This window comes from Microbacterium sp. ABR10, assembly GCF_057812175.1.
Map to the genome: position 1 here is coordinate 55,951 of NZ_CM173821.1, position 57,671 is coordinate 113,621.

Here is a 57,671-nt window from a genome sequence, read left to right on the forward strand (position 1 = left end):
CGCTGTCGCGACGCCCGACGCCCCGCCCCACAGCAGCGCCTCCGGGGAGAGGCGTCCGCCGACGAACGGTGCGGCCGCAGCGATGAGGAAGGTCGAGACGGGATAGGTGAGGAGGATGACGCGCAGGGCATTGATGCGTCGCGAGGCGATGGCGCCGAAGAAGTCGCTCGTGCCGTAGGCGACCGCGGAGACGAGCGCCAGGGCGATCGAGATCATCCGCGTTCGTGAACGACCGGCGGCGTCGCGGGTCGTCGCCGGGTGGCGAGGAGGCCGGCGAGACAGAGCGCCGCGATGACGACGAAGACGAGCATCGCCCCGATCATGTAGACGTCGACGTCGTGTCCCCACAGGTCGTGGCCGACCAGGATCAGGTCATCCCAGAAGGCGTACGCGAAGGCGGCGACCGCGAGCAGTTTGCCGAGGTGGTCCACCCAGGTGATCTCGTCGCGATTGTGTGCGACGGCGCGCAGCACGCACCCGAATCCGGCGATCCCCAGCACGATGACCGCGAGAATGCCGACGGTCGTGTTGCGGTCCTCGTGCGCGTTCTCGTAGATCCAGGTGACCGTGGGGATGGCGACGGCGCCGGCGACGACGACCGCCAGCACGGGAAACAGCGGATGCCCGCGGCGGAAGCGATTCGTCGCCGGTCGATCGATGGATGCCGTGCGGACGGCGGGCTCTGAACTCATGCGGGACTTTCCGGTCGGGTCGTATGAAGTGCATACCGTGAATGCCCCGCCCCACAAGAGCCGCTAGCGGTCATGGCCGGAAGAGGACATCTCGGCGTCCGCGCGCCGGTGGGGAGGGGGTCAGCCCAGCACGAAAGACAGCACCAGCGTCATCCCGAGCGCGATGACCGACGCGAGCGAGACGCCCACCGTCACCGTCTTCAATGCGCCCCGCACCGTCTGACCGAGGAACGACTGCAGCAGCCAGAACGTGTTCGACGTCACGTGCACGCAGAAGAGCGCTCCCGCACCGGCGGCCAGCGCGACCAGCAGGGGGTTGAGTCCCATGGTGGAGGCGATGGGCGCGATGATGCCGGCCGCGGTGATCGCCGACAGGGTGACCGAGCCGACCGCGACGTGCAGGACGGCGGCCATGGCCCACACGACCAGGAGCGGTGCGAAGGGGGTGGCCTGGAGGGAGCCCTGGAGTATCTCGCCGAGGTCGCCCTGCGCGATCACCGCGGCGAGCGAGCCACCGACGCCGGTGAGCACGAAGATCTGCCCGCCGTCGTGGAAACCCTTGACCACGGCCTTCTCGACGCGCTCCCGCCCGACGGCCGCACGGGCGACCGCCCCGGTCAGGATCACGGCGAGGAGCAGCGCGATGACGGGGCTGCCGAGGAACTGCAGCGGAGCGATCTCGATCTCGAGTACCGCGAGCACTGCCTGCGCGGCGATGAGTAGCAGCGCCACCAGCATCGGCGCGAACAGCAGCAGCAGGGGCCGCTCCCGGGTGGTAGAGGGGGCGAGGGCGGTGGATGCCGTCGGCGCGAGCGTGACGAGGGGCGCGGGCGCGGGGGCATCGGTGTCGCCGGGCAGACCGCCCACGCCGGTGAGGACGGCCCCGCCTTCGCGCACGTCTTCGGTGGTCGCCGTCTGTTGATCGCGCTCGGGGTTCCAGAAGCCGAGGCGGAAGAACATGCTCATCAGCAGGATCGACAGCGCTACCGTCGGCACGACGACCGAGAACCCGCCGAGTAGCATCTCGCCCAGCGGAACACCGACGACGCCCGCGAGGGCCACCGCGGCGAAGCCGGGCACCATCATCACGATCCCCACCTCGAGCGACACCGCGAAGGTCACGCCGATGATCCCCGTCCCGGCAGGTCCGAGGCGGGCGGCGATCCGTCGGGCGAGGGGAGCGGCGATCACGATCATCACGTCGACGAAGATCGTCTGCAGGTAGGTCGCCAACGACAGGCCCAGGGCGAACGGGATGCCGCGGCGACCGAACACCCGCATCAGGGCTTCCACGAGACGGGTGACGGCACCCATCTCGTTGAGCATCGCGCCGATCAGCACCCCCCACGCGATGAGGAGCCCGGCATCCATCATCACCTCGCCGAAGCCCTGTGTCATGGTCGAGACGGTGTCGAGCGGACCGAGCCCGGTGAGGATGCCGATCGCCGCCGCCCCCACGGCGAGGGCGATGACGGGGTTGATCCGCAGGCGGACGATGGCGACGACGACCGCGAGGATGACGGCGGCGACGACGGTCAGGGTGTACCACCCGGGCATGGGCTCTCCTCGACGCGTTCGGGCGGGTGCATCGATCCCTTGCGGCGGTGTCCGCATGGAACGCGGGCTCTCGCCTCGACCCGTGGATGCCGACACGTGCATCCGGCAGCTCAGGATGGCGGAACCCGACGCCACGCAGCAAGGCCCCGAAGCGGTCATGTCCGCTAGCGGACACCCCTGTCACCCGTCACGGATCCAGGATGCGGCTGTGGGCGCTGATCGCAGGGGTGCTCCGGCCGCCTCACGGCTCGCCGCACACGAACGCGCGACGCCGCCCGCACCCGGCGGACGGCGTCGCAGCGAGCGTGCTCGTGTCAGTCGGTGCCGGCGTCGAACGCGGCGCCCTCGCCCGCGGCGTCGGTGGCGTCGGCGAGGCGCTCACCGGCGGCGTCGAGGGGAGCGGCCGACTCGATGATGTCGCGCGCTCCGCCCGCGGCGACGTCGCCCACCAGCTCGCCCGTCGGGCCGCCCAGCAGACCGAGCGCGGCGTACTGCTCGAGGCGCGCGCGCGAGTCGGCGATGTCGAGGTTGCGCATGGTGAGCTGGCCGATGCGGTCGACCGGTCCGAACGCGGCGTCGCCGACGCGCTCCATCGACAGCTTCTCGGGCGAGTACGACATTCCGGATGCCACGGTGTCGAGGATCGTGTAGTCCTCGCCGCGGCGCAGGCGCACGGTGACCGAGCCGGTGATGGTCGATCCGACCCACTTCTGGATCGACTCGCGCAGCATCAGGGACTGCGGCTCGAGCCACCGGCCCTCGTACATGAGGCGACCGAGGCGGCGGCCCTGCTCGTGGTAGGTCGCGAGGGTGTCCTCGTTCAGGATGCTGTTGACCAGGCGTTCGTACGTCAGGAACAGCAACGCCATGCCCGGGGCCTCGTAGACGCCGCGCGACTTGGCCTCGATGATGCGGTTCTCGATCTGGTCGCTCATGCCGAGGCCGTGGCGACCGCCGATGGTGTTGGCCTCACGCACGAGCGCCACCGGGTCGTCGAAGCGTGTGCCGTTGATGGCGACCGGGCGGCCCGCCTCGAACTCGACGGTGACGTCTTCGGTCTCGATCTCGACCTCGGGGTCCCAGAAGCGCACGCCCATGATGGGCTCGACGATCTCGAGCGAGACGTCGAGGTGCTCGAGGGTCTTGGCCTCGTGCGTGGCGCCCCAGATGTTGGCATCCGTCGAATAGGCCTTCTCGACGCTGTCGCGGTAGGGGAAGTCGTGGGCGACGAGCCACTCGCTCATCTCTTTGCGCCCGCCGAGCTCGGTGACGAAGTCGGCGTCGAGCCACGGCTTGTAGATGCGCAGCGACGGGTTGGCGAGCAGACCGTAGCGGTAGAACCGCTCGATGTCGTTGCCCTTGTAGGTGGAGCCGTCGCCCCAGATGTCGACGCCGTCTTCTTTCATCGCGCGCACGAGCAGCGTGCCGGTGACGGCGCGGCCGAGCGGCGTGGTGTTGAAGTAGGTGCGGCCGCCGGAGCGGATGTGGAACGCGCCGCACGCGAGCGCGACGAAGCCCTCTTCGACGAGGGCCGTCTTGCAGTCGACCAGGCGCGAGACCTCGGCGCCGTACTGCGTGGCGCGGCCCGGGATCGAGGCGATGTCGTCTTCGTCGTACTGGCCGAGGTCGCCGGTGTACGTGCAGGGGATGGCGCCCTTGTCGCGCATCCACGCGACGGCCACCGAGGTGTCGAGACCACCCGAGAAGGCGATGCCGACGCGCTCGCCGACGGGAAGGGACTGAAGGACCTTGGACATGCCGACGATTCTATTGCGGCGCGATGCCGCGACCGACGCGCGGACCCCGCGCGGGCCGGTCATCCGCCGGGGGAGGAGGGGTCAGCCGACCGTCACACCGGTGATGGTCACCGGGTTCGCGGGGGCACCGTCGGGGGCGCCGCCGGCGGTACCCGCCGCAGCGATCGACTGCACAACGGCCAGCCCCTCGGGCGACATGGTGCCGAAGACCGTGTAGTTCGGCTGCAGCTCGGTGTCTTCGTAGACGAGGAAGAACTGCGAGCCGTTCGTGCCGGGGCCCGCGTTCGCCATGGCCACGGTGCCCGCGGGGTAGGTCTCGCCGCCGTCGAGCTCGTCGTCGAAGCGGTAGCCCGGGCCGCCGCGACCGGTGCCGGTGGGGTCGCCGCACTGCAGCACGAAGATGCCCGACGTGGTGAGCCGGTGGCATTCGGTGTTCGAGAAGTACTGCTGCTGCGCGAGCGAGACGAAGCTCTCGACGGTGCACGGGGTGCGCTCGCCGTCCAGGGTCAGGGGGATGTCGCCGGCCGAGGTCTGCAGGACCGCCTGCACCTCTCCGGTGGGCTGCTCGGTGCCCTCTGCCGGGGGAGTGACGTCGACGGCGGGCTGACCCGACGCGGGGTAGGAGCACTCTCCCGAGACGGCGCCTTCGCTCGGCGCGCTCGCCGCGGGGGCGGGATCGGCCGTCGTCCCTCCGGCGCAGCCGGCGAGCAGGAGCAGGGCGGAGGCGGCCAGGGCCGCGGACATCAGTCTCGTACGCACCTCCCCAGGGTAGGCCGTGCGTCCGCGATCGAGCCGTGAGTCGCGGACCGTCGGGGCCTCACGGCGTCCCGGATGCCGCGGCAACGAGCGCGCGTCACCTCTGGGCGTGAGGCGGGACGGATGCCGCGTGGGTGAGCGCGCGGTACCGCGGCGCGTGAGTCGGGACGGGTGCCGCGGGTGAGCGCGCGTCACCGCGGCGCGTGAGTCGGGACGGGTGCCGCGGGTGAGCGCGCGTCACCGCTGCGCGTCAGGCGGAACGGATGCCGCGGCGGCGACCGACGGCGACCGTTCCGAAGGCGAACCCCACGATGACCACGGCGATCGCGACGATGTAGAAGATCACGCTGCCCCACCCGGCGGCGTTCGGGTCGAGGAACGGATACGGGTACCAGTACGGCGCTCCGGTGGTGGGGTTCGTGATCTGCGGCGCGCGCAGCAGCGTGTAGATCACCCAGGCGATGGGGAAGATCGCCGCCGTCAGGGCGGCGCGCCAGGGGAGGCGCCGACGCCCGGGGCCGAGCAACAGATCGAGCAGCAGGAAGAGCGGGCCCCAGACGTGCAGGATCTCGTTCGACCAGGGCACCGTCTCGGGCTGCAGGGGCAGGCCGCGCAGCAGCAGGTTGTACACGACGCCGGTGACGAGCATGTAGGTGGTTACCCAGGCCAGGACGGTCGCCAGGGCGAGCGGTTCGGGGCCGGTGCGGCGGCCGCGCACGAAGAACCGCACGCCCACGATCAGCAGCACGATCGCCGCCGAGACGTTGGAGAGGATCGTGAAGAAGCTGAAGAAGTTCGCCACGATGGTGACCACGTGCCGCCCGGCTTCGACCGCCCCTGTCACCGACGAGACGAACTGCGCGATCACCGCGACCGCGATCATCGCCGCCGCCGCGATGCGCGCGGCGTTCCATCCGACGGCCCACTCGCGCGTTCGCAGCATCGACCCAGGGTAGCGCCGGCGCGTCCCGGCGTCTCGGGTTCGCATCGTTCGCGGCGAGGCTGTGGGGGCGCTTTCGCGTGGGGCCGGGCGGGGGCGAGGGGAGGAGATCCGGCGAGGGGAGGCGATGGGGCGGGGGGAGGAGATTCCGTGAGGGGAGGACGCGGGAGCGTCCATTGCTCCTCCGCTCGCGGTATCCCCTCCCCTCGCCACCCGCCCCTGCCGTCTCGCCGCCCGCACCGCTCGCCGGTTCCCCGGCTGGTCGCCTCGCCCTATCGGGGGGCTGTGTCGGACCCGCTCGATAGGATGGGGTGTACCGCCGGACAACATGCGAGGAGCACTCATGCCCGGAATCGTGATCGTCGGCGTCCAGTGGGGCGACGAGGGCAAGGGCAAGGCCACCGATCTGCTCGGTGAGCGCACCGACTGGGTGGTGAAGTTCAACGGCGGCAACAACGCCGGGCACACCGTCGTCATCGGCGACGAGAAGTACGCGCTGCACCTGCTGCCCAGCGGCATCCTGTCTCCGGGGGTGACCCCCGTGATCGGCAACGGCGTCGTGGTCGACCTCGAGGTGCTCTTCAACGAGCTCGAGGCGCTCAACGCCCGTGGCCTCGACACCAGTCGGCTGAAGATCAGCGCCAACGCGCACATCATCACGCAGTACCACCGCACGCTCGACAAGGTCACCGAGCGCTTCCTCGGCAAGCGCATGATCGGCACCACCGGTCGCGGTATCGGCCCGGCCTACGCCGACAAGATCAACCGCGTCGGTATCCGCGTGCAAGACCTCTTCGACGAGAACATCCTGCGGCAGAAGGTCGAGGGCGCGCTCGATCAGAAGAACCACCTCTTGGTGAAGATCTTCAATCGCCGGTCGATCACCGCCGACGAGATCGTCGACGACCTGCTCTCGTTCGCCGAGCGTGTGCGTCCGATGGTGGCCGACACGTCGCTGCTGCTGAACGACGCCCTCGAGGCCGGCGACGTCGTCGTCTTCGAGGGCGGCCAGGCCACCATGCTCGACGTCGACCACGGCACCTACCCGTTCGTCACGTCGTCGTCGGCCACGGCCGGCGGGGCGTCGACGGGTTCCGGCGTCGGCCCGAACCGCCTCGACCGCATCGTGGGCATCGTCAAGGCCTACACGACGCGCGTGGGCTCGGGTCCGTTCCCAACCGAACTCTTCGACGAGAGCGGCGACTGGCTGCGTTCGCGGGGCTTCGAATTCGGCACCACCACGGGTCGTCCGCGCCGCGTCGGCTGGTACGACGCGCCCATCACGCGCTACGCCACGCGCATCAACGGCATCACCGACCTGGTGCTGACGAAGCTCGACATCCTCGGCGGACTCGAGCAGATCCCCGTGTGCGTCGCGTACGACGTCGACGGCGTGCGGTACGACGACCTGCCGGTGAATCAGACCGACTTCCACCACGCGAAGCCGATCTACGAGAACTACCCGGGCTGGAGCGAAGACATCTCGTCGGCGCGTACCTTCGACGACCTTCCCCAGACGGCACAGGAGTACGTCCTCGCGCTCGAGAAGATGAGCGGCACGCGCATCTCGGTGATCGGCGTCGGCCCCGCGCGCGACCAGGTCATCGTGCGCCACGACCTCATCGACTGATGCGGTTCTGGGTCGGCGCGTACACCCCCGATGCAGGTTCGGCGGAGGGTGTCGGCATCCTCCAGGCGGGGGCGGTCGACGCGCCCGACGCCGGCGGCCCGCTCGGCATGGTGGGCACGGCCGTCGCCGCGCCCGGCTCGCCGTCGTGGATCGCCGCCCACCCGACGGCGCCCGACATCGTGTACGCCGCCGTCGAGTTCGACGGCACGGTGCAGGCCTACCGCCGCATCGGCGAGACGCGCTTGACCCCTCTCGGCCGACCGGTCGATGCGGGCGCGGCCGTCTGCCATGTCGCCGTCGCACCCGACGCGTCGTTCCTCGTCGCGAGCTGCTGGGGTGACGGACGGGTGGTGCGCATCGACCTGGATGCCGAGGGCCGCCCGTCCCGCCCGGTCATCGCCGACGAGGCCGCCGACCCGTACGGGGCGGGCGAGTCGCCGGAGGGCACCGTCTCGACCGGCGCGCGCGTGTCGGGGGCGGTGGTACCCGACCTCGCGGCCGCGGCGCGCGCCCTGCGCGCGGCGGCGGGCGAGGAGTTCTCCCACCTGATCCCCGCCTACGACGACATCCCCGAGACCGACGCCGAATCGGAGGAGGCTGTCGCCGGTGACCGCGTCTCGCGGGCGCACCAGGCGATCTTCCTGCCGGGCGGTCTCGTGGCGACCACCGACATGGGCTACGACCTCGTGCGGTTCTGGCGATCGACCGCGGCCGGCCTGCGGCTGGTGCAAGAGGTCGTGCTGCCGCAGGGGAGCGGTCCGCGTCACGGGATGTGGCATCCCTCCGGGCACCTCTACGTCGTGACCGAGCTCAGCTGCGAGGTCTTCGTGCTGGCCGCCGACCGCGCCGGTCGGTGGCAGGTGCGCTCCGGGGAGCCGCTCCTCGGCACGCTCGACACCGACACCGCCGCAGAACTGTGCGCGAGCCGCGACGGTTCGACGCTGTACGCCGGTGTGCGGGGCAGCGACACCGTCGGCGTGCTGTCGGTGCGCGGCGCCGGCGAGGCGCTGCAGCTCACCGCGCTGGCCGAGACCGGCACCCACTGGCCGCGCCACCACGTCGTCGTCGCCGACACCCTGCTCGTCGCCGGCCAGCTGGCGCACGAGATCGTTTCGCTGCCGTTGGATACCCGCACCGGCGTTCCGGGGCGCGTGCGTCACCGCACGCCGTCGGCGTCGCCGACGCGGCTGCTACCGATGCGCTGAGCCGGCGCCCGCGTACGCGCGACGCCGGCTCAGGACCCGATCCGCGGGGTCGTTCAGGCGGTCGGCATCCAGACCCTCATCGTGGACGGACCGCGGTTGCCCCAGTCGTGATACGGGACGAGCGCGACCCGGCTCGGTTCAGCATCCGGCGCAGCGGGACCGTCGCCGAACGGCCACCCGCCGGCGGTGGGGGTGCGGTCGGCGATCTGCACCCAGACGCGACCGTCGCCCTCGACGGGGAGCGCGGCTGCGTCGAGGACGACCTCTCCGACGTCGTCTCCCGAGTTCAGATCCACCGACTCGAGAGCGAGGACCTCCGGACCCCGCTCGATCGCGACGCACCCGCGGATGGCGTCGATACGCGGATCGGGGACCACGACGCGCGGCGCCATCGGCAGGTCCAACTCGACGACGTCACCGGCACGGAACGCGCGCGTCACGTGGGCCCACCCCGCGTCGACGGCCGTGTCCTCCGTGACGGAGCCGTCGCTCCACACGCGCACTCCCGCACCCCGGACCCACTCCGGGACGCGCAGTGACAGGGTCCACGCCTCATCCGAAGCGTGGTCGACGGTGATGCGGACGGTGCCGTCGCTCGGATAGGCGGTGTCGACGTGCAGTGACACGTCACGACCGTCGTCGAGGGTCGTGCGGATCTCAGCCGGTGCGTACTGGTGGATCTGGATGCCGCGATCGTCGGCCGTGGCGACGTAGGCGTCGAGACTGGCGAGGGTCCGGGCCACGTTCGGCGGACAGCACGACACCTCGAACCACGGTGCGCGCAGCGACGAGGAGGCGCGCGGGGAGGTCGCATTCGGGTCGGGCACCACACCGGGTACGCGCTGATGCAGTGTGTTGGCGTAGAAGAAGCTGCGGCCGTCGGCGGAGGGCGAGGTGGCGACCACGTTGAAGAGCGTGCGTTCGATGAGGTCGGCGTAGGCGGCATCGCCCTCGGACAGGAGGAGACGCCACGCGAACATCACCGACGCGATGCCGGCGCACGTCTCGGAGTACGCCCGGTCCGACGGCAGTTCCCAGTCGTCGCCGAAGGCTTCGTCCTGGTGGTGCGAGCCCTGGCCCCCCGTGATGTAGGTGCGGCGTCCACGCGTACGGGTCCATTGTGCGCGCAGCGAGGCCAGGAGGTCGTCGTCACCGCTCTCGACGGCGACGTCGACGGCGCCGGCAGCGAGGTAGTTCGCCCGCACCGCGTGGCCGCTCAGAGCGGTGGCGTCGCGGACGGGGACGTCGTCTTGGAAATAGCGACGGCCCCACTCGATGTCGGCGAGCGTCGCGTGTCCGCGGCGCGCGACGAACAGCGCTGCCTGCGCGGCGTACCGCTCGTCGCCGGTGACGCGCGCCAGTTCGGCGAGGGCGGCTTCGATCTCGGGGTGACCGCAGAAGGAGGGGATCCCCGCTGCGCCGAAGACATCGCAGACGAGGTCGGCGGCGCGCCGGGCGATGACGAGGAGCCCATCGTCGGCTCCGGGACGCGTGCGCTCGCGTGCCACGGCCGCCTGGAAGAGGTGGCCGAGGCAGTACAGCTCGTGGCCCCACTCCAGGTCGGACCACCGCGGCTGCTGGCCGACCCGGCCGAACTGGGTGTTCAGGTAACCGTCGGCCTCCTGCGCGGCGCCGACCCGGTCGACGACGGCGCGGAAGGTGCACTCGAGATCGGCGTCGGCGTGACGGCCGATCTCCCACGCCGCGGCTTCGAGATACTTGTACACCTCCGAGTCGCTGAACTCCCGCCCGCGGCGTCCGGCGGGCAGGGTGCCGGCCGCGGCGAGATCGAAGTTGGGCAGCCAACCCTCGGACTCGAGACGGCCCAGGATGTGGGACAACGTGTGCGCGGCGTTGACGGCTTGGCGCTCACCCCAGAACCCGCCGGTGATGCGGACCTCGTCGAGGCCCAGCGGCCGCAGCCGCGAACGGGAGGGGACGACGGGGGCGACGACGGTGCGGGCCGTGGCGGAGTCGAGCGGACGGGAGGGAAGTGTGGTCGACATGGTCATCCCTTGAAGGCGCCGGACATGAAGCCGCGCACGTAGTGACGTTGGAGGATCAGGAACAGGACGATGCACGGCAGAGCGAGGACGACGACACCGGCTTCGGTCACGCCGTAGTCGATGACGCCCATGGTCTGGCCGCGGAGGTTCGCCACGGCCAGCGGCAGAGTGATGCGCGACTGGTCGTTGATGAGGATGAGCGGGGCGATGAAGTCGTTCCACGCGGTGAGGAAGGCGAAGAGGCCCACCGTGATGAGTCCGGGTTTGACAGCCGGCAGGAGCACGCGCCAGAGCGCACTGAAGCTCGTGCAGCCGTCGACGAGCGCGGCCTCGTCGAGTTCGCGCGGGACCGACTCGAACGAGATGCGCATCATGAACATCGAGAAGGGCAGCTGGAACATCGTCAGAACCAGGGCGACGCCCACGAGCGAGTTCTGCAGACCCACGGCGTTGAGGATGACGTACAGCGGGATCAGCAGGGTGGCGTACGGCACCATCAGGATCGCCAGGACCGACAGGAACAGCAGGTTCTTGCCCGGGAACGAGAAGCGGGCGAAGGCGTAGCCGCCGAGGAACGAGATCAACAGGGTCAGCACGACGGTGAGGACTGAGACGAACAACGAGTTGCCGAGATAGACCCAGATGCCGGATTGGAAGTTGGCGAGCTTCTCGTAGTTTCCGAAGCCCCACCCCTCGGCCTGGTTCGTGCCGGCCTGCGGGCTCACCGAGGCGACACCGGTCCACACCAGCGGGTAGAGGAAGATGATCGCGAGGGCGCCCGTGAAGACCTTGCCGGGCAGGCCCCACAGCATCGGTCCGCTCGGCCGTGATCGACCGCGGTAGCCGGGGGCGACGATCGCGCGGGTGGTGCCGGTGACGGCTGCGGGCGGGCGGATGTCGGTCGTGGCCATGTCAGGCCTCCTCGGGACGACGGAACGCGCGCAGCTGCACGGCGTTGATGATGACGAGGGCGAGCAGGATGATGACCGACAGCGCGGCGGCGATGCCGAGGCTGTTCTGCCCCTGGAAGGCGATGTTGTAGATGAGCTGCACCACGGTCATGGTGCTGTTGTCGGGACCGCCCTTGGTCAGGATGTAGAACTGGTCGAACGCCAACAGCGACCCGGTCACGCACATCACCGTGGTGAGCGCGAAGGTGGGGCGGAGCAGCGGCACCGTGATGTCGCGGAAGATCTGCCACCGCGACCCGCCGTCGATGCGCGCCGCCTCGTAGATCTCTTCTGGGATGCCCTGCAGGCCGACGAGCAGCAGCAGCATGTAGAACCCGGCGAATCGCCAGACGATGAGGAACACCGTCGACCACAGGGCGCCCTCGGGAGAGCCGAGGAAAGTAATGCCCCACGACTCCATGAGTCCGGCGAAGGGGCCGGCGATGGGGGAGTAGAGCACGTAGAAGAGCAGGGATGCGGATGCCAGGCCCAGCGCGCTCGGCAGCAGGAAAGCCGTCCGCAGGAACCCCTTCCAGGCCGTGGACTCCTGGACCAGGAGCGCGAGACCGAGACCCAGGCCGATGAGCAGGACGGTCGTGATGGCGGTGTAGAGCAGCGTGAACCGCACCGAGTCCCAGAAGAGACGGTGGTTCAGGGCGTCCACGAAGTTCTCGGGGAAGTTCGGACCGCTGTTGCCGCGCAGCAGAGGCCAGTCGGAGCCCGACATCTGCAGCACGAGCAGGAGGGGGATGACGAAGAGTGCGACGACGAACAGGGCTGTGGGGGCGGCGTACAGCCAGCCCTGGACGGGACCGCCCAGCGCCGTGCGACTGTACCGTGAACGGCGGGGCGAAGTGGTGAGAGCCACGGTGTTCCTTCCGGGGGTGTGGGGGTGCCGCCGGAGCGGCACCCCCACAGGGATTACTGGGACAGGACGGCGGTGATCTCGTCGTTGTCGGCGTCGACGGTGTCGGTGCCGTTCAGGACGGCGTTGCGCACGAGCGTCAGCCAGGGGCTGCCGGGAGCGTTGAACGCCTGCTGGAAGTTCAGCGCGACCGGGGTCCTGCCCTTGCCGGCTACCTCGTTGACGGCCACCTGACGGGGGTCCTTCGACGAGTACTCGTTCTCGGCGAGGTCGGAGCGGGCGACCGTGCTGCCGTCCTTGGCGAGGACACCCACCTGCGCGTCTTCGGACGTGAGCCAGGACAGGAAGTTCCACGCCTGGGCGGACTGCTTCGAGTCCTTCGAGATGCCGACGCCGTCACCGCCGACGAAGGTCGACTCGCCGCCGTCGACGCCCGGGATACCGGAGACACCAGCGTCGAACGACAGGCCCGAAAGGAGTGTGGCGGGGAAGGGCATGATGCCGACGTTGCCCTCCTGGAAGCCGGCCACCCACGTGGCGCCGGTCTCATCGGCGGAGCCGGGAGCGACGGCGCCCGCGGCGTCGAGGTCCTTCCAGGTCGAGTAGACCTCCTGGGCTGCGTCGTTGTTCAGCAGCGACTCGGTGCCGTCGGCACCCAGGGCGTCTTCACCCGAGGCCCAGATGGAGGGGAACCAGGTGAAGAGCAGGCATCCGCCGCAGTTCAGTCCCGTCGAGGTGCCCGAGACGCCAGGCTTGTTCAGCGCCTGCACGGCCTTGGCGGTCTCGGCGAAGTCGGCGAGGGTCGCGGGAGCCTTCTCGGGATCCAGGCCCGCCTCGGCCACGAGCTCCTTGTTCCACATCATCACCGACAGGTCGAGGACGAAGGGCAGCACGTGCTCGGCTCCATCGAGGGTGCCCGCGTCGAGGTGACCCTGGTTGATGGTGTCTTTGTACGACAACCCGTCGATCTGCGCCGTGATGTCTTGGAACAGCCCCTGCTCGACCCAGTTCGGCACGTAGACGATGTCGGCCGCGAACAGGTCGGGGAGTCCACCCGAACCCGCTGCGGCGCCCACCTTGGCGACGTAGTCGTCGTTGGGGACCACGGTCAGCTCGACCTGGTTCTGGTGGCTGGCGTTGTAGGCCTCGACGAGGAGCTTCGCCTGCTTCTCGAGGGGTGCGCGCGTCCACAGGGTGAGGGTCGAACCGTCGTCGGTGCCCTCGGCGGGGATGTCGGCCGGTGCGGTGGCGGTCGAGCCGCCCGAGCACGCGGCAAGTCCGCCGACGAGAGCGCTCGCGGCCAGGATGGCCGTCGCGGCCCGAAGGGCGAAGCGGCGCCGGGATGGGGTCATTGCAGTCTCCTCTAGCTCTTCATTGAGCGGATGCGACATTCGGGGTCGACACCGCTGGCGGGGTGGTCATCGAAATAACCGAAATCCCTTTCGGGACGGTAACGTGTGTGTTGCCGATCCGTCAAGACGGCGGAAGGTAACGAACATGAAACGGAAGCCGATGACGACCGATCCCGTGCGCGCAGCCACGCTGAGCGATGTCGCCCGCCGCGCCGGCGTCTCGATCGCCACGGCGTCGAAGGCGCTCAACGGTCGCGGTGACGTCGCCGCGGGGACGCGGCAGCGCGTCATGGAGGCCGCGGCAGAGCTCGCCTTCACCCCCAACGCCATGGCGCGCGGTCTGCTGGCCGGGCGCACCGGCACGGTGGGCCTGCTGACCAACGACCTCGACGGTCGTTTCGTGATCCCCATCCTGATGGGCGCGGAGGACGCGTTCGGGGCGGGGCAGATCAACGTCTTCCTGTGCGATGCACGCGGAGACGCGATCCGCGAACAGCACCACCTGCGCGCGCTGTTGAGTCGCCGGGTCGACGGCATCATCGTCGTGGGGCGCCAGACCGACCCCCGTCCCTCGCTGGGACAGGAGCTGCCGGTGCCCGTCGTCTACGCATACTCCCCGTCCGACGACCCCCGGGATCTCTCGCTCACCCCGGACAATTACTCGGGCGGGCGCCTGGCGATCGAGCACCTGCTGGCCTGCGGTCGGCGCCGCATCGCCCATATCTCGGGCGACCCGTCATACGCCGCCGCCCAGGACCGCCTGGCCGGGGCCCGTGCGGCACTCGCGGCGGCGGGGCTGGACTTCGTCGGCGAGCCGATGTTCGCCGCGTGGAACGAGCACTGGGGCCGCGACGCGGCCGCGATCCTGCTGGAGCGGCATCCCGAGGTGGATGCCGTGTTCTGCGGTTCCGACCAGATCGCCCGCGGTGTCCTCGACACCGCGCGCGACTTCGGCCGCGACGTTCCGGGCGATCTCGCGGTCATCGGATACGACGACTGGGAATTGCTCACCGAGAACGCCCGACCTCCCCTCACGAGCATCAACGCCAACCTCCAGCAGCTCGGCCGACAGGCCGCGCAGCGGGTCTTCGATGCGATCGACGGCGTCGACGTCGGCGCCGGGACGCACCCCATGCCGGTCAAGCTCGTCATCCGCGCATCCACCATCGCGCGGCGATGATTTTCGGAATTCCCCCCCCGTTTTCGGTGATGTTTCGAAATTACCGAAAAGGATTGCGAAACATTCTCCGCTCTCGGTAGCGTGCCTCCCACGCACCCGCTGCTCATCGACGAGCAGCGCCGAGAGGAACAGACACAGTGGACTGCAATCCGACGACCCCCCGTCGCGTCGGGCGTTCCGCGATCGCCGCAGCGGCGATCGCGACGGTGCTGGCAACGACCTTCGTGGTCGCGCCGGCGAACGCCGCCAACACCGACATCGGCTACCCGACGTTCTCGGGAAGCCCGACCCCCGTCCCCGACACGGGAGTGACCTACACCCCCGGTAACCAGCTGCAGAGGATCTTCGACGCCGACCTCGCCGCCGGCGCGGGCTCCAGCGCGTCGAGCGACTTCTGGATGGATGAGATGCTCGCGCGCACCGGCGACGCGGGAAGCTTCGGCGACAACAACCAGTGGTTGTTCACGCGCGGACGCGCCGCCTTCATGAAAGAGCACAACCCCGCGGCCCTCGGCTTCGGCGGGCAGCTCGCGTATTGGGAGGCCATCGACGGACGCTCCGGGTACACGATCACCGCCCGTGTCGGCGGGAACGAGGTCGGCCTGACCGAGGACGTCGCTCAGCGCAAGCAGACGCCCAGCTACTGGCGGAGCGTCCACCGCGGCGGTGGCATCGAGGTCGTGCAGACGAAGTTCATCACCGACGCCAACGTGCTCGTCACCAGCCTCGAAGTGCGCTCGACCGGCGGGGCCGTCGACGTCGAGCTCGTGGCATCCTCCCCCTATGCGCTGACCGCCGAGGGCGACGAACTGGTCGGCCACGTTCAGGCGCTGAACGACCTCACGAAGCTGTCGCCCCGTTTCTCGGGTGACGGGTTCGCCCCCGCGGGCGAGACACTCACTCGCACGCTGTCGGTGCCCGCCGGGGGCTCGGCCACCGCGAAGGTGCAGCTCGGCCTCGTCACCGACGAGATCGCCGCCTCCCGTACCGACTATGACGCGACCCGGGCCCAGTCCGCGGGTGAGGCGTACACCGCGCACGTCACCGCGTACAACAAGTGGTGGGCCGACAACGTGCCCTACCTCGACACCCCCGAAGACAACATCGACAAGACGCTCTACTACCGCTGGTGGCTGATGCGATACAACTTCCTCGACGCCGACATGCCGGGCAACACCTACCAGTTCCCGGTCGCCATGGAGGGTGTGCTCGGGTACAACAACTCGATCGTGCTCACCACGGGCATGTTCATCGACGACCTGAAGTACTTCCGCGACCCCATCTACTCATACGGTCCGTGGGTCTCGACGGGCGAGACGAGCAAGAGCTATAAGTTCGTCGACAACCCCGGCGACCCCGCCAACTGGTCGAACAGCTACACCCAGTACATCTCCGAAGCCGCGTTGCGCTCCTACCAGCTGCACGGCGGGCCGACCGCGATCGCGAAGAACCTCGCCGAGTACGCCGAGGACGACGTGAAGGGTCTCGTCGACGCCTACGACTTCAACAAGAACGGCCTGATCGAATACAACTGGGGCGCGATGACGGGCAACGACGCGGATGCCGTGTCGTTCCACTGGAAGGGCGGCTACCAGGACCGCACCGAGAACGCGTACCTCTACTCCAACGCCCTCGCCGCGGCCGAGGCGTACCGCACGGCCGGCGACACCGCCAAGGCCGACGAGATGCAGGCGTTCGCGGAGAACATCAAGACCCAGGTCATGAAGGTCCTGTGGAACCCGGACCGCAAGCTCCTCGAGCACGCCATGGCGAACAACGGCGAGCACGTGCCGTGGAAGGAGATCAACAACTACTACCCGTTCTCGGTGGGCCTGGTGCCCAAGCCCGGCGACGCAGACTACAACGACGATTACGTCGAGGCGCTGCGCCTGTTCGCCGACGACAAGCAGTACCCGATCTTCCCCTTCTACACCGCGAACCAGGCCGACCAGGCGGCGTACAACGCCACCGGCGGCCAGGGCAGCAACAACTTCTCGGTCATCAACTCCACGGTGACCTTCCGGATGCTGTCGAAGGTGCTGCGCGACTACCCCACCGACGCGATCGACGCCGAGTGGTACAAGAAGCTGCTGTATTGGAACGCGTGGTCGCACTACCAGAACGGCGGCGACAACCGTCTGCCCGACCAGAACGAGTTCTGGGCGAACGGTTCCGCCGACCCCCAGAAGATCGACTACCGTTCCTGGATCCACCACACGATCCTCGGCGCGACGAACTTCACCATGATCGAGGACGCCATGGGTGTGCGCACCCGCAGTGACGCCAAGATCGAGCTCGACCCGATCGATATCGGCTGGGACCACTTCACCGCGAACAACATCCGCTACCGCGACCGCGACCTGACGGTCACCTGGGACGCCCCCGGTGGCGAGCGGCACTACGGCGACGACGTGCCCGAGGGATACTCCGTCTTCCTCGACGGCACGCTCGCCTTCACCGTCGACAAGCTGTCGCACGTGGTCTACGACCCCGCCAGCGGCACCGTGGAGGTCGTCGAAGGTGACGCGAAGGTCACCACCGCCGCGGCATCCGCGGTGAAGGCCCCGCAGGACGTGCGCTTCGCGGATGACGCCCGCGTCGTCGACCTGTTCGCCAAGGCGGGCGCCGACGTGCGCACCGAGAGCACCGGCAGCGCCAACCTCGCCGCCACCGCGACCGCCTCGTTCTCGGCCGCGGGCCGGGAGCCCGCCGCCGCCGTCAACGGCACGACGATCAACGAGCCCTTCTGGGGCACGGCGGGTTCGCCGAACGCCAAGGACTCCCTGACCGTCGAGCTCGGCGGTGAGAAGACGTTCGACGATGTCCGCACGTACTTCTACGACAGCTCCTCCACGGCTACGGCGGCCGGCTACACCGAGCCCTCGGTGTACACCCTCGAGGTGCGCCGGAACGGCCAGTGGTCGACGATCCCGCAGCAGGCTCGCACCCCCGCCTACCCGCGGGCCAACTACAACCACGTGCAGTTCCCGGAGGTCACCGGCGACGCCGTGCGCCTCACGGCGACGCACGCCGCGGGCGCCAAGACGGGGGTGAAGGAACTGCAGGTGTTCTCCACGGGCATCGCCGCTCCGGCATCCACGAACCAGGCACCACTGGTCACGGCGTGGCAGGACAGGCAGGCCTCGGCCGGCGGGTCGGCGGCGCTCGTGGGCACGGTGAAGGACGACGGTCTGCCCGGCGGCGAGCTCAGCGCACGCTGGAGCGTGGTGAGCGCCCCGCAGGATGCGACGGTTCTCTTCGACGACGCCACGGCGGCCTCCACCACCGCTCGTTTCTCGGCCAAGGGCGAGTACGTGCTGCGGCTGTCGGCGACCGACGGCGAGCAGACCTCTGAGACCGATGTGACCGTGCAGGGAGACGTGGCGACCCAGGGAGCCAACGTCGCACCCGATGCGACCCCGACCGCCTCGTTCACCGCGGGCTGGAACAAGGTCGGTGCGGTCAACGACGGCAAGATCCTCTACAACGGCGGCGCCAGCACCGACGTCTGGGGCACCTGGGCCGGCGGAGACAACCCCGCCACCCGATGGGTGCAGTACGACTGGAACGAACCGCAGCGCGTGTCGGGTGTCGAGATGAACTTCTGGTCCGACCAGGGCGACCCCGCGTCGAACCAGGGCGTGAACGTCCCGAGCGCATGGAAGGTGCAGTACTGGGATGGCGCCGCGTGGGCGGACGTGCCGGACGCGTCGGAGTACACCCTCGAGCGGAGCGCGCCCAACACCGTCACCTTCGGTGCCGTGACGACGACGCGCGTGCGCGCCACGCTCTCGGCCACCGGCTCGGGGTCGACGTTCGCCGGCGTGGCCGTCAGCGAATGGAAGGTCTTCGCCGACGCCCCCGTCTCGATCGAACCCATCGACGTCCGCACCGCCGTGGGCACGAAGCCGGAGCTCCCGGCGACGGTGGATGCCACGTTCTCGGACGGCAGCCACGCCGACCTCGCGGTCACGTGGGCCGAGGTCGCCGACGCGCAGGTCGCCGGCGAGGGGAGCTTCCCCCTCTCGGGCATCGTCCCGGGCTCGCCGGTCGCCGCCAAGGCCACGGTGTGGGTGCGTGCGACGCCTCCCGGCCAGATCAACCAGGTGGATGCCGTGACCACGCGCACCCTGCCGGGTGTCGCACCGGTGCTGCCCGAGACCGTGGGCGTGCTGTTCAACGACGGCTCGCGCCAGGACCTCCCGGTCACGTGGAACGCGGTGGACGCCGCGTCCTACGCATCGTCGGGCACGTTCACCGTGGAGGGAACCGTGCAGAGCGATCTGCCCGGCACCAAGGCCGCCTCGGCCGCGGTGACCGTCGACGGCGGAAGCACCGACACGAAGGCGCCGACCGTGGCGCTGCAGGTGTCGCCGGCCGCCCCCGGGTCGGGCTGGTACACCCAGGCGGTCACGGTGAACGTCACCGCCACCGACGACCGGGATCCCGCTCCCCGCGTCGAGGTGCGCGTCGGTCAGGGCGAATGGACGGCCTACACCGCCGCGGTGTCGGTGAGCGACGACGGGTCGCACGTCGTGCAGGCACGGGCGACCGACGCCGCGGGCAACACGTCGCCGGTCGCGGCGCAGACCGTGCGCATCGACACCACGGCTCCGGCCCTCGAGGTCACGGCCGACGCGGTCTCGCGCACGGTCAAGGCGACCGCGACGGACGCCGGTTCGGGAGTCGCCTCGATCGAGTACCGGCTGAACGGCGGCGTCTGGTCGACCCTGTCCGGCACCGTGCTCGTCGGGCTCGACGAGACGAAGGTCGAGGTGCGGGCCACCGACAAGGCGGGCAAGGTCTCCGCGGTCGTCGAGAAGACGGTGCCGAAGGCCGACGGCACGCAGAAGCGCAACGTCGCCCTGCTCGCGACGCCCACGGCATCCGGAACCGCCGGATGGAACAGGGTGACCGGCCTGAACGACGACGTGCAGCCCACCGCATCGGGCGACGTCACGCCGAACGACAACCCCAACGTGTGGGGAGTGTGGCCGGCCGTCACCGACCAGTGGGTGCAGTACGACTGGAAGGAGCCGGTGCGCATCGGCGAGCTGGGCGTGTACTTCGTGTCGAACATCGACGCGCAGGGCCTCGGCATCGACGTCCCCGCCGCCTGGAAGGCCGAGTACTGGGATGCCGCGACCAACGCGTGGGTCCCGGTGAAGAACGCGGGGGCGTACGGCACCGCGAAGGACACCTACAACGCGGTCTCGTTCGAGCCGGTGACCACGACGAAGCTCCGTCTCGCGCTCGACCCGGTCGGTACCGAGCAGGGCAAGGGCAGCGTCGGCATCAAGGAATGGCAGGTGTGGGAGGCTCCCGAGGCGTCTGCACCCGCTCTCGACGTCGCCGTGAGCGCGGCCAGTCGAGCCATCGCGGGGAAGGCGTACGTGATCGCGACCGCGAAGAACACCGACGACGTCCCCGTCGATCTCGTCTTCACCAGCGCCTACGGGACGAAGACGGTGAAGGGCGTCCAGCCCGGAAAGACGGTGAGCGCGTCGTTCAACTCGCGGGCGGCGAGCATCCCCGCGGGAACCGCCACGGTGACGGCGAGTGCCACGGTCGGCGGTGCGCCGGTGACCGAGACGTTCGAAGCGCCGTACGGCGCACTGAACTGACAGGAGGGGAACGGGGGTGGGTTCGTCCCATCCCCGTTCCCCCTCGTTCCGATCGCGAGCCACAGCCCCTCCTTTCCCTCTCCCTCCCGGATGCCCGCGCCCGACTCGCGCGGAGCGCCCTGGAGAGGAGCACCACTCCAGACCCCGACGCGACATTTCCTCGAAGGAAGCTCATGACCAGACACACCGCTCGTCGGCTCCTGTCGGCATCCGCCGCCGCGAGCCTCGTGGCAGGCCTCCTGGCGCTGACACCCGTCAGCCCCGCGGCCGCCCTTCCCAACCCCCTGCTCGGCGACGGGTCGGTGTACTCCGCCGACCCGGCAACCCTCGTCGTCGATGACACGCTGTACGTCTACGCCGGCCGCGACGAAGCGGGCCCGACGACGAACGACTTCATCATGAACGAGTGGCAGTCGTTCTCGACGACCGACGTCGAGGGCGGCCAGTGGGAGAACCACCCGGCGCTGATGCGGCCGGAGCAGGTGTTCTCGTGGGCGACCCCCGGGCGTGCCTACGCGGGCCAGGTCGTGCAGGGCGCCGACGACCGTTTCTACTGGTACGTGCCCGTGCACGAGGCCGGGAGCACCTCCGTCGACCCGTTCGGCATCGGCATCGCCGTGTCCGACACCCCCTCGGGGCCGTGGACCGACTACGCCGGTGGTCCGATCGTGTCGCAGAAGATCCTCGGCAATGACGCCCACAACATCGACCCCACCGTGTACGTCGCCGACGACGGCCGTGTGTGGATGTATTGGGGCAGCTTCAGCCGCCTGTTCGGTGTCGAACTGGCATCCGACATGAAGACGCTCATCGGCACGCCGACCGAGATCCGCAGCGGTGTCGACGGGTTCTTCGAGGCCGCCTGGCTGTTCGAGCGCAACGACACGTACTACCTGGCCTACGCGGCGAACACCGCGGGCCCCGACAGCTGGTGCACCCCCGCGGTGTACCACGCGTGCATCGCCTACTCCACGGCGCCGACGCCGATGGGGCCGTGGACCTCGCAGGGCCGCGTCCTCGCGCCGGTGTCGTCGACGACGAGCCACCCCGCCATCACCGAGTTCAAGGGAGAGTGGTACATGGCGTACCACACCGCCGATGCGGTCGGCGGGAACCACTTCCGCCGCTCGGTCGCCGTCGACAAGGTCGAGTGGGACGACTCGGTGACACCCGCGCGGATGAAGCCGGTCGTGACCACGCCGGTCCGCGACGACGACGCGACCCCGTCGCAGAACGTGGCGCCGTGGGCGACGGCATCCGCCTCCAACGAGCCGATCCCGGTGCAGTACTGGATCGCGGCGCTCAACGACGGGATCGTCCGTCCGAACCCGCTGCCGCCGGACATGTGGGGCTCATACGCGGCGGACCGCCCCGCAAGCCAGTGGGTGCAGTACGACTGGGCGGAACCGGTACGCGTCGATCGCTCGTCGATCCAGTTCTGGAGCGATCGCGAGCCCGGGACCGGGGACGGCGTCTCGGCCCCCGCATCCTGGTCGCTGCAGTACTGGGACCAGGGTCGCTGGAACGACGTGCAGAACCCCAGCGGCTACCCCACGACGGTGCGGCAGATGCACGAGGTGACCTTCACCCCGGTGACGACGACGCGCCTGCGGGCCGTGATGAACGCCGCCCCCGGCACGTCCACGCCCGTGAAGTACTCGGCCCTCGCTGTGGAGGAGTGGTCGGTCGCGACCGTCGCCGCCGACGGCTTCGAGCCGGCCACCACCCGCACGCTCGTGGGTGAGGCTCCCGAACTGCCCGAGACCGTCGCGCTCGTCTACGGCGCCGACCGCGTGGCCGCGCCCGTGAAGTGGGATGCCGTCGACCCCGCGTCGTACGCGACGACCGGCACCTTCACGGTCGCCGGTACCGCGCAGGGCTACGCCGCCGGGCGCGTCGAGGCGACCGTGACGGTCGTCGGCGCCGACACCTCGCCGGACACCGTTGCCCCGGAGGTCGGCATCGAACTGCGCGGACCGAAGGGTGCCGGCGAGTGGTACGTCGGGCCCGTGACCGCGCGGGTCACCGCCAGCGACGACCGCGATGTGCGCTCGCGCATCTCGGTGGGGATCGACGGCGGGGCCCTGACGGACACCGCCGACGTGCGCCGCGTCGACACCGTCGTGGCCGTCGACGGCTCGCACACCGTGATCGCGCGGGCGACGGATGCCGCCGGCAACTCCTCGGCCGACGCCACGGCCGCGTTCCGTATCGATGCGACGGCCCCTCGGGTGACCGCGCAGCTCGACGCCACCGCGCGCACCGTGTCGGCGACGGCGACCGACGGAGGCTCCGGTCTCGCCGGGCTCGAGTACGCGATCGACGAGTCCGCCGCCTGGAAGCCGCTCACGGGGGCGGTGGCTGCGCCCAGTGTGGAGCGGCACGTCGTCTTCGTGCGGGCCACGGATGCGGCCGGCAACGTCTCGACGCCGACGGCGACCACCATCCCGCGCTCGCCCGACGCGCCGTTGACCGGCAACGTGGCGCGCTTCGCGACCCCGACCGCGTCGTCGGCCTCGGGCTGGGCGCCCGTCGACAACGTCATGGACGGGTCGACCACGACCGGTTGGGGCACCTGGCCCCGGGTCGGGGAGCAGTGGGTGCAGCTCAGCTGGGAGCGCCCGGTGCGGCTCGATCGCGCGGGTGTGCAGTTCGGACGGGATGCCGCCGACGCCGCGAACGCCGGACTCATCCCCCCGCGGTCGTGGGTACTGCAGTACCGCGACGCCGCCGGCGCCTGGCGCGACGTCGACACCGACGACACGTACGCCCGGTCATCGGACGCCGTGAACGAGATCACTTTCGCCGCGGTCGAGACGACCGCTCTGCGCGCGCTCATGCAGTCGTGGGGTGCGCAGGAGGGTCAGGGTTCCGCCGCGATCCAGGAGTTCGAGGCGTGGGCCGCTGAGGCGCCCGCTCCGACGCTGGTGATCGAGTCGTCGGCCTCGACGCGGATGATCGCGGGCAAGGCGTACGTGATCGCGACCGCGAAGAACAGCGATGACGTCGCCGTCGATCTGGTCTTCACCAGTGCGTACGGGACCAAGACGGTCACGGGCGTGCAGCCGGGGAAGACGGTGAGTGCGTCGTTCACCTCGAGGAAGTCGTCGATACCCGCGGGAGTGGTCACGGTGGCGGCCAGTGCCACCGTCGACGGCGCGCAGGTCACCGAGACCTTCGAGGCATCGTACGGCGCCCAGAACTGACGTCCCGGGGAGGGGGCGGGTTCGCCTGCCCCCTCCCCTCACCTCCCCGACACGAATCCCCCGATCCGCTCGATGAAGAGAAGAGACCGCCCATGACCCCCATCGATCCCCCCGTCCTCACCCGGCGCGCCCTGCTCGGATCGAGCGCCGTGGGTGGCCTCCTCGCCGCCTCGGGCGCGCTCTCGGCGTCGCCCGCCACAGCCGCCGCACCCGCGGCATCCGCCTTCCGCCTGCCGGGACTCCAGCACTCGGCCGCGGTCGTCCGGGCCGCGGCCCGCGAGGTCGCGCCCGACGCCTGGACACTGCAGCCGTTCCCGCTGAGCGCGGTCACCCTCGGGCAGAGCGTCTTCACCCGTGCGCAAAAGCAGGCTCTGATCCTCAACCGCGCCTACTCCGTCGACGCCCTGCTGGCGGTGTTCCGCCGCAATGCGGGGCTCGACACCCGCGGCGCGACACCGCCGGGCGGATGGGAGGAGTTCGGTCCGGCTCCCGACGATCAGCGCTGGGGACCGTCGGAGTACCGCGCAGGACAGAACGTGCGCGGCGCGGGCGGACTGCTGCGGGGGCACTTCGCCGGGCATTTCCTCAGCGGCCTCTCGATGGCGTACGCGTCGACGGGCGAGGGCGCGCTCGCGCAGAAGGTCGGAGCCTTCGTCGCGGGTCTCGAGGAGTGCCGGGTCGCTCTGGCCGCACAGAAGGTCGGTACGGCGTCGAGGTACTCGCATCCGGGCTTCCTCTCCGCATACGGAGAATGGCAGTTCTCGGCACTCGAGAATTACGCACCCTACGGCGAGATCTGGGCGCCGTACTACACGCTGCACAAGATCGTGGCGGGACTGCTCGACGCGCACGCCTACACGGGGAACACCCTCGCGCTGACCCTGGCCGAGGGGATCGGCCACTGGGTGTACTCCCGGCTGTCGAAGTGCGCCCCGGCGCAGCTGCAGAGAATGTGGTCGCTCTACATCGCGGGCGAGTGCGGCGGCATGAACGACGTGCTCGTCGAGCTCTACTGGCGGTCCACGGACCCCGCCCGCGAGGAGTTCCTTCAGGCGGCGAAGCTGTTCACCTACGACGCCCTGGTCGACGCGTGCGCCGCCGATCGCGACACGCTCGACGGCCGGCACGCCAACCAGTACATCCCCACCTTTTCGGGATACCTGAAGCTCTACGACCAGACGGGTGAGGAGCGCTACCGCACGGCCGTGACGAACCTCTTCGGCATGGTCGTCCCGGGCCGTGCCTACGCCCACGGCGGCACGGGCGAGGGCGAGCTGTGGGGCCCGGCCGACGCGGTCGCCGGCGACATCGGCAAGCGGAACGCGGAGTCGTGCGCCGCGTACAACATGCTCAAGATCGCGCGCTCGCTCTTCCTGCACGACCAGGACCCGGCCTACATGGACTACTACGAGCGCACGGTGCTCAACCACATCCTCGGCGGACGCCGCGACGCCGAGTCGACCATCAGTCCGGAGAACTGCTACATGTTCCCGGTCAATCCCGGTACCCGCAAGGAGTACGGCGACGGCAACATCGGCACGTGCTGCGGCGGCACCGCCCTCGAGAGCCACGTGAAGTACCAGGACACGATCTACTTCCGCTCGAAAGCGGGGGACGCGCTCTTCGTCAACCTCTACATCGCGTCGACCGTCGACTGGGCGGAGAAGGGGCTCACGCTCGTGCAGACGTCGTCGTACCCCGAGGCCGACACCTCGACGCTCGAGTTCACCAGCGCCCCGGCGGGTTCGTTCACGCTGCACGTGCGCATTCCCGCGTGGGCGCGCGGAGCGACCGTCAGCATCAACGGCGAGCGGACGGATGCCGACACGGCGCCCGGCACGTACGTCGCCCTCACCCGCTCGTGGGCGACGGGCGACAAGGTCGCCGTCACCATTCCGCTCAGCCTGCGCGCCGAGCCCACCCCCGACCGCCGCGACATCCAGGCGCTCGTCTACGGCCCGGTCGTGCTGACGGCCATCGACTCGTCCACGCGGTACGCGAGCCTGGCGCTCTCGTCGAAGGCCGGCCTCGACGGCTCGATCAGCCGGGGCGTCACCCGGCGCAGCGGCAACGTCTTCGAGATCGACGGGCGCACGTTCGAGCCCGCCTATTCGGGGAGAGACGTGGCGTACCACATGTACTTCCAGCGATCCGAGCCCACCGTCGCCTTCGCCGGCGTCGACTCGAAGGTGCGCAATCCGACACGCGGTCAGGGCGGGCCGAGCCTTCTCGAAGAGGTCTGGGCGAAGGCGCCGTTCGCCGATCGGACGGCCTTCCTGGATGCCGTGCGCTCGGTGTCGCAATCGTTCACCGACGCGAACCTGCTCACCGCCCGCGACCGCCAGAAGGTGCTGCTCGCTGCCGGCCGTGCCCCGATCGACGCGTGAGAACGAGAGGCCCCATCATGCACGCACCTCGTTTCGTCTCCCGGGCGTTCGTCGCCCTCGTCACGCTCGCCCTCGCCCTCGGGACATCCGCGGCGATCCCATCGCCCGTCGCCGCCGAGACGCCGGGCAACATCGCCGTCGCCTCCGGCGAGCACGCCCCCGACGTCGCGGTCAGCTACGTCCCGCCGTGGAACTCCGCCGCTGCCCTCAACGACGGCGCATCGAGGCCCACCGACAGCCTGAACGCGATGTGGGGCACGTGGGGCGCCAGTCCGGTCCCCGACACCGACGTCGCGACCTACACCTGGGACACCCCGGTGACGGTGTCGGCATCCACTCTCTTCCTCTGGCAGAACGCCGGGGTCGGTGACGGCGGCGTGCGCGTCCCCGCGGGATGGTCGCTGGAGTATCAGGATGCCGCCGGCGAGTGGGCGCCCGTGCGCGGCGACGCCGTTGCCTACCCGCTGCCCGCTTTCGACCCGGCCGCGCCCAAGACCTCGCTCGCTCCCGTGTCGGTTGCGTTCGACGCGGTCACGACTCGGGCGCTGCGGCTCGTCCTCGAGCGGCAGGTCGTGAACGGCTCGCCCCACGCGACGAGCGTGATCGAGTGGGAGGTGACGGGCGTCGCGGCTCCCGACGAGCCCGACCCCGAGCCGAGCGACGGGTTCGTGGCGGCGGAAGACGTCGCCGTGCGCACCCTCACGGGCGTGCTGCCCGCGCTGCCGTCCCGCATTTGGGTGGTGGGTGCCGACACGCCCCTGCGCGAGGCCGCCGTCACCTGGGATGCCGTGACCCCGGCGAACGTCGCGCAGCCCGGCACCCTCGCGGTCACCGGACGGGTGAGCGGGTACGAGGGCCAGACGGTCGCGGCCACCGTGTTCGTCGCCGACGCGTTCTCGCAGACGACGACCTCGATCGACTACACCTCGGTGATCACCGCTCCGGGAGTGGCTCCCGTGCTGCCCGCCACCGTGCGCGCCGCGTTCGACGACGGCACGGCCGCAAGCGGCGTTCCCGTCACCTGGGACCCCGTCGCGCCGGAGGCCTATGCCGATGCCGAGGCGATGTTCGACGTGTCGGGAACCGTCGCGGGCTTCTCCGCGGGGGCACTCGCGACCGTGTTCGTCATCGCCCCGGTCGATCAGACGACACCCCTGGTCTCCATCGCCTTCGACGCCGCTCCCGAGGGCTCCGGCTGGTACATCATGACCCCGAAGGCGGTCGTGACGGCCCAGAGGACCGCCGCCGACATCGCCTCGATCGAGGTCAGTCTCGACGGGGGCACGACGTGGCGGCCCTACACCGAGCCGGTGGCGGTAGACGTCCAGGGAGAGGTCACCGTCCGCGCACGCGCCACGGCGACCGACGGCGCCGTCGGCGAGGCGCGGGCGAGTGCGAAGGTCGACACCGTCGCACCGGTCACCGAGGACCGGATCGAGGTGGTCGACGGGGTTTCCGCCCTCGTGACGCTCTCGCCGACCGACGCCCAGCCCGGTTCGGGTCTGTCGCGCACGGTCTGGTCGGACGGACCGGATGCCGACCCTGCGGGTGCGTCGAACAACATGTTCGCCACCTACGAGAAGCCGTTCTCGGTGGAGCTGACCGACGCCCCGCGCTTCGTGCACGTGCGATCTCAAGACGCCGCCGGCAACGAGGAATCGACCCGGACGATCACGCTTCCACCGCGCACGACGACACCCGTTCTCGAGATCGAGTCGTCGGCGGTGACGCGGATGATCGCCGGTAAGGCCTACGTGATCGCAACGGTGAAGAACACCGACGATGTCGCGGTCGACCTGGTCTTCACGAGCGCGTACGGCTCGAAGACGGTCATGGGTGTCCAGCCGGGGAAGTCGGTGAGCGCATCCTTCTCTTCGCGAGCGGCGACCGTCCCCGCCGGACAGGTGCTCATCGGGGCCACCGCCGTCGTGGGTGGGCAGGAGGTGTCGGTGGAGCGAACGGCCGACTACCGCGCGCTCTGACGAGACGGCCGGGTCGAGGTCCTCGACCGCGGCCCGGCCGTCCTTCCCTTCCGATCCGGAGGAACCCCATGCCCCAGCCACCGAGCCGGCCCTGGCATCGACCCAGCATCTACGACGTCGCGCGTCTCGCCGGTGTCTCGCACCAGACGGTGTCCCGCGTCCTGAACGACCACCCTCACGTGCGCACGTCCACGCGCCTGCGCGTCCTCCGGGTGATCGACGAGATCCACTACACGCCCAACATGGCCGCTCGCGCGCTCGCGACGCAGCGCGCGCGGCGGATCGGGGTGCTGATCGACGGTCCGGTGCAGAACGGTCCGAACAGCACCCTGCGCGCGTTGGAGAGGGCCGCGCGAGAGGTCGGGTACGCCGTGAGCGCGTTCTCGATCGGCGATGATGACGCGTCGCAAATGGACTCCGCGGTCATGGAACTGGTAACCCAGGGCGTCGATGCGCTGTGCGTGATCGCGCCCCGGGAGTCGTCGCTGGATCTTCTGCGTCAGCAGACGACGGGCCTGCCGACGATCGTCATCAAGGCGGAGGCCGACCCGACCTGGCACACGGTGGGAGTCGACCAGCGCCGAGGTGCACGGCTCGCCGTCCGGCACCTCATCGACCTGGGGCACCGCACGATCGCCCATCTGGCGGGCCCGATGGACTGGTTCGACGCGCGGGAGCGTGCTCAGGGGTGGCGGGAGTGTCTCGCCGAGGCGGGGTTACCGGAGGGCCCCTACGTGATCGGCGACTGGACGGCGGATGCCGGGTTCGAGTTCGGTCGGTCGTTCGACCTGGGGGACACCACCGCGGTCTTCGCGGCGAACGATCAGATCGCGCTCGGTGTCGTCCACGGGCTGCACGGTCGCGGCATCCGCGTTCCCGAAGACGTCAGCGTCATCGGCTTCGACGACGTCTCTCACGCGCGGCACTTCCTGCCCCCGCTGACCACCGTGCGCCAGAACTTCGCCGAGCTCGGCGTGCTGGCGTTGCAGCAGCTCATTGCCGCCATCGAGGGTGACGTCGAACCCAGCCACGACACCATCCAGCCGGAGCTGATCGTTCGCGAATCCAGCGCGACGGTCGCCGCGCAGGTGCGCGTCGCGTCGGGGGCATCGCGCCGCAGATGGAACGTGCCTACTTCTTGGCATCCTGTCGCGGGATCACGATCTGCTTGATGATCAGCAGCACCGAGGCCGTCACGGGGATCGCGACGAGGGCTCCCAGCAGGCCGAGCAGCGTGCCGCCGACGAGCGCGCCGATGACGACCAGGGCTCCGGGGACGGAGATTGTGCGGTTCATCACGCGCGGCGTCAGCAGATATGCCTCGATCTGCATGTACACCAGGTAGACGATCGCGAAGATCAGGCCCGCGGTCGGGCTGACGATGAGCGTGAACACCGTCGCCGTCGCCCAGAAGAGCACGGAGCCGACGAGGGGTATCAGGGTGATCCCGAACGCGAGGGCGGCGAGGAGGGCGGCGAACGGCTGCTGCAGGATCGTCAGCACGATGAACGCGAACACCGCGTTGCACAGGGCCAGCACGACCATGCCCGCCAGGTACCCGCCGACCGAGTCGGTGATCTGGCCCGTCATGTCGGAGACCGTGGCGCGGCTGCGCGCGGGGGTCAGGCGCACGAGGGTGTTCTTCATGCGGGGCAGGGATGCCAGGAAGTACAGGCTCAGCACGAGCACGATGATCGCGCCCGAGATGAACGTGCCGATGGAGATGCCCACCTGCAGCAGACCGCCGCCGATGGCCGCGATGTTGGTGGGATTCGTGACGAAGCTCTGCACCTCTTGAAGGACATCGCCGAGGCTGTCGCCGAAGTTCGCCTCGACCCACCGCACGGCGTCGCTGTCGATGAGGTCGTTGGTGAAGGCGGGGATGTCGCCGATGAACTGCTCCACCTGGCGCACCACCGGCGGGATGAGCAACCACAGCGACCCGGCGAGGACGATGGCCAGGCCGCCGAAGACGATCACGATCGACCACGCGCGAGAAAGGCCGCGGCGCATCAGCATCCGCACGAGCGGATCGAGCGCGAGGGCGACGAACAGCGCGATCGCGATGTAGATGAGGACGGTCGAGAGGTTCGACAGGGCCAGGGCCAGCAGGATGGCCGTCAGCCCGCCCAGGGTGAGGAAGAACCCGGCGGCGTAGGGCCGCGAGACCGCGGTCCACATCGGCTTGTCGCGTGACGTGGCGGCCCCGGCTTCGGCGCCTACGGCGGTCGGGTCGGGGCGCGTCGATCGGCTCATGGTCACACTGTAGGACTCCCGGGTCGCGGCGTACGCAGCCTCGCTCGGCGCGGTAGGGTCGAGGCGATCTGGGAGGACACATGACCGACGCCGACCCCTCGACGATCCTTCAGGGACTTCGCGGCAGCATCGACAACATCGACGCCGCGTTGATCTTCCTCCTCGCCGAACGCTTCCGCTGCACGAAGCAGGTCGGTGTGCTCAAGGCCAAGCACGGAATGCCGGCCTCCGACCCCGCGCGCGAGGAGCAGCAGATCGCGCGGCTCACGCGCTTGGCCGAAGACGCCGACCTCGATCCGGCCTTCGCAGAGAAGTGGTTCAACTTCGTCGTCGCCGAGGTCATCCGCCACCACCGCTCCGCTGCCGCACCGCCCGCGGCTGACTGACCCCGCGCTCCCGCCCGTCGGCCCCGTGAAGGGCGTGACGACACGCCCGGGCCGACATCACGCGTGCGGCCGACAACGGTGTCACCACCGCGTCGAGCAGATGCGCGCGCGTGCCACACGGCATCCGGGATCGCAAGGCGAGCGGCGATTTGCCAGCCATTCCATCACCATGAAACGTTTGTGCAGGCCCGTTTCAGGGCCGCCCACCCGACCAGTCCGCGGTCGCCGGTGACGGCTCGCGAAGTCGGCACGGCGAGCGTACGGTCGGCGGCCTGAGCGCCGGATCCGATGTCCGGCGCGGGTGCGCTCCACCCCCCGGGGAGCGCAGACGGCCGCCACCCGGGCGTGACCGCTGCGGCCACCCGAAGGCCGCCGAGGTGCACACGATGACCCCTCCGCCTGCCCTGCAGACGCCCGCCTCTCCGAGGTCAGCGTCCCCCACTCCCGCCTCCGCGACGCCCGACCCGGCGTCGCCGGTGTCCACGACACCCGCCCTCGCGGCGAAGAACCTGTTCAAGGTCTTCGGTCGCGCACCCCAGGCCGCCGTCGACAAGCTGCGCTCCGGCGCCCGACGCGACGACATCGCGGACGACGGTACGGCCGCCGTCATCGACGCGAGCTTCGAGGTGAAGCCCGGCGAGATCTTCGTCATCATGGGCCTCTCCGGCTCCGGCAAGTCGACCATCATCCGCATGCTGAACGGCCTGCACGAGGCCACGGCGGGAACCGTCGAGGTGCAGGGAGACGCCCTCACCGGCGTCGGCGCCGGGCGCCTGCGCTCGCTCCGCCGCGACCGCCTCGCGATGGTCTTCCAGCACTTCGCGCTGCTGCCCCACCGCACGGTCGCAGCCAACGTCGCCTACCCCCTCGAGCTCCGCGGGGTCGGCAAGACCGAGCGCCTCGCCAAGGCGAACGAGATCCTGTCGCTCGTCGGCCTCGAGGGCTGGGGAGACAAGCTCCCTTCGGCGCTCTCGGGTGGCATGCAGCAGCGCGTCGGCATCGCCCGCGCGCTCGCCGCCGACACCGACATCCTGCTGATGGACGAGGCGTTCAGCGCCCTCGATCCCCTGATCCGCCGCGAGATGCAGGAGCAGCTGCTCGAGCTCCAGCGGACGCTGAAGAAGACCATCGTCTTCATCACCCACGACCTCAACGAGGCCATGTTCCTCGGCGATCGGATCGCCGTCATGCGCGACGGCCGCATCGTCCAGATCGGCACCCCCGAAGACATCCTCACCGACCCCGCGAACGACTACGTCGAGCAGTTCGTGCAGGACGTCGACCGCGCCCGTGTGCTCACCGCCGGCAACGTCATGGAGCGTCCGCGTCCGCGCGTCGACGCCTCGGCGGGCCCGCGCACGGCGCTCCGGCAGATGCGCGACGCCTACATGTCGGCGGTCTACGTCACTGATCGCGACCGGAAGCCCCTCGGCATCATCACCGACCGGGATGCCATGAAGCTGGTGCGCGCGGGAGAGAGCTCGCTGCTCGGCTCGCTGAAGCCCCTGCCGCAGAGTGTGCGCGACGACGACGTTCTGATGAACCTCTTCGTGCCGTCGGTCGAGTCGCCGCTGCCCCTCGCCGTCCTCGACGCCGACGGCCGTCTCGCCGGAGTCATCCCGCGCGTGACGCTGCTCGCCGCGCTCGGCCCCGGCCCCACCTCGACCGAGGAGCTCACCGTGCTGCCCGAGCCCCTTCCCTCCGCCGAGATCGACGCGGTGCTCGACGCCCCGGGTATCGACCCGGATGCCGGTGACACCGTGCCCGCGTCAGCCGGCGGCTCGAGGAGCACCGCGGTCGGAGTCGCGGCATCCGAGATCGAGGGGGTGCGCTGATGGATGGTTTCCGTATCCCCGTCGGGTCCTGGGTGGATGCCGGTGTGGACTGGGTCCGTGACAACCTCTCGGGACTCCTCGACCTCGTCGCCGTGGTCGTGCGCTTCCTCGTCGGCGGGCTCAGCGACGTGCTGCTCGCGGCGCCCATCATCGTGGTCATCGTCGTCGCGGCCGCCCTCGCGTGGCTCCTGCGCTCGTGGAAGCTCGCGCTCGGCACGGTGATCGGCTTCGCGCTCATCCTCGCCATGGGGCAGTGGGTGACCGCCATGCAGACGCTCGCGCTCGTGCTCGTCGCCACCGTCGTCGCCGTGGCGATCTCGGTGCCGCTGGGCATCTGGTCGGCGCGGAACCCCACCGTGCGCGCGGTGCTGAAGCCGATCCTCGACTTCATGCAGACGATGCCCGCCTTCGTCTACCTGATCCCCGCCATCACGTTCTTCAGCATCGGCGTCGTGCCCGGTGTCGTCTCGACCGTCATCTTCGCGCTGCCCCCGGGAGTGCGGCTGACCGAGCTCGGCATCCGCGGCGTCGACTCCGAGACGGTCGAGGCCGGCCACGCGTTCGGTGCGACGCCCGGGCAGATCCTCCGCGGCATCCAGCTGCCCCTGGCGATGCCCACGATCATGGCGGGCGTCAACCAGGTCATCATGCTCGCGCTGTCGATGGCCGTGGTCGCCGGCATCGTCGGCGCCGACGGCCTCGGCAAGGAGGTCGTGGAGTCGATCTCCACCGTCAACCTGCCCAAGGGCGTCGAGGCGGGCCTGAGCGTCGTCGTGCTCGCGGTGTACCTCGACCGTCTCACCGCCGCCCTCGGCGATCGCGCCGACAATACGGGCTCGCTGCTGGGCGTCATCGCCCGGCGCCGCGCCGCACGTCGGGCCGAGGTCGCCTCCGCGGGGGCGACGTCGGCGCCGCACGTCGACACCGCGTCAGCGGATGCCGCGGGCCAGGCTGAGCGCGCGGAGGCGTCACCGCGTCGTGCACCGGTGTCGACGGGGCGCTGAGCCCCCGGCATCCCCCTCCCCCTCCCGTCCCCCTCGCGTGAGGGGTCGGAAAGTGTCGCCGCGGGGGCGCCCAAGCGACAGAACATGACCCCTCACGCGCCAGGACGAGGGGGCACAGACGGAATCACATACGAAACGGAAGAGAACACAGCAATGAACACGCGACACCTCACCACCGCCCTCGCCCTCGGCACCGTCGGCGCCCTCGCGCTCGCCGGCTGCGCCAGCGGCAACCAGGCCGACGGCGGAAACGGCGGCGGAGGCGACAAGGGCACCATCACCCTCGGCTTCCTGCCCTCGTGGACCGACGGTCTCAGCACCGCCTACCTGCTCGAAGACCAACTCGAGAAGCTCGGCTACACCGTCGAGATGCAGACCCTCACCGAGGCGGGCCCGCTCTACACCGGCCTCGCGCAGGGCGACGTCGACATCTACCCCTCGGCGTGGCCCGAGCTGACGCACAAGTCGTACATGGACCGCTACGGCGACGACATCGACGACCTCGGCGCGTACTACGACAACGCCAAGCTCACGATCGCGGTGCCCAGCTACGTCGACATCGACTCGATCGAGGAGCTGAAGGCGAACGCCGCGCGCTTCGACGGCCGCATCTACGGCATCGAGCCGGGAGCGGGCCTGACGAAGCAGACGCAGGAGACGATGCTCCCGGGCTACGACCTCGACGGCGATCTCGAGCTCGTCACCTCGTCGACCGCGGCGATGCTGACCGAGCTCGACAACGCCATCGCGGCGCAGAAGGACATCGCGGTCACCCTGTGGCGTCCGTTCTGGGCCAACGACGCGTACGACGTGAAGGACCTCGAGGACCCCCAGGGCTTGATGGGCGACCCCGAGGCCCTGCACTTCCTCGGCACCTCCGGCTTCGCCGAGCAGTACCCGGATGCCGCCGAGCTCATCGCCGGCATCCAGCTCGATGACGAGCAGTACGGCGCGCTCGAAGACCTCGTGGTCAACGAGTACGGCGCGGGCCGCGAGGCCGAGGCGGTGGACGCCTGGCTCGAACAGCACCCCGCGGCGTTCTCGACGCAGCTCGACTGACGTTCGTCGAATGAGGCGGCCCTCTCCGGTTCGGAGGGGGCCGTCGTCGTTCCGCTTCCTCGCAGCCTGCTGCCAGAGGTCTGCGAGGAAACCGTCATCCTGCGGTCATCGCACCGACCGGACCGTCGCGGATCTACCCGACCGCGCGCGCCGCGGTGAACCGCGTCACGAAGCCGGGGTGATCCGCCGGCATCGCCAGCACCGAGTCGGGGGCGCGGCCGGTGAGCTGGGCAAAGCCGGCATCGGCCACGAGGTCGTCGTCGAGTGCGTCCAGTTCGGCCGTGACGAGGGGCCACGGCTCGTGACTGTTCGCCGCCCAGATCGTGCGCCCGAGGTGACGCTCGTGGAACCCCCAGCGCGCGGTGAGGAAGCGCGACAGGTCGGTGTCGACCGTCTCGGTGCCGAGTGTCGCCCGGAGACGAGTGCCCGGATGCCGACCCCCGTGGCGCCGGGACCGGTACTCGATACGGCGGCCATCGGTGCGCACGCCCGCCCGCGCCCAACGGTAGGGGAGGCCGAACAGCGCGCGGGCGGCGAGCACCGGGGCGAGGTGCTCGGCCTCGAGCGTCCGGAAGACCACCCCGCGGCGACCCGCGTCGTCGACCGCGTAGGTGCGGACGTTGATCTCGGTGAACGTGCCCAGCAGCGGTACCGGCGGGAACGGCAGGAAGCGGAACCCGCTCAGCACGAACGGCACGAGCCCGACCCACGCCGAGCCGTCGTGCACGTCGGGACGCGTTCCCGGGGGTAGGAGCGGCGCGACCTCGGCCGGATCGACGCGCCAGTGCACGAAGACGGCGCGGTTCCAGCGCTGCGCGATGACGGCGCGTCCGGGCAGATCGGGGGCATGGCGCTCGGTGATCACCGGGTCATTCTGGCCCCGGGGACGCGTCACGGAGGGACACTGGACAGATGGCCCCGTCATCTGGTGCAGACCCGCGGCTCGTGGCATCCATCCGAGAACTGCTCGCCGCCCGTGACGCCGACAAGACGATCTGTCCCTCCGAGGCCGCCCGGGCGGTCGGCGGCGACGATTGGCGCGACCTGATGCAGCCGGCGCGCGACGCCGCGCATGAACTGGTGGGCCTCGGCGAGGTCGAGGTGACCCAGAGGGGCGAGGTGGTCGACGTGACGACGGCGCGCGGGCCGGTGCGTATCCGGCGGGCGCGCTGAGGTGCCGGCGCGGCGCTGACGGGGCGGTCGAGCGCAGGGGAATCGGTCGACGGCAGCGGATTCGGATGCCGGAGGCCGCGGCATCCGGTTCTGTCGCGCTCGTCCGATTCTGCGGCGCGTGCCGCGGGTGCGCTCAGGCGGCGGAGCCCGGCGCGGTCTCGGACGGTGGTGCGGTGCGTTCGCGGGGGAGCTCCAGGGCGACTTTCTTCTCGAGCACGTCGACCGCCTCGTCCGAAAGCAGGATGAGCCCGTCGAGCTCCTCGCGGACGCGGCGGTAGGCCAGCTGGCGCTCGTTCGGGGTCGCGGCCTGATCGGTCGCGACGATGAGCAGCTGCTTCGCGGTGTCGAGACGCTTGCGTTCGTCGGCCGTGAAGGCGGCGTCTTTCACGCGTCGGGCGTCGCGCTCGGCCACGTCGAAGGCGACCTCGTAGTCGGTGACGGCGTCGCGATACTCTTTCAGGCGCTCCGGCGAGAGGGTCTCGCCCTCGTCGGGGCGCAGCTTGTCGGCCGCTTTCTTCGCGCGCAGGAACGCGGCCGTCAGCGGCTGGCGCCCGTCGCTCATCGCGGGGTAGGTGATGAGCTTCGTCGCATCGAGCTCGTACTCGAGCCAGCGGTGCGTGACCTCGTCCTGCGCGGCGACCACGCGCCCTTGCACGCCGCCGAGTTCGCCAGCCGACGAGGCCACCGCCGCCGGTGTGGTCGCGGAGACCGCTCCCTGGGCCTTCAACAACTCCAGCTGCTCGCGGTGGCGACGTCGTGCGGTGACCTCACGATGCTTCACGCGCGCGTTGATGGCTCCCATCGTCATCCCGAAGATCGGGAACGCGAGCCACCAGTAGTGCCCGGCGAAGGTCCAGAACTCGTTCACGGCGCCATGCTACGCCGCCGGGCTCTCGCTCTCTCAGGAAGCGGGCGGTCTCGGACGATCCCGCGCGGGAGGAGGCCAGAAAGGGCCGCCGCGGGGCGGAGTGCCTTCGCTGCTGCCGGCGTCGGGCTGTGCGGCGCCGGCACCTCTGCGGGAGTCGGGGCCGTCGGCGTCGGGGACCCTTTTCTGCGGACGCTTCGCGCCCCGCTCGTTCCAGGTGCGCGCCGCCGCGCGGCCCATCGACTCCATCGAGTGCGCCAGGGCGCGCTGGGCCGTCTCGGCGAGGTCGGATGCCACCCGGCTCCACGCATCGGTGCCCTCGACGCTGGGCTGCTCGCCACCGCGGCGCGCCGATTGCTCTGCTCGGTCGAACGCGTGGCCGGCGCGACGGACGGCGTCGCGATAGGCGAGGAAATCGGCGGGCTCGAGGCGCGTCTGGGGCGTCGCCGGACGCAGCCACTGGGCGCGCTCGTGCGCGCGCAGAAACTCGGCCAGCAGGGGGGAGCGCGGGTCGGTCATGACGGGGTAGTCGATCGCGAGAGCGGTGTCGGTCTCGTACGCCATCCACCGCGTCAGGATCGCGTCGTGCTCGGCGAGCACCCGCACGACGGGCAATGGCGCGCTGCCGGAACGGATCGCGGGAAGCATCGCCTTGGCAGCTTTGACGCCGGCTCGTCGCGCCCGCACCTCGGCGGACGCGGCACGGAGGTCGCGCTGCGCATCGACCAGTCGTGCGCGGGCGGCGGTGACCACGTCGTTCGATACACGGGATGCCGCCCGCTCCGCCTGCGCGCGGACCACCTCGGCGTCGGCGACCTTGACGTCGGCGCGGCCGCGGGTGACGGCGTTGCGCGCCATCTGCAGATCGAGCTGGGCGGCGTCGAGCTCGAGACGACGCGCGGCGGCCTTACTGAGCGGCCGCGAAGCCCAGGCCCGCGCGGCGCGATCCGTGGTGGTCGTGGTGCCCGCGGGGAGGGCGCGCTGCCGTGAGCGGCGCACGCCGACCCAGCCGACGGTGCCCGCACCGGCCGCGGCGGGGCCGATCCACCACCAGTCGGCCAACAGGGCCAGAAGCGGTTCCACGCCCCCATGCTACGTCGGCCCACCGACACGACGCTGGGCGTGGGCCTGATCGCGCGCATATCGTGCGGCGGGCGCACCCACGGCCGCCCCTCGCATGTGAGATCGTTTCGGAGTGAGGAACCGGCGGCGCGCGATCCCCCCGATCGACGTCCTCCGCGGGATGTTTCGCCTCACCCCGGGGCGAGCCATCGTGCTGGCCTTCGCCGTGGTCCTCGCCCTCGGCACTCTGCTGCTCAGCATGCCCATCGCGACGGCGGAACGCCCGGCCACCTTCATGGAGGCGCTGTTCACCGCCACCAGCGCGCTCTGCGTCACCGGCCACGTGATCGTCGACACGGCGACCTTCTGGACACCGTTCGGGCAGGTCGTGATCATGGTGCTCATTCAGATCGGCGGGTTCGGGGTGATGTCGCTCGCGACGCTCCTCGGCCTGCTCGTCGCGCGCCGCCTCGGGCTGCGCACGCGCCTGACCGCCGTGAGCGAGACGCACACCGTCGCGGTCGGTGACGTTCGCCGCGTCCTCATCGGTGTGGCACTGATCACCCTCGTGGTGCAGGCGGTCGTGGCGGTGCTGCTCGCCGGCAGGTTCTCGCTCGGGTACGGCGAACCCTTCGGTCGGGCCGTGTGGCTCGGGGTGTTCCACTCGGTGTCGTCGTTCAACAACGCCGGGTTCGCGCTCTTCAGCGACAACCTCATGTCGTTCGTGACCGATGCCTGGATCTGCCTGCCCATCTGTCTCGCCATCATCCTCGGTGGGCTGGGATTCCCGGTGATCATGGAACTGAGCCGACGCTTCCGCTTCCCGCGCCGCTGGACGCTCAACACCGTCACCGTCGTCGCCGGTACTCTCACCCTGCTCACCTTCGGTGCGTGCGCGCTGACGGCGCTCGAATGGTCGAATCCCCGGACGCTCGGCCCCCTCGACCCGGCCGGGCGCGTCTTGGCCGGATTCACGATGTCGGTCATGCCCCGCACCGCCGGTTTCAACACGATCGACGTCGGCGGGATGCTCCCCGAGAGCTGGTTCGTCACCGACATCCTGATGTTCATCGGCGGCGGTCCGGCCGGAACGGCGGGCGGCCTGAAGGTCACGACCTTCGCCGTGCTGCTGTTCATCATCGTGGCCGAGCTGCGCGGCGACACCGCGGTGAACATGTTCGGCAAGCGCCTGCCGCGCTCCACGCACCGTGAGGCCCTCACGGTCGCGTTGCTCGCTGTCGCCCTGGTCGTCAGCTCGACCCTCGCGATCATGCTGATGAGCCCGTTCCCGTTCGATCGCGTGTTCTTCGAGGTGATCTCGGCGTTCGCTACCGTGGGGTTGTCGACGGGCATCACGGCAGACCTCCCCGAAGCCGCGCAACTCGTCCTGATCGCCCTCATGTTCATCGGACGCATCGGTCCGGTGCTGCTCGGCGCCGCCCTGGCGTTGACGCGACAGAAGCGCATGTACGAACTCCCGAAGGAGCGTCCGATCATTGGATAACCCCTCCCCCTTCTTCAGCCGTCGCCGGTCGCGGAACAATTCCGCCTCGGCCGTCGCCGTCATCGGGCTGGGCCGCTTCGGCGGCGCCCTGGCCACAGAGCTCGCCCGCTCGGGCACCGAAGTGCTCGGAATCGACGCCGATGAAGACACGGTGCAGTCGCTCAACGGTGTGCTCACCCATGTCGTCCGCGCCGACTCCACGCGCCAGGCGGCGCTCGAGCAGCTCGGTGTCGCCGACTTCGACCGGGTCGTGGTCGGCATCGGCTCCGACATCCAGGCCAGCATCCTGACGACCTCGCTGCTCAAGCGCATGGGCGCCCGGTCGATCTGGGCCAAGGCCATCAGCGAGCAGCACGGGCTCATCCTCGAGCAGCTCGGTATCGAGCACGTCGTGTATCCCGAGGCCGATATGGGTCGGCGCATCGCCCACCTGGTTCGCGGAGCCATGCTCGACTACGTCGAGTTCGACCGCGATCTCGTCGTGGCCAAGACCGTGGCACCGCGCGAGATCGTCGGGCAGACCCTGGAGGCCTCGGCTGTGCGTCGTCGTCACGGGGTGACGATCGTGAAGATCCGCGGCGCCGACGGCGAGTGGCACGCCGCAGGCGCGGCATCCGTCATCCGCGAGGGCGACCTGCTGATCGTCATCGGCCCGGTCGAGCGCACCGAGCGTTTCGCCGCTCTCGCCTGACCTCCCTTGCGTGCCCGGCCGGCGGCGGCCAGAGTGGTCGCGACACGACGGGGGAGGTCGACATGAAGGTCATGCTCGTGATGTGGTCCGACGGGAGCTACGAGGGTGGTGACGCCGAAGAGGATTACGCCGCCTGGATGCGGTACGAGGAGTCGTTGCGCACCGACGGCGTCCTGAGCGACACGGGGCAGTTCGCCGAGGTGGAGCACGCCCGCGCGGTGGTGACCTCGATCTCGCGGCATCCGGATGCCGAGCCCCAGCCGTCACCCGCCCTGTCGGGCTACTACCTGCTCGATGTCGCCGATCTCGACGCGGCCGCCGACTACGCCCGCCGCGCGCCGCTCTACGGCACCGTCGAGGTGCGCCCGATCGTGCAGTACTGACCTCCGGCGCAGACCGTCGCGCCCCGCTCGATAACGCGCGAGGGGTCATCTTCTGTCGCCGAGGCGCTCGCCAGGCGACACACGGTGATCCCTCACGCGGGGGCGCAGGGGGTCAGCCGAGGATCAGGGAGATGACCGTCGCACCGCCGCCCGTGAGCACCAGCGCGCCGATCACGACCCACGCGGTGATCTTGACGCGCTTCTGACGCTTGTCGCTGAACACGGTCATGTCGTCGTCGTCATCGGTCATCGCGCGTCTCCTCTCGTCGGTGCGGTGCGGTGCGGTGCGGTGCGGTGCGGTGCGGTGCGGTGCGGTGTGTGTGTTGCGGGGCGGCACCGGTGCGGGGTGCGGTGCCCGTCTCGCGGCCCTCGTCGTTCGGTTCGGGAGGGGCCGCGCAGAGGGGGTGTCAGGCCACCGACTCCGTGGCAGCGGAGCCGGAGATGGGGGGCTCCGCGATCGTCGGGCCGAACACCGCGGGAAGCGTCTCGTTCGAGAGGCGGCGGAGCTCCGAGACGGTCACCGTCAACACGTCCTGGATCTCGAGGAATGCCTCGGCGCCCGGCTCGACGTCGGTCACGCCGATGCGCAGCACCGGGTAGCCACGGCCGTTGCACAGGCCGCGGAACTTCACGTCTTCTTCGCGGGGCACGCTGACCAGCACGCGGCCGGTCGACTCGCTGAACAGGGCGGCCGTGGCATCCACGCCGTCGCGCTCCATCAGCTCGGTCAGCCACACGCGTGCGCCCACGCCGAAGCGCATGACGCCCTCGGCGAGGGTCTGCGCGAGACCGCCCGACGACAGGTCGTGCGCGCTCGAGACGAGCGACTGGGACCCGGCGGCCTGCAGCAGCTCGGCGAGCTTGCGCTCCTGAGCGAGGTCGACCTTCGGGGGACGACCGCCGAGGTGGTCGTGGATGGTGCCGGCCCACTGCGAACCGTCGAGCTCGTCGGCGGTGGTGCCGAGCAGGTAGAGGTTCTCGCCGGCATCCTGCCAGCCGCTGGGGATGCGCGAGGCGACGTCGTCGATGATGCCCAGGACGCCCACGACGGGGGTCGGGTGGATCGGCTGGTCACCGGTCTGGTTGTAGAACGAGACGTTGCCGCCCGTGACCGGGATGCCGAGTTCGAGGCATCCATCGCTCAGACCCTCGACGGCCTGGCTGAACTGCCACATGACCTCGGGGTTCTCGGGGCTGCCGAAGTTGAGGCAGTCGGTGACGGCCGTGGGCACGGCTCCCGTGACGGCGACGTTGCGGTACGCCTCGGCGAGGGCCAGCTTCGCACCGTTGTAAGGGTCGAGCTGGTTGTACCGGCCGTTGCAGTCGGTGGCGATCGCGAAGCCCAACCCGGTCTCTTCGTCGACGCGGATCATTCCGGCGTCGTCGGGGAAGCTCAGCGCGGTGTTGCCGAGCACGTAGTAGTCGTACTGGTTCGTGATCCACGAGGTGTCGGCGAGGTTGGGGCTCGCCACCAGCGTGGTGAACTGCTCGCGCAACACGTCGTTGTCGGTGGCGCGGGGCAGCTTCGCGGCGGAGTCGTCGTTCAGCGCGTCGATCCAGGTCGGGTAGGCGACCGGGCGCTCGTACACGGGCCCGTCGACCGCGACGGTCGAGGGGTCGACGTCGACGATGCGCTCGCCGTACCAGTCGATGACGAGGCGACCGTCGCCGGTGACCTCGCCGAGCACGCTCGTCTCGACGTCCCACTTGCCGACGACCGCGAGGAACGCGTCGAGCTTCTCGGGCGCGACGATCGCCATCATGCGTTCCTGCGACTCCGACATGAGGATCTCTTCGGGCGTGAGCGAGGGGTCGCGAAGCAGCACCTTCGAGAGTTCGACCTTCATGCCGCTGTCGCCGTTGGCGGCGAGCTCGCTCGTGGCGCACGAGATGCCCGCGGCTCCGAGGTCTTGGATGGCCTCGACCAGGTCGTCGCGGTAGAGCTCGAGGCAGCACTCGATGAGCACCTTCTCGGCGAAGGGGTCGCCCACCTGCACCGCGGGACGCTTGGTGGGTCCGCCGTCGGCGAAGGTGTCGGATGCCAGGATGCTCGCGCCGCCGATGCCGTCGCCGCCGGTGCGGGCGCCGAAGAGCACGACCTTGTTGCCCACGCCGGTGGCGTTGGCGAGCTTGATGTCCTCGTGGCGCATGACGCCGACCGCGAGGGCGTTGACGAGCGGGTTGCCCTGGTAGACCGCGTCGAAGACCGTCTCGCCGCCGATGTTCGGAAGGCCCAGGCAGTTGCCGTAGAACGAGATGCCGCTGGTGACGCCGTGCACGACGCGCGGGGTGTCGGGGTGGTCGATCGCGCCGAAGCGCAGCTGGTCCATGACCGCGACCGGGCGCGCGCCCATCGAGATGATGTCGCGGACGATGCCGCCGACGCCGGTGGCGGCACCCTGGAAGGGCTCGATGTAGCTGGGGTGGTTGTGCGACTCGACCTTGAAGGTGACGGCCCAGCCGTCGCCCACATCGACGACGCCGGCGTTCTGACCCATGCCCACCATGAGGCGGGTCTTCATCTCGTCGCTGACCTTCTGGCCGAACTGGCGCAGGTAGATCTTGCTCGACTTGTAGGAGCAGTGCTCGCTCCACATGACCGAGTACATCGCGAGCTCGCCGCTGGTGGGGCGTCGGCCGAGGATCTCGCGGATCTTGGCGTACTCGTCGGACTTGAGGCCGAGGGCGCCGTACGGCTGCTCCTTCTCGGGCGTCGCGATGGCGTTTTCGACGGTGTCGGCGAGGGCCGTACGGGCGTCGGAGGGGTTCGGGGTGGTCACGCGGCTGAGCTCCAAGAATCGCAGGGGCCGGACGGGAGTCAGTCTAGTTGGGTGGGCGGGCGTCGCCGGAGATGACGGGGGCGCCGCCCACCTGCCCGGCGAGGAACGCGAGCGGCGGTGCGCCCGGGTGCTGCCGTCACGGGGAGCGGACTCGGCCGTGGGAATCGGATGCCGTTACGGCGACGGCTGGCTCCGTCGCGCGGGTCCGACTCCGTTTCGGGGGCGGCATCCGGGCTGAGGCGGCCTTCCTCGCGAAGAACGGCTTGCCGTCGCGCCGGTATGCGGGCAGTGTGCGGGGATGCCCCCTCGCGTCGTCATCGCCCCCGACAAGTTCAAGGGCACATTGACGGCGCGCGAAGCGGCGGATGCCATGGCCCGGGCCGTCCGCGAGAGGTGGCCCGATGCGGTGGTCGTGGTGATCCCCATGGCCGATGGCGGCGACGGGACGCTCGACGCGCTCGGGGGAGCGAATCGCTGCGACACCGTGACCGGTCCGCTCGGTCGTCCGGTCGACGCCCGATGGCGCCTCGGCGGCGGGCTCGCCGTGATCGAGTCGGCCGCGGCATCCGGTCTCGTGCTCGCCGGAGGAGCGGAGGGGAACGATCCGTGGGGTGCCACGAGCCGCGGCGTCGGCGAACTCGTCGCACTCGCTGTCGACGCCGGAGCCGCACGGATCGTGGTCGGCATGGGCGGCTCGGCCACGACCGACGGCGGCCGCGGCGCGATCGAGGCGTTGGGCGACGGCGTGCCGTTCGCGTCGGGGCGGGTCGTCGCGCTGACGGACACGATTGTGGCGTTCGAAGACGCGGCCCGGGTGTTCGCCCCGCAGAAAGGGGCCGATGCGGCGCTGGTCGACCGGCTCACCGCCCGACTCCACGCGGATGCCGCGGACTGGCTCGCGCGCTTCGGCGCGGACGTGCGAGGGGTTTCGCGCACCGGAGCGGCGGGGGGCCTGTCCGGGGCCCTGTTCGCAGCGGGGGCGGAGCTCGTGGACGGAGCGGCCCATGTCGCTGCCGTGCTGGGCCTCGACGCCGCCGTCGCCGCGGCCGATCTCGTGCTCACCGGGGAGGGGGCGTTCGACGTCACGAGTCGGGCGGGGAAGGGACCGGGGCACGTCCTCGCGCTCGCCGCATCGCACGGTGTGCCGGCGCGGGTCGTCGCGGGGGTCGTCTCCGACGAGGCGCGCGGCCCGGGCGTCGTGGCGGTCGCCGACGTCGTCGGCATCCATCGCGCCCTCGGTCACCCGGCGGATGCTCTCCGGATCGCCACGGAGGCGGCTCTCGCCGACTTCCCGACCTGACGCCGACCGCACACCAGGATCCGAGCAGCACGACGGTCGGTGCCGGCGGCGAGACACCGCCGCGCGGCGACCCTCGCAGCACGGCGCGCCAACGGCCCGCGGTCGTGCACGGCGGATACCCGCTCTGGTGAGCGTCACGACGGGGGAGCAGAATGGCCCGCGTCGGAAGGACGGACATGGCCGCTCAGCCCCGCACCACCTGCGTGATCGTCGGCGGGGGTCCCGCCGGTCTCGTCCTCGGTCTGCTGCTCGCGCGCGGTGGCATCCGGGTCACCGTCCTCGAGAAGCACCGCGACTTCCTGCGGGATTTCCGCGGAGACACGGTGCATCCCTCGACGCTGCGCCTTCTCGACGACCTGGGCCTGTTCGACCGGTTCGACGCGCTGCCGCAGTCGAAGGTGCGTCAGTTCCGTCTGCCGCAGGCGGGCGGCGGCGAGGTGGCGGTGGCCGATCTGGGGCGCCTGCGCACCCCGCATCCGTACATCGCGATGGTGCCGCAGTGGGACCTCCTCGACCTGCTCGCCCAGTCCGCCGCGGCCGAGCCGTCGTTCACGCTGTTGCGCGAGCACGAGGTGACCGGTGTGCTTCGGGGCGATGGGGCGGTGCGCGGGGTGACCTTCCGCGGGCCCGACGGCGACGGAGAACTGCGCGCCGACCTGACGGTCGCGTGCGACGGACGCTGGTCGGTCGTGCGACGTGCGCTCGAACTCCCCTCCACGCCGTTCGCCGTGCCCTTCGACGTGTGGTGGTTCCGCGTGACCACCGGCCGACGCCTCGCCGAAGCTCTCCTCCCCCGCATCCGCCGCGGCCGCATCGGAATCGCCATCCCCCGCAGGGGATACGTGCAGGTCGCGTGGATCGGCCGGAAGGGAACGGATGCCGCACTCCGGGCCCGGGGGATCGATGCGTTCCGGGCGGCGGTGGCCGAGTTGCTGCCCGACCTCGCCGACGACGTCGGCTCGATCGCCTCGCTCGACGACGTGAGGCACCTCGACGTGCGCGTCGACCGCCTGCGACGCTGGCACGCGAACGGCGTGCTCTGCATCGGCGATGCCGCCCACGCGATGTCGCCCGTCGGAGGGGTGGGCATCAACCTCGCGGTTCAGGATGCCGTGGCCGCGGCGCGCGTACTCGCGGGGCCCCTGTCGCGCGGAACGCTGTCGGGTCGCCGGCTCGGGTGGGTGCAACGGCGCCGAATGATGCCCACGATCGTGATCCAGACCCTGCAGCGCGTGATGCACGCCCGTGTGATCGCACCGGTCATCTCGGGCCGGAAGGCCGTCGTGGTGCCGCGGGCCGTCGGCATCCTGTTCCGCGTCGTCCCGGCGCTGAGCGTCGTCCCCGCGTACCTCATCGGGATCGGTCCGCGGCCCGAGCGTGCGCCGACGTGGGCGCGACGCTGAGCGAGGCTCATCGGGCCGGGTCGGATCGGATCCTCGGGATGCGCACGATCCTCGGAGATCCCCCGTCGAGGGATCCGAGAATCGCGCGCTTCTCCGAGAATCGCGCGCGTCAGGGGCGAGGCGGGCTCACACCCTCCCCACGGTGGTGATGTCTTCCAGGAACTCCGCCACCGCCTCCGGCGACACCGTCGCGCGAGTCCGCGCGATCGCAGCGGTGTAGTCGGACATGAACGGCCCCGCGGGGTCGGGCGCACCGGCATCCACCGCCGACTCCAGGGCCGACTGCGAGGCCTGCCGGGCCGCGAACTCGACGTCAGCGGGGGAGAAGCCCTCGCTCATCGCCACGAGGTCGGCGACGTCGATGTCGACCGCGCTCTCGGGCACGTAGCGCTGCCAGATCGCCGTACGCGCCTGCTCGTCGGGCAGACCGATCGGGATGACGTAGTCGAACCGGCCGTGACGCAGGAACGCGGCATCCAGAGAGCGGATGAAGTTGGTCGCGCAGATGAGGATGCGGCCGGGCTGTTCCCGGAAGGCCGGGATGATCTTCAGCAGCTCGTTGGTGACGCCCTGCGTCGGCGACGGAGGCTCGCCCTGTCGATGCGAGGCGATCTCCTCCACCTCGTCGATGAAGACGACGGCGTGCTCGAGCTCGGCGATCGAGGCGAAGGTGGACCGCAAGGCCCCGGCCAAGCCCTCGGGCGCACCCGCGAGACGCGAGGGGAACACCTCGACGAACGACCATTCCAGACGTGACGCGATCGCCTTCGCGAACGTCGTCTTGCCGGTTCCGGGCGGGCCGAACAGCACGATGGCGCGTGGTGGCACCACCCCGAAGCGGTCCGCGAGCTCGGTGTGGGCCAGGGGCATGACGACGCGGCGCTCGAGCAGGTCTTTCTCGGCGGTCATCCCTCCCACGGCATCCCACAGGCCCCGCGGGAGCACACGGCCACCGAGCTCGGCGAGAAGTTTCAACTCCTCGCGCTGCACCGGGATGTGACGTTCGAAGTAGCGCAGATCGTGCTGGGGGGTGAAGCCCTGCGAGAGAAGAGCGTCGACGGGGGTGTCTCCCGTGGGAACGAGGGCCGAGAGCTTGCTGATGCCGTGCGGCGCCATGCGCACCTCGAGGGCACCGAGCAGGGCCGCGCCCAGCTCGCTCGCACGCAGGTGGTCGGCCGTGGCGAGGAACACCACCCAGCCCTGGGCGTGCGCGGCGCGGCCCACGGCCGCCCCCACCACCCGCTCGCCCGACACCGCGACGACGGCGACGTCTTTCGCGCAGGAGGCGAGGACCTCGGAGAGGCTGTACACCGGTTCGGTGCCGTCGGCGGTGACCGCCTCCCAGAGGCGGAGGATGTCATCGACGTCGTCGTCGTGGTAGTCGCGGATACGCCAAGCGGCCATGTTCGTGTCCCTTCGATCGGTCGGTGCTCGACTCTCCGGGATCGGCCGTGACGGTCCGGGTGCCGAGCGCGCCGGCATCGATCGGGGTGCTCGTCGACAACGGACGCCGAGGCCGCGATGGCGGGGTGCGCGCATCGCGGACCTCTGCTCGGGATCACCGTAGCGTCCCCCCGCCGTCCCGGGCCAGTACGGCGACGCGGCGGCGTCGAGTGCCGACTCGACCGCGGCGGGTCAGGCGGTCTTCGCGATGCGCACCCGGATGTCCTTCATCAGCGGCTGGTCGCTCTGGCGGCTGTAGTCGTCGGGGCCGAGCAGCACGTTCATCTCGGGGAAGTAGCCGGCGGCACTGCCGCGCGGAGTGTCGTACTGCAGGGCGCGGAACGCAGTGACGCTGCGGACGGAGCCGTCGCGCGAGGTGGCGACGATGTCGACCAGATCGCCCTCGGCGATCCCGCGCTCCTTCATGTCGCCCCGGTTCATGAACACCAGCTCGCGGATGTTGCGCACACCCCGGTAGCGGTCGTCGGCCGAGTAGATCGTGGTGTTCCACTGGTCGTGCGAGCGCATGGTCTGCAGCACCAGCACGTCGGCCTCTTCGGGGATGACGTTCGGCAGCTCGGCATCCGAGAACTCCGCTCTGCCCGACGGCGTCTGGAAGTCGCGATCGCGGGCGGGCTGGGGGACGCGGAAGCCATAGTGCTGGCGCACGAGCTCGTTGAAGCCCTCGAAACCGGGCAGGACCTTCGCCATGGTGTCGCGGATGCGGTCGTAGTCGCCGACGTACCACTCCCACGGCGTCGCGGACTCGGGCATCGTCGCGCGGGCGAGGCGGGCGATGATCTCGGGCTCGCTGAGCAGGTGGGGCGATGCCGGGCGTCGCGAGCCGAGCGAGAGCATGACCGAACTCATCGCGTCCTCGGTCGAGATCGACTGCGGCCCCGCTTCTTGCACGTCGCGTTCGGTGCGCCCCAGGCACGGGAGGATCAGCGCGTCTTTTCCGTGGGTGAGGTGGCTGCGGTTCAGCTTGGTGCTGACGTGCGCGGTGAGCTCGCAGCGACCCATGCCCTCGGCGGTCAGCGTGGTGTCGGGAGCGGCGCGCACGAAGTTGCCGCCCATGCCGAGGAAGACCTTGAGGTCGCCGCGGTGCAGCGCCGCCACCGTGTGCACGGTATCGAGTCCGGGCTCGCGGGGAGAGGTGATGCCGCAGACCTCGTCGAGCTTCGCGAGCCACTTCTCGGTGGGCTTGTGGTTGATGCCACACGTGCGGTTGCCCTGCACGTTGCTGTGGCCGCGGACGGGCGAGGGACCGGTGCCCTTGCGCCCCACGTTGCCGCGCAGCAACAGCAGATTGACGATCTCGCGCACGGTGTCGACACCGTGCTGGTGCTGGCTGACACCGAGGCACCAACTGATGACGCACCGCTCGGATGCGAGGTACACGGCGGCGGCTCCGCGGATCTCGGCCTCGGTCAGACCGGCTTGCTCGACCAGCTTCGGCCACGGGGTGGCCTCGACCAGGGTGCGGTACTCGTCGAGCCCCGTCGTGTACTCGTCGAGGAAGGCCCGGTCGAGGGCGGTCGGATCGGTCTCCGACGCCTCGAAGACGACCTTCGCCATGCCGCGCACGAGTGCGAGGTCGCCGCCCGGGCGCACCTGCAGGTTCATCGTGCTGGTCGGGGTGCTGTGGAACGTCGCCATGTCGAGGATCTCGTGCGGCACGATCGTGCGGGTGCCGGCGACCTCGCGGAGGGGGTTCACGTGTACCACCTGCGCACCGCGATCGATGGCCTCGGCGAGGCTCGTGAGCATGCGCGGGGCGTTCGACGCCGCGTTCACCCCGAGCACGAAGAGGGCGTCGCAGGCCTCCCAGTCCTCGAGGTCGGCGGTGCCCTTGCCCGTGGCGAGGGATGCCGTGAGCCCGCGGCCCGAGCCCTCGTGGCACATGTTCGAGCAGTCGGGGAGATTGTTCGTCCCGAGCTCGCGGGCGAACAGCTGGTACAGGAACGACGCCTCGTTGCTGAGGCGACCGGAGGTGTAGAACGCCGCCTGATCGGGCGAATCGAGCGCCGTCAGATGGCGCGCGATCATGTGGAAGGCGTCGTTCCACGAGATCGGCACGTAGTGGTCGGTCTCGGCGTCGTACGCCATCGGACCGACGAGGCGCCCGGCGTCCTCGAGCTCGAAGTCGCTCCACTGCGACAGCTCCGTCACCGAGTGCTCGGCGAAGAACTCCTTGCCGACCCGCTTGTGCGTCATCTCCCACGTGACGTGCTTGATGCCGTTCTCGCAGATGTCGAGGGTGACGCCCTTGTCGTCGGGCCACGCGCATCCGGGGCAGTCGAACCCGCTCTTCGGGTGGTTCATCGTGAACATCGCCTTGGTGCCGGCGACGGGTTGGCGCTGTTCGAGCAGCACCTTGCCGACCGTCATCGCGGCGCCCCACCCGGCGGCGGGGTGCTCGTAGGCGCCGGTGCTCGACCACTCGCCCGTGACCCGCGGGCCGAGGCCTCCCTGGCGCGGTTCCTCGGTCGTCAGCCCGAACGCTTCACCCATGTTCACCCTCCGTGGATCGTGCGCCGCATCGATGGCATCCCTCAGACCGCGCGCGCGTTGGTCAGCGTACGCTCGCGACATCTTTCGCCGCGGGGGTTGTGGAGGGCGCTTGGATGCGATCCGCCCGCGTGTACAGGTTCATGCTCGACCCGCGCACGAACGCCGCGAGGGTGAGACCCGCGCGTTCCGCGAGCTCGATCGCAAGGGACGAGGGGGCCGAGACGGCTGACAGCATCGGGATGCCGGCCATCACGGCCTTCTGCACGAGTTCGAAGCTCACGCGGCCCGAGACCTGCAGCACCGTTGCCCGCAGGGGGAGTCGGTCGTTCAGCAGCGCCCAGCCGACCACCTTGTCGACGGCGTTGTGCCGCCCCACGTCCTCCCGGGCGACGAGCAGCTCCCCGGTCGCCACGTCGAAGAGGGCCGCGCCGTGCAGGCCACCGGTCTTGTCGAACGTCTTCTGCTGTTCACGCAGCCGGTCGGGGAAGGCCGCCACGTCGTGCGCCGACACAGTCAGGGGGTCGGTGGACACGTCGTAGGTCGACACCTTCTCGACCGCCTCGATGGATGCCGTGCCGCACACCCCGCACGAGCTCGTCGTGTAGAAGGAGCGTGCGATGTCGGGAGAGGGAAGTGCGACACCCGGCGCGAGCGTGAGGTCGAGCACGTTGTAGGTGTTGCCGTCGGCGCCGCCGGTGCCGGGTCCCCCGCAGTGGATCGCACGGGCGAATTGGTCGCCCCGGCTGAGGACGCCCTCGGACACGAGGAAGCCCGCGGCGAGCTCGACGTCATGGCCCGGCGTGCGCATGGTCACGGCCAGGGGGGAGCCCGCGACGCGGATCTCGAGCGGTTCTTCGACCGCGATGGCATCCGGTCGCTGACGGTTCACACCGTCGAGGGTGATGCGCGTGACGCGACGAGACGTGGTGAGTCGTCCCATGTCAGTCGCGCCCGCGGGGAGGGAAGAGGGACATGGGGGAAGCGTACGCCGGGCCGCCGACACCGGGACGCGGCCGGAGGTGATCCGGCGACGGGAGGACGGCCCGGCCCTGCGGCATCCTCCGCTCCCGGGATCACCTCCGGTCGCGGGTGCGATATCGCATCCCTATTCGCCCGAATACAGATCTCGGAAGTTTTTTCAAGTCCGACGTGACGTTCACCTCACGCGGTACGTCTTAGTCATGTAGGTCGAAACACCTACCCCGGAGCATCCGGGTCACGAACTCTGAAAGGCATCGACATGGCTGAGAACACCACCCCCGCCGCCCAGAACGTCCCCCAGGCGGTGTCGCGTGTGAACCGCCCGCTGAACGGCCGCGGTCAGGACGCCCACGCCGAGGGCAAGACCACGATCGCCGAGGGCGTCGTCGCGAAGGTCGCCGGTATCGCGGCCCGCGAGGTCGCCGGTGTGTACGCGCTGGGTGGCGGTGGGGCCCGTGCCCTCGGTGCGATCCGCGACGCGATCAACGCCACCGACCTGACGCAGGGCGTCAAGGTCGAGGTCGGCGAGACCCAGGCCGCCGCCGACATCACCATCGTGGTGGAGTACGGCGCGCCCATCCAGGAAGTCGCCGACCAGGTGCGCGGCCGCGTCGCCGGAGCCATCAACCGTCTCGTGGGCCTCGAGGTCGTCGAGGTCAACGTCGACGTCAACGACGTCCACATCCCGGGCGACGACAACAACGACGACGACAGCAACGAAAAGCGCGTCCAGTGAGCGCCTCCACCAAGGGTGCCCTCGCCGGTCTGGTCCTGGCCCTCAGCGCCCTGATCTTCGGTTTCTGGGGATTCGTCCTCGTCGCCCTCTTCATGGCGATCGGCGTGGTCGTCGCCCGCATCACGGCGGGTGAGCTCGACTTCGGCAACATCGTCAATGCCTTCAAGGGTCGGAGCACATCGTGACCACCGTCACCGCTTCTCCCGGGGTCGGCAACCGCACGGTTGCCGGCCCCGGCCTCCCCGCCGGCCGCGTGCACATCGCGGACCGCGTGCTGCAGAAGACAGCCGAACGGGCTGCTGCCGATGTGATCGGCGTGGATGCCAAGAACGTCCACGTCGAGATCGTCTCGGCCCGCGACACCGCTGCGGTGCGCGTGACCTCGCCGTTCCCGGTGCCGCGCCTCGACGACACCGAGGCCGTGCGCCGCGCGACTCCCGTCCTCGAAGCTGCTCGTACGGCCCAGAGCGAGCTGCGTTCGCGCCTGACCCGGCTGTTCGGCCGTGAGATCTCGCGCGTGGACCTGACCATCTCGGGCGCTTCCGCCCCTCAGCGAAAGCGAGTGCTGTGATGACTGACACCGTGCTGCGCACCGTCGTGCGCCGCGAGACCCACTCGCCTCGCACCGTGGCCATGCTCGTGGTGGTCGTGCTGCTGCTGCTCGTCCTGGCGTACGCCGCGGTCGAGATCATCCTCAACCTCGTCGGCGCGCAGCCGCTGCTGGTCGCCCCCGGCGAGGCTCTGAACGCCGTCGTCGCCGCTCCCACCGCGCTGATGCCGGTCGCGTTCATCGTCGGCGGCATCGTGCTGGCCGTCCTCGGTCTGATCGTGCTCGTCCTGGCCCTCAAGCCCGGCCGCCTGTCGCGTCACGAGATGGCGTGGGGAGAGCGTGCCGTCGTCGTCGACAACGGCGTCGTGGCCTCCGCCATCGCCCAGCACCTCAGCAACGAGTCCGGCATCGCCCGTGACGACATCGTCGTCGGCGTCGCCCACCGCTCGGTCGATGTGACCGTGCGCCCGCCGGTCGGCATCCCGGTCGATGAGGCGCAGCTGCGCCGCATCGTCGACGAAGAAGTTTCGGCTTACAAGCTGACGCCCGCCGTGCGTTCCCACGTGCGCGTGGAGCGTCCCGACACCAAGGAGTCCCGATGAATGCGACGCGTCGCGGTCTGAACCGCTTCGTCCTCTTCCTCGTCGCCGTGGTGCTGCTGGCCGCGGGCGCCCTCGCCCTCGCCGTGGGCCTGGTGCCCGGCGGGACCGACACCTGGACCACCGTCATGGGCGGATTCCAGGGCTGGCTCGAATCCCTCGGACGCGACTCCGCCGGATGGGGTGCCGTCGCCGCCTTCGTGGTGCTGGCGATCATCCTCATCGTCATCGCGTCCTCCGCCGTCCGCGGTCGCCGTCACGCGCCCCTGCAGTCCACCGGCAGCGCCAGCGCCGAGGGCCGCATCACGGTCTCCGACGGTTTCGCCTCGGAGGCGCTGAAGAACGCCCTCGCCGAGCGCGACGAGATCCTCTCCTCCCGCGTCACCGCCGGGGAGATCAACCGGGAGTCGGTGCTGCACGTCGCGGTCACCCCGCGCCAGAACACCTCACCCCGCCAGGTCGCCGAGCACGTCGACACCCTCGTCACCAACCTCGCCGCCCTCACCGGACAGAACCTCCGCGCCTACATCTCCATCCACACGGGTCTGCGCGCCAAACTCGCGCGCGACAACACCCGCGTGCAATGACACCCCACGAGGAGACGTCATGACCACCATCGACTCGACCATCGATCCGCCTGATCTCGACGCCGCCGCGGACCTCGCGGCGAACGCCGCCGCCGCGGTGCCGGGCGTGCACGCGCTGGGGAGCCTCCTCGGCCGTGCCTCCGACGCCGTTCGCGAGCGGGTGGGCCTGGCCAGCACCGCCCCCGGCGTGAAGATCGACACTGACCGCGCAGACTCGGTCACCGCGACCGTCTCGCTCGTCGTCGACTACCCGCACAAGCTGCACGAGGTCTCCGACACCGTGCGCGCCGCGGTCCGCAGCGCGCTCGAGCCTTTGGGACGCGGGACGATCGACGTCAACGTCGTCGTGACCGGCGTCTTCGGGCCGTTCGACCGCGACGTCGTCGACGAGGCGGAAGAACGGGCGGACGCCGTGGCGGCTCGCGCTCGTGACGCCGCGGGAGCCGCGAAGGAGAAGGCGGATGCCGCAGTGGCTCGCGCTTCGGTGGCGGTCGACGACATGAAGGCGAAGTCGAAAGACGTCGCGGCCGGCGCCTCGGCTGCGGTCGACGACGCGGTGGCGAGGTCGAAGGATCTCGCGGCCAGCGCGTCCGAGACCGTCGACGTCGCGATGTCCAAGACGAAGGACGTCGCCGCGGGTGCGGCGGCCGCCGTCGACGAGACGGTCAAGGCGGCCCGCGAACGCGTCGCCACCGCGGACTCCCGGGCGGACATCGACGCGGCGGACCGCGTGACGGAGGGCCTCGAGCCCGCACGACCCGAGCCGGACGCGCTCGTGGACGACCGCGGCGACGTGCGCGACGTGGTGGCCGAGGCTCTCGAAGACGCCGCGGTCGACATCGCGATCGCCGCCGACGAGGTGCGCACTGACGAGAAGACGCCGGCGGTCGACAGCGTGCAGTCGGTCGTGGAGGACGACCGTCCCCGCCCCTGATACCTGATCTGCGACACACGAAAGGGCGCCTCCGCTGCTTCGGCGGGGGCGCCCTTCGTCGCGTCCAGCCCCGATGTGCGGTGCGCCCGCGTCGAAAGTGCGCTGCGCGCCGGGTCGGCGGCACGCCCGCCCGGCTCAGTTGTAGGCGAGGCCGCGGCCGCTCGGTGCGGCGGCGCTGCCCGGGCGATAGGTGAGGACGACCACACTCGAATCACGCCACGTGCGCACGTTCAGAAGCTCGAAGTCCATCGACGGAATGCCCTCGAAAGCCCGCTCATCGCCGACGACCACCTTCGGTCCGACGAGAAGGTGGAGCTCATCGACGAGCCCGTGGGCGAGCAAGTCGGTCCAGAGCGTCCGGCTGCCGAAGATCAGGATGTCGTCGGACTCGCTCTCGCGGAGACGCCGGAGGTGGTCGTGGGCATCCGCACGACCAACGATCTCCGTGCGCTCCGCCCACACGGCGACGTCGTCGTCGGTGAGGTGGTCGGATATGACGGTGAGCATCAGGTCGGTCGCGTAGCGGGACGCGATGTAGCGATCCTCGGGGATCGCATCGGGATCATCGACGCGCTCGGGCCAGTACTGCATCATCCCGACGTACGACGTGGCGCCGAACAGCAGCCTGCCGGCTGAGCGGACGCGATCGGCATTGTGCTCGGCGAAGGCGAGGTCCATCGGCATCTGCGACACGTCGCCGCCCGCGCCCTCGGTGTATCCGTCCAGACTCACCATGCTGCTCACCACGATCTTGGCCATGCGCCCATCCTGCCGAGCCGCGCGCTCGCGCACAGCCCCCCTCCCGGGCGGCGCCGCGCCGTCCTCGGTGCGCGGGTGGTCCTCCCGCCGGCGATGCGGGCGTCCTGAGCCTCGAAAGGACTCGTTCCTCGCGAGATCACATCGGATTCCCGCGAAAGTCGCGTGATCTCGCGAAGTCCGCGTGATCTCGGGGTCTCCCGGCACCCCGCATCCGGGGTCAGAGTGCGCGCAGGTAGCGCCGTGTCATCCACGCCTGCACCAGGCGGCCGACCGGCGCGCCGACGCGGGTGAACCAGCGACCCGGCGCAGAGAAAGCGGCGATCGCGAAGACGACCTCGCCCGAGGGGTGCAGCGTCAGCGTGAAGCGCTCCTCACCCCGCTCGGGGTGTCCGCGCAGCGTGCCGTAGGCGAAACCGGCCGAGGTGTCGGTGCGCTCGGCCCACACGACCAGGCACGGGATGCGGAAACTCAGGATGCCGAGCCCCAGCCGCATCGTCACGCGGGTGCCCTCGCGCATCGGCGTCTCGGACAGCTCGACCCGCGCGCCCGCCCGGCGCTGCGCCTCGCCCGCGAGCAGCGCGTCGGCCGCACGGACGAAGTCGGCGGGTCCGTGCCCGATGACGCGTTGCGCCCGCACGTGGTGATAGCCCGGCGGCATCTCGCCGGCGGTCGCGCCGACCTCGTCGTAGGTCAGGCCGTCCATGTCGTCCACGCTAGCCGCGGCGGCCCGCGCGGACCCCGGGTTGCGGTGCCCGTCTGAGCGGTGGTGGTGCGGAGCGGAGGGGGTGCGGGGAGGGGAGGACGCGGGATCGCTCTCGTGTCCTCCCCTGCCCACATCTCCTCCCCTCATCTCCCGCGCACCGCCGTCCGGCAGGCCCGCGGCAATGGGGTTCCGCCCCTCGCGAGGGCAGCGACGTGGTCCCGCACCGCTTCGACCTCTGAACGCGCGCCTACGCTGAGCACATGCCCCTCTCTCCTTCCCGGGCGGACGCATGATCGGCGTCGCCGACCATCTCGCCGCGGTGCTCTCGGCGGTCGAGCCGCTCGCCCCGGAACCGCGTGACATCGCGGCGGCGCGCGGACGCGTGCTTCGCCGGCCCGTGCGCGCCGCCGTCGACGTGCCCGGCTTCGACGCATCGGCCATGGACGGCTTCGCGGTGCGCGACCTCGCGATGCCCGGCGTCCTCCGCGTGGTCGCCGACCTGCCCGCGGGCACCGATCTCGACCCGGCGCTGCGTGCCGGCGACGCCGCGCGCATCATGACCGGTGCGCCCGTGCCGACCGACGCGACGGCGGTCGTGCCCTTCGAAGACACGCTGCACGGCCTCGACGGGGGCCTCCAACCGGTGACCGTCGTGACGGCGCCGCGCGCGCCCGGCGTCCACATCCGCCGCCGCGGTTCCGACGTGCGGGCCGGTCGACTCGTCGCCGACGCGGGCGTGCGGCTGAACGCCGCCTGGACCGGTGCGATCGCGGCATCCGGTGTCGGCACCGTCACGGTCTCGCGCGCGCCGCGGGTCGCCGTCGTGTCGACCGGATCCGAGCTCGTCACCCCCGGTGCTCCCCTCACCCGTGGACAGATCCCCGAGTCGAACAGCGTCCTCCTCGCCGGACTCGCCGAGGAGGCCGGCGCAAACGTGGTGCTCCGCACGAGCGTGGGCGACGAGGGCGACGGACCGCGTCGCGCGATCGCCGCTGCCGAGGCCGCCGGAGCCGACGTCGTGGTGTTCTCGGGCGGGGTGAGCGCGGGCGCGTACGAGGTCGTGAAGAACACGCTCGGCGATCTCATGCGCTTCGACCGCGTGCGCATGCAGCCCGGGAAGCCGCAGGGCTTCGGGCGAACCGACGCGGGCACTCTGCTGTTCGGCCTGCCGGGCAATCCGGTCAGTGCCGCGGTGTCGTTCGAGCTGTTCGTGCGTCCGGCCCTGCGCGCTCTCGAGGGCGACGCCGAGCTCGGCCGCGCCCACGTGCGCGTCGGGCTCACCGAGGGGTGGCGTGCTCGCCCCGAGCACGTGCAATACGTGCCGGTCACGCTCGATCGCCGCGATCCGGCGCGCTGGCGCGCCACACCCACGCCGCGGGGAACCCGGGGGTTCGGTGCGGCCGACGCTCTCGCCGTCATCCCGCCGAGCGATGTGGCGCTCGCCGCCGGCGACAGCGTGACGGTCGCGCTGTGGTGAGTGTCGACGCGATCGTGCTCGCGGGCGGCCGCGGTTCGCGCGTGGGCGGCGCGATCAAGCCCCTCTTCGACGTGGACGGCTCGACGCTGCTCGGTGCGGCCGTCGACGCCGTGCGCGCGCGAGGTGCGGGGCGCGTCGTCGTCGCGGCGCCCGTGCTCGACGAGGGTCTCGACGCGACCTGGGTGCGCGAGGATCCGCCCTTCGGAGGCCCGGTCGCGGGGATCGTCGCCGCCCTCCCCGCAGTGGATGCCGAGGAGGTCTTCGTCGTCGCGAGCGATCTGGCGACCGCGGGGCCGGCGGTGGCACTCCTGCCCGACGGGCTGCCGGTGGGGGTCGACGGCGCGTGCCTCGACGACGGGCGGCGCCAGTGGCTGATCGGCCGGTATCGCACCGCGGCGCTGCGGGCTGCGGCATCCGCTCTGTCCGACGCGGGGCGCGATGCGTCGATGCGGGCGCTGCTGGGCGGGCTGAACGTGATGACGGTCCCCGCCGATCCAGACCTCACGCGCGACGTCGACACGTGGGACGATCTCACGAAGGCCCGAGGAGGAGTCATGACGGAATCACGCACCCTGCCGCCCGAGGCGCTCAACGACTG

47 protein-coding genes (2 of these 47 only partly in view) are annotated in these 57,671 nt (G+C 70.5%); 26 read left to right on the plus strand and 21 right to left on the minus strand.

Features of this window, described 5'->3' with window-relative positions:
• The 6 genes from ACXKZF_RS00285 to ACXKZF_RS00310 form a co-directional block, all read right to left on the minus strand.
• Positions 1–216, minus strand: partial view of a DMT family transporter gene (locus ACXKZF_RS00285; protein ID WP_055952903.1) — the start only. 630 nt of this gene lie to the left of the window's left edge; the window shows 216 of its 846 coding nt (coding positions 1–216); it begins with the start codon at positions 214–216; its stop codon lies beyond the left edge, outside the window.
• On the minus strand, positions 213–692 hold the full coding sequence (locus ACXKZF_RS00290) for a hypothetical protein (RefSeq protein ID WP_488985003.1): 480 nt from the start codon (positions 690–692) through the stop codon (positions 213–215). Before ACXKZF_RS00290 ends, ACXKZF_RS00285 begins: the two co-directional genes overlap by 4 nt.
• 120 nt (positions 693–812) lie before the next feature.
• The gene (locus ACXKZF_RS00295; RefSeq protein ID WP_488985004.1) at positions 813–2,249 is read right to left on the minus strand and encodes a GntP family permease; all 1,437 of its coding nucleotides are present in this window, start codon (positions 2,247–2,249) and stop codon (positions 813–815) included.
• 314 nt (positions 2,250–2,563) lie between these two features.
• Positions 2,564–4,006 (minus strand): argininosuccinate synthase, encoded by a 1,443-nt coding sequence (argG, locus tag ACXKZF_RS00300; RefSeq protein ID WP_488985005.1) that lies wholly within the window; start codon positions 4,004–4,006, stop codon positions 2,564–2,566.
• Positions 4,007–4,087: 81 nt separating this feature from the next.
• Positions 4,088–4,765, minus strand: a complete 678-nt coding sequence (locus tag ACXKZF_RS00305; protein WP_488985006.1) for a peptidylprolyl isomerase — start codon at positions 4,763–4,765, stop codon at positions 4,088–4,090.
• Positions 4,766–5,012: 247 nt separating this feature from the next.
• Entirely contained in the window at positions 5,013–5,705 is a 693-nt protein-coding gene (locus tag ACXKZF_RS00310) for a Pr6Pr family membrane protein (RefSeq protein ID WP_488985007.1), read from the minus strand.
• A 340-nt stretch (positions 5,706–6,045) separates the two neighbouring features.
• Here ACXKZF_RS00310 and ACXKZF_RS00315 point away from each other — a divergent pair, with 340 nt between their 5' ends.
• Together ACXKZF_RS00315 and ACXKZF_RS00320 are read left to right on the plus strand one after the other, a co-directional pair.
• Positions 6,046–7,332 (plus strand): adenylosuccinate synthase, encoded by a 1,287-nt coding sequence (locus ACXKZF_RS00315; RefSeq protein WP_488985008.1) that lies wholly within the window; start codon positions 6,046–6,048, stop codon positions 7,330–7,332.
• Positions 7,332–8,537 (plus strand): lactonase family protein, encoded by a 1,206-nt coding sequence (locus ACXKZF_RS00320; RefSeq protein WP_488985009.1) that lies wholly within the window; start codon positions 7,332–7,334, stop codon positions 8,535–8,537. Before ACXKZF_RS00315 ends, ACXKZF_RS00320 begins: the two co-directional genes overlap by 1 nt.
• Positions 8,538–8,590: 53 nt before the next feature.
• Here the strand turns inward: ACXKZF_RS00320 and ACXKZF_RS00325 are convergent, their stop codons facing one another.
• The 4 genes from ACXKZF_RS00325 to ACXKZF_RS00340 are packed head-to-tail and all read right to left on the minus strand — an operon-like array spanning position 8,591 to position 13,710.
• Positions 8,591–10,543: a glycoside hydrolase family 127 protein gene (locus tag ACXKZF_RS00325; RefSeq protein WP_488985010.1), complete on the minus strand. Its 1,953-nt coding sequence runs from the start codon at positions 10,541–10,543 to the stop codon at positions 8,591–8,593.
• Between the two features lie 2 nt (positions 10,544–10,545).
• Positions 10,546–11,454, minus strand: coding sequence for a carbohydrate ABC transporter permease (locus ACXKZF_RS00330; protein ID WP_488985011.1), 909 nt, complete (start codon positions 11,452–11,454; stop codon positions 10,546–10,548).
• Between the two features lies 1 nt (position 11,455).
• Positions 11,456–12,361: a carbohydrate ABC transporter permease gene (locus ACXKZF_RS00335; RefSeq protein ID WP_488985012.1), complete on the minus strand. Its 906-nt coding sequence runs from the start codon at positions 12,359–12,361 to the stop codon at positions 11,456–11,458.
• A gap of 53 nt (positions 12,362–12,414) precedes the next feature.
• Positions 12,415–13,710 (minus strand): ABC transporter substrate-binding protein, encoded by a 1,296-nt coding sequence (locus ACXKZF_RS00340; RefSeq protein ID WP_243222980.1) that lies wholly within the window; start codon positions 13,708–13,710, stop codon positions 12,415–12,417.
• A 145-nt stretch (positions 13,711–13,855) separates the two neighbouring features.
• Here ACXKZF_RS00340 and ACXKZF_RS00345 point away from each other — a divergent pair, with 145 nt between their 5' ends.
• The 6 genes from ACXKZF_RS00345 (at position 13,856) to ACXKZF_RS00370 (ending at position 29,261) form a co-directional block, all read left to right on the plus strand.
• Positions 13,856–14,890 carry a LacI family DNA-binding transcriptional regulator gene (locus ACXKZF_RS00345; protein WP_235561221.1) on the plus strand — a complete coding sequence of 345 codons (1,035 nt, stop codon included), beginning with the start codon at positions 13,856–13,858 and terminating at the stop codon, positions 14,888–14,890.
• Between the two features lie 137 nt (positions 14,891–15,027).
• The gene (locus ACXKZF_RS00350; RefSeq protein ID WP_488985013.1) at positions 15,028–20,514 is read left to right on the plus strand and encodes an Ig-like domain-containing protein; all 5,487 of its coding nucleotides are present in this window, start codon (positions 15,028–15,030) and stop codon (positions 20,512–20,514) included.
• 173 nt (positions 20,515–20,687) lie between these two features.
• Positions 20,688–23,720, plus strand: coding sequence for a family 43 glycosylhydrolase (locus ACXKZF_RS00355; protein WP_488985014.1), 3,033 nt, complete (start codon positions 20,688–20,690; stop codon positions 23,718–23,720).
• 92 nt (positions 23,721–23,812) lie between these two features.
• Positions 23,813–26,107 (plus strand): beta-L-arabinofuranosidase domain-containing protein, encoded by a 2,295-nt coding sequence (locus ACXKZF_RS00360; RefSeq protein ID WP_488985015.1) that lies wholly within the window; start codon positions 23,813–23,815, stop codon positions 26,105–26,107.
• Between the two features lie 17 nt (positions 26,108–26,124).
• Positions 26,125–28,089, plus strand: a complete 1,965-nt coding sequence (locus tag ACXKZF_RS00365; protein WP_488985016.1) for an Ig-like domain-containing protein — start codon at positions 26,125–26,127, stop codon at positions 28,087–28,089.
• Positions 28,090–28,157: 68 nt separating this feature from the next.
• Positions 28,158–29,261 (plus strand): LacI family DNA-binding transcriptional regulator, encoded by a 1,104-nt coding sequence (locus ACXKZF_RS00370; protein WP_314451862.1) that lies wholly within the window; start codon positions 28,158–28,160, stop codon positions 29,259–29,261.
• Here ACXKZF_RS00370 and ACXKZF_RS00375 read toward each other — a convergent pair.
• Positions 29,221–30,345: an AI-2E family transporter gene (locus tag ACXKZF_RS00375; protein ID WP_243222974.1), complete on the minus strand. Its 1,125-nt coding sequence runs from the start codon at positions 30,343–30,345 to the stop codon at positions 29,221–29,223. The genes ACXKZF_RS00370 and ACXKZF_RS00375 overlap by 41 nt on opposite strands.
• Before the next feature lie 80 nt (positions 30,346–30,425).
• Between ACXKZF_RS00375 and ACXKZF_RS00380 the strand changes: the two genes are divergently transcribed.
• The 4 genes from ACXKZF_RS00380 (at position 30,426) to ACXKZF_RS00395 (ending at position 34,629) form a co-directional block, all read left to right on the plus strand.
• The gene (locus ACXKZF_RS00380; RefSeq protein ID WP_488985017.1) at positions 30,426–30,731 is read left to right on the plus strand and encodes a chorismate mutase; all 306 of its coding nucleotides are present in this window, start codon (positions 30,426–30,428) and stop codon (positions 30,729–30,731) included.
• A 386-nt stretch (positions 30,732–31,117) separates the two neighbouring features.
• Positions 31,118–32,566 carry a quaternary amine ABC transporter ATP-binding protein gene (locus ACXKZF_RS00385; RefSeq protein ID WP_488985018.1) on the plus strand — a complete coding sequence of 483 codons (1,449 nt, stop codon included), beginning with the start codon at positions 31,118–31,120 and terminating at the stop codon, positions 32,564–32,566.
• Positions 32,566–33,570 carry an ABC transporter permease gene (locus ACXKZF_RS00390; protein WP_488985019.1) on the plus strand — a complete coding sequence of 335 codons (1,005 nt, stop codon included), beginning with the start codon at positions 32,566–32,568 and terminating at the stop codon, positions 33,568–33,570. Before ACXKZF_RS00385 ends, ACXKZF_RS00390 begins: the two co-directional genes overlap by 1 nt.
• Positions 33,571–33,723: 153 nt before the next feature.
• Positions 33,724–34,629, plus strand: a complete 906-nt coding sequence (locus tag ACXKZF_RS00395) for a glycine betaine ABC transporter substrate-binding protein (RefSeq protein ID WP_488985020.1) — start codon at positions 33,724–33,726, stop codon at positions 34,627–34,629.
• Between the two features lie 133 nt (positions 34,630–34,762).
• Here the strand turns inward: ACXKZF_RS00395 and ACXKZF_RS00400 are convergent, their stop codons facing one another.
• Positions 34,763–35,494, minus strand: coding sequence for a YqjF family protein (locus tag ACXKZF_RS00400; RefSeq protein WP_488985021.1), 732 nt, complete (start codon positions 35,492–35,494; stop codon positions 34,763–34,765).
• A 47-nt stretch (positions 35,495–35,541) separates the two neighbouring features.
• Between ACXKZF_RS00400 and ACXKZF_RS00405 the strand changes: the two genes are divergently transcribed.
• On the plus strand, positions 35,542–35,802 hold the full coding sequence (locus ACXKZF_RS00405; RefSeq protein ID WP_488985022.1) for a DUF3253 domain-containing protein: 261 nt from the start codon (positions 35,542–35,544) through the stop codon (positions 35,800–35,802).
• Positions 35,803–35,935: 133 nt separating this feature from the next.
• Here the strand turns inward: ACXKZF_RS00405 and ACXKZF_RS00410 are convergent, their stop codons facing one another.
• Both ACXKZF_RS00410 and ACXKZF_RS00415 read right to left on the minus strand, forming a co-directional pair.
• On the minus strand, positions 35,936–36,670 hold the full coding sequence (locus ACXKZF_RS00410; RefSeq protein WP_488985023.1) for a hypothetical protein: 735 nt from the start codon (positions 36,668–36,670) through the stop codon (positions 35,936–35,938).
• Between the two features lie 33 nt (positions 36,671–36,703).
• Positions 36,704–37,750, minus strand: a complete 1,047-nt coding sequence (locus ACXKZF_RS00415) for a hypothetical protein (RefSeq protein WP_488985024.1) — start codon at positions 37,748–37,750, stop codon at positions 36,704–36,706.
• Positions 37,751–37,910: 160 nt separating this feature from the next.
• Here ACXKZF_RS00415 and ACXKZF_RS00420 point away from each other — a divergent pair, with 160 nt between their 5' ends.
• From ACXKZF_RS00420 to ACXKZF_RS00430, 3 genes are all read left to right on the plus strand, one after another.
• Positions 37,911–39,233, plus strand: coding sequence for a TrkH family potassium uptake protein (locus tag ACXKZF_RS00420; RefSeq protein ID WP_488985025.1), 1,323 nt, complete (start codon positions 37,911–37,913; stop codon positions 39,231–39,233).
• Positions 39,226–39,924 (plus strand): potassium channel family protein, encoded by a 699-nt coding sequence (locus ACXKZF_RS00425; RefSeq protein WP_488985026.1) that lies wholly within the window; start codon positions 39,226–39,228, stop codon positions 39,922–39,924. The genes ACXKZF_RS00420 and ACXKZF_RS00425 overlap by 8 nt, the downstream gene beginning before the upstream one ends.
• Before the next feature lie 62 nt (positions 39,925–39,986).
• Positions 39,987–40,307 carry a hypothetical protein gene (locus ACXKZF_RS00430; protein ID WP_488985027.1) on the plus strand — a complete coding sequence of 107 codons (321 nt, stop codon included), beginning with the start codon at positions 39,987–39,989 and terminating at the stop codon, positions 40,305–40,307.
• A 112-nt stretch (positions 40,308–40,419) separates the two neighbouring features.
• On the opposite strand, the gene ACXKZF_RS00435 is transcribed toward ACXKZF_RS00430, so the two are convergent.
• Both ACXKZF_RS00435 and purL read right to left on the minus strand, forming a co-directional pair.
• Positions 40,420–40,557, minus strand: coding sequence for a hypothetical protein (locus ACXKZF_RS00435; protein ID WP_170210666.1), 138 nt, complete (start codon positions 40,555–40,557; stop codon positions 40,420–40,422).
• A 157-nt stretch (positions 40,558–40,714) separates the two neighbouring features.
• Positions 40,715–43,087, minus strand: a complete 2,373-nt coding sequence (gene purL / locus ACXKZF_RS00440) for a phosphoribosylformylglycinamidine synthase subunit PurL (RefSeq protein WP_488985028.1) — start codon at positions 43,085–43,087, stop codon at positions 40,715–40,717.
• A 298-nt stretch (positions 43,088–43,385) separates the two neighbouring features.
• On the opposite strand from purL, the gene ACXKZF_RS00445 reads away from it, so the two are divergent.
• Positions 43,386–44,387 (plus strand): glycerate kinase family protein, encoded by a 1,002-nt coding sequence (locus tag ACXKZF_RS00445; RefSeq protein WP_488985029.1) that lies wholly within the window; start codon positions 43,386–43,388, stop codon positions 44,385–44,387.
• A 176-nt stretch (positions 44,388–44,563) separates the two neighbouring features.
• On the plus strand, positions 44,564–45,790 hold the full coding sequence (locus ACXKZF_RS00450; protein ID WP_488985030.1) for an FAD-dependent oxidoreductase: 1,227 nt from the start codon (positions 44,564–44,566) through the stop codon (positions 45,788–45,790).
• A gap of 126 nt (positions 45,791–45,916) precedes the next feature.
• On the opposite strand, the gene ACXKZF_RS00455 is transcribed toward ACXKZF_RS00450, so the two are convergent.
• The 3 genes from ACXKZF_RS00455 to fdhD form a co-directional block, all read right to left on the minus strand.
• Positions 45,917–47,194, minus strand: a complete 1,278-nt coding sequence (locus ACXKZF_RS00455; RefSeq protein WP_488985031.1) for an ATP-binding protein — start codon at positions 47,192–47,194, stop codon at positions 45,917–45,919.
• Between the two features lie 231 nt (positions 47,195–47,425).
• Positions 47,426–49,747, minus strand: a complete 2,322-nt coding sequence (locus ACXKZF_RS00460) for an FdhF/YdeP family oxidoreductase (RefSeq protein ID WP_488985032.1) — start codon at positions 49,745–49,747, stop codon at positions 47,426–47,428.
• Positions 49,748–49,808: 61 nt separating this feature from the next.
• Positions 49,809–50,687: a formate dehydrogenase accessory sulfurtransferase FdhD gene (fdhD, locus tag ACXKZF_RS00465; protein ID WP_488985033.1), complete on the minus strand. Its 879-nt coding sequence runs from the start codon at positions 50,685–50,687 to the stop codon at positions 49,809–49,811.
• 300 nt (positions 50,688–50,987) lie between these two features.
• Here fdhD and ACXKZF_RS00470 point away from each other — a divergent pair, with 300 nt between their 5' ends.
• Genes ACXKZF_RS00470 through ACXKZF_RS00495 form a run of 6 tightly spaced genes read left to right on the plus strand, consistent with a single transcriptional unit; the run spans position 50,988 to position 54,134 of the window.
• A complete protein-coding gene (locus ACXKZF_RS00470; RefSeq protein ID WP_055953016.1) occupies positions 50,988–51,464 on the plus strand; it encodes an Asp23/Gls24 family envelope stress response protein in 477 nt (158 codons plus the stop codon).
• Positions 51,461–51,649, plus strand: coding sequence for a DUF2273 domain-containing protein (locus ACXKZF_RS00475; protein WP_055953019.1), 189 nt, complete (start codon positions 51,461–51,463; stop codon positions 51,647–51,649). Before ACXKZF_RS00470 ends, ACXKZF_RS00475 begins: the two co-directional genes overlap by 4 nt.
• The gene (locus ACXKZF_RS00480) at positions 51,646–52,035 is read left to right on the plus strand and encodes an Asp23/Gls24 family envelope stress response protein (RefSeq protein WP_488985034.1); all 390 of its coding nucleotides are present in this window, start codon (positions 51,646–51,648) and stop codon (positions 52,033–52,035) included. The genes ACXKZF_RS00475 and ACXKZF_RS00480 overlap by 4 nt, the downstream gene beginning before the upstream one ends.
• Positions 52,035–52,616 carry a DUF6286 domain-containing protein gene (locus tag ACXKZF_RS00485; RefSeq protein ID WP_488985035.1) on the plus strand — a complete coding sequence of 194 codons (582 nt, stop codon included), beginning with the start codon at positions 52,035–52,037 and terminating at the stop codon, positions 52,614–52,616. Before ACXKZF_RS00480 ends, ACXKZF_RS00485 begins: the two co-directional genes overlap by 1 nt.
• Complete coding sequence (locus ACXKZF_RS00490; protein ID WP_488985036.1) at positions 52,613–53,200, plus strand: hypothetical protein; 588 nt, start codon at positions 52,613–52,615, stop codon at positions 53,198–53,200. The genes ACXKZF_RS00485 and ACXKZF_RS00490 overlap by 4 nt, the downstream gene beginning before the upstream one ends.
• A 19-nt stretch (positions 53,201–53,219) precedes the next feature.
• Positions 53,220–54,134, plus strand: a complete 915-nt coding sequence (locus tag ACXKZF_RS00495) for an Asp23/Gls24 family envelope stress response protein (protein WP_488985037.1) — start codon at positions 53,220–53,222, stop codon at positions 54,132–54,134.
• A 135-nt stretch (positions 54,135–54,269) separates the two neighbouring features.
• Here the strand turns inward: ACXKZF_RS00495 and ACXKZF_RS00500 are convergent, their stop codons facing one another.
• Both ACXKZF_RS00500 and ACXKZF_RS00505 read right to left on the minus strand, forming a co-directional pair.
• The gene (locus tag ACXKZF_RS00500; protein ID WP_488985038.1) at positions 54,270–54,893 is read right to left on the minus strand and encodes a dihydrofolate reductase family protein; all 624 of its coding nucleotides are present in this window, start codon (positions 54,891–54,893) and stop codon (positions 54,270–54,272) included.
• A gap of 217 nt (positions 54,894–55,110) precedes the next feature.
• The gene (locus ACXKZF_RS00505; protein ID WP_243224324.1) at positions 55,111–55,596 is read right to left on the minus strand and encodes a DUF1990 domain-containing protein; all 486 of its coding nucleotides are present in this window, start codon (positions 55,594–55,596) and stop codon (positions 55,111–55,113) included.
• A gap of 289 nt (positions 55,597–55,885) precedes the next feature.
• Between ACXKZF_RS00505 and ACXKZF_RS00510 the strand changes: the two genes are divergently transcribed.
• Positions 55,886–57,073 carry a molybdopterin molybdotransferase MoeA gene (locus tag ACXKZF_RS00510; RefSeq protein WP_488985039.1) on the plus strand — a complete coding sequence of 396 codons (1,188 nt, stop codon included), beginning with the start codon at positions 55,886–55,888 and terminating at the stop codon, positions 57,071–57,073.
• A protein-coding gene (locus tag ACXKZF_RS00515; protein WP_488985040.1) for a DUF6457 domain-containing protein crosses the window boundary here: on the plus strand, positions 57,067–57,671 show its 5' portion. 226 nt of this gene lie beyond the right edge of the window; the window shows 605 of its 831 coding nt (coding positions 1–605); the start codon lies at positions 57,067–57,069; its stop codon lies off the right edge, out of view. The genes ACXKZF_RS00510 and ACXKZF_RS00515 overlap by 7 nt, the downstream gene beginning before the upstream one ends.

Bases quoted from the DNA above. Each gene is read 5' to 3' on its own strand.
- ACXKZF_RS00345 (WP_235561221.1), top strand. From the start codon at position 13,856: ATGAAACGGAAGCCGATGACGACCGATCCCGTGCGCGCAGCCACGCTG.
- ACXKZF_RS00430 (WP_488985027.1), top strand. From the start codon at position 39,987: ATGAAGGTCATGCTCGTGATGTGGTCCGACGGGAGCTACGAGGGTGGT.
- ACXKZF_RS00370 (WP_314451862.1), top strand. From the start codon at position 28,158: ATGCCCCAGCCACCGAGCCGGCCCTGGCATCGACCCAGCATCTACGAC.
- ACXKZF_RS00405 (WP_488985022.1), top strand. From the start codon at position 35,542: ATGGCCCCGTCATCTGGTGCAGACCCGCGGCTCGTGGCATCCATCCGA.
- ACXKZF_RS00390 (WP_488985019.1), top strand. From the start codon at position 32,566: ATGGATGGTTTCCGTATCCCCGTCGGGTCCTGGGTGGATGCCGGTGTG.
- ACXKZF_RS00375 (WP_243222974.1), bottom strand. From the start codon at position 30,345: ATGAGCCGATCGACGCGCCCCGACCCGACCGCCGTAGGCGCCGAAGCC.
- ACXKZF_RS00420 (WP_488985025.1), top strand. From the start codon at position 37,911: ATGTTTCGCCTCACCCCGGGGCGAGCCATCGTGCTGGCCTTCGCCGTG.
- ACXKZF_RS00495 (WP_488985037.1), top strand. From the start codon at position 53,220: ATGACCACCATCGACTCGACCATCGATCCGCCTGATCTCGACGCCGCC.
- ACXKZF_RS00435 (WP_170210666.1), bottom strand. From the start codon at position 40,557: ATGACCGATGACGACGACGACATGACCGTGTTCAGCGACAAGCGTCAG.
- ACXKZF_RS00510 (WP_488985039.1), top strand. From the start codon at position 55,886: ATGATCGGCGTCGCCGACCATCTCGCCGCGGTGCTCTCGGCGGTCGAG.
- ACXKZF_RS00460 (WP_488985032.1), bottom strand. From the start codon at position 49,747: ATGGGTGAAGCGTTCGGGCTGACGACCGAGGAACCGCGCCAGGGAGGC.
- ACXKZF_RS00325 (WP_488985010.1), bottom strand. From the start codon at position 10,543: ATGTCGACCACACTTCCCTCCCGTCCGCTCGACTCCGCCACGGCCCGC.
- ACXKZF_RS00450 (WP_488985030.1), top strand. From the start codon at position 44,564: ATGGCCGCTCAGCCCCGCACCACCTGCGTGATCGTCGGCGGGGGTCCC.
- ACXKZF_RS00320 (WP_488985009.1), top strand. From the start codon at position 7,332: ATGCGGTTCTGGGTCGGCGCGTACACCCCCGATGCAGGTTCGGCGGAG.
- ACXKZF_RS00485 (WP_488985035.1), top strand. From the start codon at position 52,035: ATGACTGACACCGTGCTGCGCACCGTCGTGCGCCGCGAGACCCACTCG.
- ACXKZF_RS00395 (WP_488985020.1), top strand. From the start codon at position 33,724: ATGAACACGCGACACCTCACCACCGCCCTCGCCCTCGGCACCGTCGGC.
- fdhD (WP_488985033.1), bottom strand. From the start codon at position 50,687: ATGGGACGACTCACCACGTCTCGTCGCGTCACGCGCATCACCCTCGAC.
- argG (WP_488985005.1), bottom strand. From the start codon at position 4,006: ATGTCCAAGGTCCTTCAGTCCCTTCCCGTCGGCGAGCGCGTCGGCATC.
- ACXKZF_RS00385 (WP_488985018.1), top strand. From the start codon at position 31,118: ATGACCCCTCCGCCTGCCCTGCAGACGCCCGCCTCTCCGAGGTCAGCG.
- ACXKZF_RS00380 (WP_488985017.1), top strand. From the start codon at position 30,426: ATGACCGACGCCGACCCCTCGACGATCCTTCAGGGACTTCGCGGCAGC.
- ACXKZF_RS00500 (WP_488985038.1), bottom strand. From the start codon at position 54,893: ATGGCCAAGATCGTGGTGAGCAGCATGGTGAGTCTGGACGGATACACC.
- ACXKZF_RS00330 (WP_488985011.1), bottom strand. From the start codon at position 11,454: ATGGCCACGACCGACATCCGCCCGCCCGCAGCCGTCACCGGCACCACC.
- ACXKZF_RS00365 (WP_488985016.1), top strand. From the start codon at position 26,125: ATGCACGCACCTCGTTTCGTCTCCCGGGCGTTCGTCGCCCTCGTCACG.
- ACXKZF_RS00360 (WP_488985015.1), top strand. From the start codon at position 23,813: ATGACCCCCATCGATCCCCCCGTCCTCACCCGGCGCGCCCTGCTCGGA.
- ACXKZF_RS00295 (WP_488985004.1), bottom strand. From the start codon at position 2,249: ATGCCCGGGTGGTACACCCTGACCGTCGTCGCCGCCGTCATCCTCGCG.
- ACXKZF_RS00505 (WP_243224324.1), bottom strand. From the start codon at position 55,596: ATGGACGGCCTGACCTACGACGAGGTCGGCGCGACCGCCGGCGAGATG.
- ACXKZF_RS00470 (WP_055953016.1), top strand. From the start codon at position 50,988: ATGGCTGAGAACACCACCCCCGCCGCCCAGAACGTCCCCCAGGCGGTG.
- ACXKZF_RS00445 (WP_488985029.1), top strand. From the start codon at position 43,386: ATGCCCCCTCGCGTCGTCATCGCCCCCGACAAGTTCAAGGGCACATTG.
- ACXKZF_RS00290 (WP_488985003.1), bottom strand. From the start codon at position 692: ATGAGTTCAGAGCCCGCCGTCCGCACGGCATCCATCGATCGACCGGCG.
- ACXKZF_RS00340 (WP_243222980.1), bottom strand. From the start codon at position 13,710: ATGACCCCATCCCGGCGCCGCTTCGCCCTTCGGGCCGCGACGGCCATC.
- ACXKZF_RS00315 (WP_488985008.1), top strand. From the start codon at position 6,046: ATGCCCGGAATCGTGATCGTCGGCGTCCAGTGGGGCGACGAGGGCAAG.
- ACXKZF_RS00455 (WP_488985031.1), bottom strand. From the start codon at position 47,194: ATGGCCGCTTGGCGTATCCGCGACTACCACGACGACGACGTCGATGAC.
- ACXKZF_RS00355 (WP_488985014.1), top strand. From the start codon at position 20,688: ATGACCAGACACACCGCTCGTCGGCTCCTGTCGGCATCCGCCGCCGCG.
- ACXKZF_RS00310 (WP_488985007.1), bottom strand. From the start codon at position 5,705: ATGCTGCGAACGCGCGAGTGGGCCGTCGGATGGAACGCCGCGCGCATC.
- ACXKZF_RS00490 (WP_488985036.1), top strand. From the start codon at position 52,613: ATGAATGCGACGCGTCGCGGTCTGAACCGCTTCGTCCTCTTCCTCGTC.